This window comes from Cronobacter muytjensii ATCC 51329, from assembly GCF_001277195.1.
Taxonomy (GTDB): Bacteria; Pseudomonadota; Gammaproteobacteria; order Enterobacterales; family Enterobacteriaceae; genus Cronobacter; species Cronobacter muytjensii.
The window spans coordinates 3,774,092-3,831,762 of sequence record NZ_CP012268.1 but is presented as its reverse complement, the minus strand read 5'-3'; the positions used below and the strand labels follow the sequence as shown (position 1 = coordinate 3,831,762).

The 57,671-nt window shown below is 56.0% G+C and carries 35 protein-coding genes, 4 tRNA genes, 3 rRNA genes and 1 riboswitch (2 of these 43 running past the window's edge); of the genes, 32 read left to right on the top strand and 10 right to left on the bottom strand.

Annotated features, from left to right (window positions below; all coding sequences use genetic code 11):
• The 4 genes from AFK63_RS17560 to mqo all read left to right on the top strand — a co-directional run.
• Positions 1 to 9,143, top strand: partial view of a hemagglutinin repeat-containing protein gene (locus tag AFK63_RS17560; RefSeq protein WP_050568187.1) — the 3' portion only. 3,742 nt of this gene lie to the left of the window's left edge; 9,143 of the gene's 12,885 nt are visible here — the last part of the coding sequence; its start codon lies beyond the left edge, outside the window; it ends in the stop codon at positions 9,141 to 9,143.
• Positions 9,144 to 9,145: 2 nt separating this feature from the next.
• Positions 9,146 to 9,754, top strand: coding sequence for a hypothetical protein (locus tag AFK63_RS17555; protein WP_038865952.1), 609 nt, complete (start codon positions 9,146 to 9,148; stop codon positions 9,752 to 9,754).
• Between the two features lie 728 nt (positions 9,755 to 10,482).
• The gene (locus AFK63_RS17550; protein ID WP_038865942.1) at positions 10,483 to 11,772 is read left to right on the top strand and encodes a methyl-accepting chemotaxis protein; all 1,290 of its coding nucleotides are present in this window, start codon (positions 10,483 to 10,485) and stop codon (positions 11,770 to 11,772) included.
• A gap of 275 nt (positions 11,773 to 12,047) precedes the next feature.
• Positions 12,048 to 13,703, top strand: a complete 1,656-nt coding sequence (mqo, locus tag AFK63_RS17545; protein WP_038865940.1) for a malate dehydrogenase (quinone) — start codon at positions 12,048 to 12,050, stop codon at positions 13,701 to 13,703.
• A 300-nt stretch (positions 13,704 to 14,003) separates the two neighbouring features.
• Here the strand turns inward: mqo and ppc are convergent, their stop codons facing one another.
• Entirely contained in the window at positions 14,004 to 16,655 is a 2,652-nt protein-coding gene (ppc, locus tag AFK63_RS17540) for a phosphoenolpyruvate carboxylase (protein ID WP_038865938.1), read from the bottom strand.
• A 601-nt stretch (positions 16,656 to 17,256) separates the two neighbouring features.
• On the bottom strand, positions 17,257 to 18,408 hold the full coding sequence (argE, locus tag AFK63_RS17535; protein WP_038865936.1) for an acetylornithine deacetylase: 1,152 nt from the start codon (positions 18,406 to 18,408) through the stop codon (positions 17,257 to 17,259).
• Between the two features lie 180 nt (positions 18,409 to 18,588).
• Between argE and argC the strand changes: the two genes are divergently transcribed.
• The 5 genes from argC (at position 18,589) to oxyR (ending at position 24,445) form a co-directional block, all read left to right on the top strand.
• Positions 18,589 to 19,593 carry an N-acetyl-gamma-glutamyl-phosphate reductase gene (gene argC, locus AFK63_RS17530; protein ID WP_038865926.1) on the top strand — a complete coding sequence of 335 codons (1,005 nt, stop codon included), beginning with the start codon at positions 18,589 to 18,591 and terminating at the stop codon, positions 19,591 to 19,593.
• Positions 19,594 to 19,607: 14 nt separating this feature from the next.
• The gene (gene argB, locus AFK63_RS17525; protein ID WP_108695663.1) at positions 19,608 to 20,384 is read left to right on the top strand and encodes an acetylglutamate kinase; all 777 of its coding nucleotides are present in this window, start codon (positions 19,608 to 19,610) and stop codon (positions 20,382 to 20,384) included.
• A gap of 61 nt (positions 20,385 to 20,445) precedes the next feature.
• Positions 20,446 to 21,663 (top strand): argininosuccinate synthase, encoded by a 1,218-nt coding sequence (locus AFK63_RS17520; RefSeq protein ID WP_007754616.1) that lies wholly within the window; start codon positions 20,446 to 20,448, stop codon positions 21,661 to 21,663.
• A gap of 211 nt (positions 21,664 to 21,874) precedes the next feature.
• Entirely contained in the window at positions 21,875 to 23,248 is a 1,374-nt protein-coding gene (gene argH / locus AFK63_RS17515; protein WP_038865920.1) for an argininosuccinate lyase, read from the top strand.
• A gap of 279 nt (positions 23,249 to 23,527) precedes the next feature.
• Positions 23,528 to 24,445, top strand: a complete 918-nt coding sequence (oxyR, locus tag AFK63_RS17510) for a DNA-binding transcriptional regulator OxyR (protein ID WP_004386937.1) — start codon at positions 23,528 to 23,530, stop codon at positions 24,443 to 24,445.
• Here oxyR and sthA read toward each other — a convergent pair.
• Positions 24,428 to 25,828 carry a Si-specific NAD(P)(+) transhydrogenase gene (sthA, locus tag AFK63_RS17505; protein WP_038865918.1) on the bottom strand — a complete coding sequence of 467 codons (1,401 nt, stop codon included), beginning with the start codon at positions 25,826 to 25,828 and terminating at the stop codon, positions 24,428 to 24,430. The genes oxyR and sthA overlap by 18 nt on opposite strands.
• A 193-nt stretch (positions 25,829 to 26,021) precedes the next feature.
• On the opposite strand from sthA, the gene fabR reads away from it, so the two are divergent.
• Entirely contained in the window at positions 26,022 to 26,660 is a 639-nt protein-coding gene (gene fabR / locus AFK63_RS17500; RefSeq protein ID WP_071603750.1) for an HTH-type transcriptional repressor FabR, read from the top strand.
• Between the two features lie 10 nt (positions 26,661 to 26,670).
• On the top strand, positions 26,671 to 27,030 hold the full coding sequence (locus AFK63_RS17495) for a YijD family membrane protein (RefSeq protein ID WP_038865913.1): 360 nt from the start codon (positions 26,671 to 26,673) through the stop codon (positions 27,028 to 27,030).
• Between the two features lie 30 nt (positions 27,031 to 27,060).
• Here AFK63_RS17495 and trmA read toward each other — a convergent pair whose 3' ends face one another.
• Positions 27,061 to 28,161 (bottom strand): tRNA (uridine(54)-C5)-methyltransferase TrmA, encoded by a 1,101-nt coding sequence (gene trmA, locus AFK63_RS17490; RefSeq protein ID WP_038865911.1) that lies wholly within the window; start codon positions 28,159 to 28,161, stop codon positions 27,061 to 27,063.
• Positions 28,162 to 28,279: 118 nt separating this feature from the next.
• Positions 28,280 to 28,464, top strand: a riboswitch (cobalamin riboswitch).
• A gap of 70 nt (positions 28,465 to 28,534) precedes the next feature.
• On the opposite strand from trmA, the gene btuB reads away from it, so the two are divergent.
• The 9 genes from btuB (at position 28,535) to AFK63_RS17445 (ending at position 36,844) form a co-directional block, all read left to right on the top strand.
• Positions 28,535 to 30,388: a TonB-dependent vitamin B12 receptor BtuB gene (btuB, locus tag AFK63_RS17485; protein WP_038865961.1), complete on the top strand. Its 1,854-nt coding sequence runs from the start codon at positions 28,535 to 28,537 to the stop codon at positions 30,386 to 30,388.
• Positions 30,333 to 31,184: a glutamate racemase gene (gene murI, locus AFK63_RS17480; protein ID WP_038865908.1), complete on the top strand. Its 852-nt coding sequence runs from the start codon at positions 30,333 to 30,335 to the stop codon at positions 31,182 to 31,184. The genes btuB and murI overlap by 56 nt, the downstream gene beginning before the upstream one ends.
• 366 nt (positions 31,185 to 31,550) lie before the next feature.
• A 16S ribosomal RNA gene (locus AFK63_RS17475) occupies positions 31,551 to 33,093 on the top strand.
• Between the two features lie 68 nt (positions 33,094 to 33,161).
• Positions 33,162 to 33,238 (top strand) — tRNA-Ile (locus AFK63_RS17470).
• A gap of 33 nt (positions 33,239 to 33,271) precedes the next feature.
• Positions 33,272 to 33,347 (top strand) — tRNA-Ala (locus AFK63_RS17465).
• A gap of 169 nt (positions 33,348 to 33,516) precedes the next feature.
• Positions 33,517 to 36,421, top strand: a 23S ribosomal RNA gene (locus AFK63_RS17460).
• A gap of 92 nt (positions 36,422 to 36,513) precedes the next feature.
• A 5S ribosomal RNA gene (gene rrf, locus AFK63_RS17455) occupies positions 36,514 to 36,629 on the top strand.
• The 16S, 23S and 5S rRNA genes sit together here with 4 tRNA genes alongside, the layout of an rRNA operon.
• Before the next feature lie 54 nt (positions 36,630 to 36,683).
• Positions 36,684 to 36,760, top strand: a tRNA-Asp gene (locus AFK63_RS17450).
• 8 nt (positions 36,761 to 36,768) lie between these two features.
• A tRNA-Trp gene (locus tag AFK63_RS17445) sits at positions 36,769 to 36,844 on the top strand.
• Positions 36,845 to 36,949: 105 nt separating this feature from the next.
• Here the strand turns inward: AFK63_RS17445 and hdfR are convergent.
• Positions 36,950 to 37,771, bottom strand: a complete 822-nt coding sequence (gene hdfR / locus AFK63_RS17440) for an HTH-type transcriptional regulator HdfR (protein ID WP_038865888.1) — start codon at positions 37,769 to 37,771, stop codon at positions 36,950 to 36,952.
• Between the two features lie 119 nt (positions 37,772 to 37,890).
• Between hdfR and AFK63_RS17435 the strand changes: the two genes are divergently transcribed.
• Positions 37,891 to 38,229, top strand: coding sequence for a DUF413 domain-containing protein (locus tag AFK63_RS17435; RefSeq protein ID WP_038865886.1), 339 nt, complete (start codon positions 37,891 to 37,893; stop codon positions 38,227 to 38,229).
• 72 nt (positions 38,230 to 38,301) lie between these two features.
• Here the strand turns inward: AFK63_RS17435 and AFK63_RS17430 are convergent, their stop codons facing one another.
• Complete coding sequence (locus AFK63_RS17430) at positions 38,302 to 39,822, bottom strand: YifB family Mg chelatase-like AAA ATPase (RefSeq protein WP_038865883.1); 1,521 nt, start codon at positions 39,820 to 39,822, stop codon at positions 38,302 to 38,304.
• Between the two features lie 353 nt (positions 39,823 to 40,175).
• On the opposite strand from AFK63_RS17430, the gene ilvL reads away from it, so the two are divergent.
• The 6 genes from ilvL (at position 40,176) to ilvA (ending at position 46,727) form a co-directional block, all read left to right on the top strand.
• On the top strand, positions 40,176 to 40,274 hold the full coding sequence (ilvL, locus tag AFK63_RS20805) for an ilv operon leader peptide (protein WP_071601137.1): 99 nt from the start codon (positions 40,176 to 40,178) through the stop codon (positions 40,272 to 40,274).
• 138 nt (positions 40,275 to 40,412) lie between these two features.
• Positions 40,413 to 42,059 carry an acetolactate synthase 2 catalytic subunit gene (gene ilvG / locus AFK63_RS17425; protein ID WP_038865881.1) on the top strand — a complete coding sequence of 549 codons (1,647 nt, stop codon included), beginning with the start codon at positions 40,413 to 40,415 and terminating at the stop codon, positions 42,057 to 42,059.
• Entirely contained in the window at positions 42,056 to 42,313 is a 258-nt protein-coding gene (gene ilvM, locus AFK63_RS17420) for an acetolactate synthase 2 small subunit (RefSeq protein ID WP_004387277.1), read from the top strand. The genes ilvG and ilvM overlap by 4 nt, the downstream gene beginning before the upstream one ends.
• Before the next feature lie 20 nt (positions 42,314 to 42,333).
• On the top strand, positions 42,334 to 43,263 hold the full coding sequence (locus tag AFK63_RS17415; protein ID WP_038865879.1) for a branched-chain amino acid transaminase: 930 nt from the start codon (positions 42,334 to 42,336) through the stop codon (positions 43,261 to 43,263).
• Positions 43,264 to 43,329: 66 nt separating this feature from the next.
• Complete coding sequence (ilvD, locus tag AFK63_RS17410) at positions 43,330 to 45,180, top strand: dihydroxy-acid dehydratase (RefSeq protein ID WP_038865876.1); 1,851 nt, start codon at positions 43,330 to 43,332, stop codon at positions 45,178 to 45,180.
• A 2-nt stretch (positions 45,181 to 45,182) separates the two neighbouring features.
• The gene (gene ilvA / locus AFK63_RS17405; protein WP_038865874.1) at positions 45,183 to 46,727 is read left to right on the top strand and encodes a threonine ammonia-lyase, biosynthetic; all 1,545 of its coding nucleotides are present in this window, start codon (positions 45,183 to 45,185) and stop codon (positions 46,725 to 46,727) included.
• Here ilvA and ilvY read toward each other — a convergent pair.
• On the bottom strand, positions 46,724 to 47,596 hold the full coding sequence (gene ilvY, locus AFK63_RS17400) for an HTH-type transcriptional activator IlvY (RefSeq protein WP_236613125.1): 873 nt from the start codon (positions 47,594 to 47,596) through the stop codon (positions 46,724 to 46,726). The two genes, ilvA and ilvY, sit on opposite strands and share 4 nt — an antisense overlap.
• A 284-nt stretch (positions 47,597 to 47,880) precedes the next feature.
• On the opposite strand from ilvY, the gene ilvC reads away from it, so the two are divergent.
• Positions 47,881 to 49,356, top strand: coding sequence for a ketol-acid reductoisomerase (gene ilvC / locus AFK63_RS17395; RefSeq protein ID WP_038865872.1), 1,476 nt, complete (start codon positions 47,881 to 47,883; stop codon positions 49,354 to 49,356).
• A 240-nt stretch (positions 49,357 to 49,596) separates the two neighbouring features.
• Here ilvC and ppiC read toward each other — a convergent pair whose 3' ends face one another.
• Positions 49,597 to 49,878, bottom strand: coding sequence for a peptidylprolyl isomerase PpiC (gene ppiC / locus AFK63_RS17390; protein ID WP_001140255.1), 282 nt, complete (start codon positions 49,876 to 49,878; stop codon positions 49,597 to 49,599).
• 118 nt (positions 49,879 to 49,996) lie between these two features.
• Here ppiC and rep point away from each other — a divergent pair, with 118 nt between their 5' ends.
• A complete protein-coding gene (rep, locus tag AFK63_RS17385) occupies positions 49,997 to 52,018 on the top strand; it encodes a DNA helicase Rep (RefSeq protein WP_038865869.1) in 2,022 nt (673 codons plus the stop codon).
• Between the two features lie 60 nt (positions 52,019 to 52,078).
• Here the strand turns inward: rep and gppA are convergent, their stop codons facing one another.
• Together gppA and rhlB are read right to left on the bottom strand one after the other, a co-directional pair.
• Positions 52,079 to 53,563: a guanosine-5'-triphosphate,3'-diphosphate diphosphatase gene (gppA, locus tag AFK63_RS17380; RefSeq protein WP_038865867.1), complete on the bottom strand. Its 1,485-nt coding sequence runs from the start codon at positions 53,561 to 53,563 to the stop codon at positions 52,079 to 52,081.
• Between the two features lie 5 nt (positions 53,564 to 53,568).
• A complete protein-coding gene (gene rhlB, locus AFK63_RS17375; RefSeq protein ID WP_007717015.1) occupies positions 53,569 to 54,834 on the bottom strand; it encodes an ATP-dependent RNA helicase RhlB in 1,266 nt (421 codons plus the stop codon).
• Positions 54,835 to 54,951: 117 nt separating this feature from the next.
• On the opposite strand from rhlB, the gene trxA reads away from it, so the two are divergent.
• The 3 genes from trxA to wecA all read left to right on the top strand — a co-directional run.
• Complete coding sequence (gene trxA, locus AFK63_RS17370; RefSeq protein WP_004386384.1) at positions 54,952 to 55,281, top strand: thioredoxin TrxA; 330 nt, start codon at positions 54,952 to 54,954, stop codon at positions 55,279 to 55,281.
• A 355-nt stretch (positions 55,282 to 55,636) separates the two neighbouring features.
• Positions 55,637 to 56,896 (top strand): transcription termination factor Rho, encoded by a 1,260-nt coding sequence (gene rho / locus AFK63_RS17365; RefSeq protein WP_004386383.1) that lies wholly within the window; start codon positions 55,637 to 55,639, stop codon positions 56,894 to 56,896.
• 250 nt (positions 56,897 to 57,146) lie between these two features.
• Positions 57,147 to 57,671 carry the 5' end (the start) of a UDP-N-acetylglucosamine--undecaprenyl-phosphate N-acetylglucosaminephosphotransferase gene (gene wecA / locus AFK63_RS17360; protein ID WP_038865863.1) on the top strand. It continues 576 nt past the right edge of the window, so the window shows 525 of its 1,101 coding nt (coding positions 1–525); the start codon lies at positions 57,147 to 57,149; its stop codon lies off the right edge, out of view.

Genomic DNA, 57,671 nt, shown 5'->3' with positions numbered 1-57,671 from the left:
CGCTGGAACTGCAAAACGATCGGCTCACCAACGCCGGGCTGTTGCAGGGGAAAACCCTGAACCTGGCGACGGGCGAGTGGATCAACAGCGGCAACGCGCTCGGCGAAGCGGGGCTGACGGCGAAAGTGAGCGGCGCGTTCAGCAACCAGGGCAAGGCCCTGAGCCAGCAGGCTATGGATCTGCGCGCGAAAACCCTTGATAACCGCGGCGCGCTGATGGCGAAAGTGCTGGCGCTGCACGGCGATTTGCAAAACAGCGGTCTGTTGCAGGGCAGCAGCGCCCTGAACTGGGACGGCAACGCCTTTACCAACCTGGCACAGGGCCAGGCGACGGGCGGCGAAACGCTCACCCTTACTGGCAAAACGCTCGACAACCAGGGCCAGCTTCAGGCCCGCAGCGCCACGCTCACGGCGGATACGCTACGCAACAGCGGGAGCGCGCAGGCGCTGGACAGCCTCAACGCCAGCATCAGCGGACGGGCAGACAATCAGGGGGCGCTGCTAAGCCAGAACCTGTTTGAACTCGCCGCCGCGCAGCTCTTTAACGACGGCCAGCTGGCGGCGAAAAGCGTTACGCTTAGCGCGCCGCAGCTGACCAATAACGGCCTGATTCAGGGCAATGAAAGCCTGGCGCTCGCCACCCGCGACCTGTTAAACGGCCAGAACGGGCAGCTTATCAGCGCCAGCGGACTGAATCTCGATCTTAACAGCCTGCAAAACCAGGGGCTGCTGCTGGCAACCAGCGGCTTTACGCTGAAGGGCAAAACGCTCGTTAACGGCGGCGATATCCAGGCGGATTCCCTTAACTTCACCCTTGCCGACACGCTCGACAACCAGGGCGGGCTGGTGGCGAAAGGCCAGAGCGCGCTCAGCGCCGCGACGCTCACCAACGGCGGCACGCTGGCGGGCCAGACGCTGACACTTGGCGGCACGGCGATCCGCAACAGCGGTCTTATCCAGGGTAACGGCCAGGCAGACGCGACGGCAAACACCATTACCAACGACGCGGCGGGCAAATGGCTTTCCGGCGGCGCGTTAACCTTTAACGGCGGCGCGCTGACCAACGCGGGCGCCATGCAGGGCGCCACGCTGGGCCTTACCGCAAGCACTCTCAACAACAGCGGCGTGCTGACTGGCGCCTCGGCGCTGACCGGCGCTTTCACCGGCGCGCTTAACAACAGCGGGCAGATCCAGAGTAACGGCGCGCTGGGCCTGACGGCGGGCAGCCTCATTAACCCCGGGCGCATCGCGGGCGATACATTAACCCTCAACGCCGCCACGCTCAGCAACGACGGGCTGTGGCAGGGCGCTAAAAACCTGACCTTAACGGGCGATACCCTGACCACGGGCGCGGCTTCCCGCACCCTTACCGGCGGCGCGCTGGCGCTGAACGCCGGGCAGCTCAACACGCTCGGCACCTTACAGGGGCAGGGCGTGGAGGTGAACGCCAGCGGCTGGACGCACGGCGGCTCGCTGCTGAGCCTTGGCAACCTCACGGCGGACGTGGGCGGCACGCTCGCCAACACAGGCTCCGCGATGAGCAAGGGCGACGCTTCCTTTGCAGCGCAGCTTATCGACAACGGCGGGCAGTTGCTTAGCGAAGGCAATGCCACGCTCGACGGCCAGAGCCTGAAGAACCGCGGCGCGGTGCAGGGGAAAACCCTCGCGCTGCACCAGGCCAGCATCAACAACCAGGGGACGCTGACCGGCCTGCAAAGCCTGACGCTGGAAGCGCAGCAGCGCCTGATGGCGCGCATGCTGATGGCCGCCCCGCAGCAGGAGCTGATCAACGGCGCGAGCGGCGCGCTGCTGACCCAGGGCACGCTAAAAATCACCTCCGGCACGGTCACTAACGCCGGCAACTGGCAGGGTCAGAACGTGATCCTGAATGCGCAGTCGCTCGCCAACAGCGGCGCGGTGCAAAGCGCCGATGCATTGCAGATGACGCTGGCGAACACGCTTAATTCCACCGCCGGCAGCAAAATTACCGCGATGGGCAACGCGGCGCTCTCCGCGCTGTCGCTCACTAATCAGGGGCAATGGGCGGCGAAAAACCTGACGCTCAGCGGCAACAGCTTCAACAACGACGGCGACACCAGCGGCGTGAACGGGCTGACCGTGACGCTGAACGGCGCGTTCAGCCAGCAGGCGGGGCGCTCGTTGCTCACCGGCGGCGCGCTGAACCTGAGCGCCGCTTCCGTCACCAACCTCGGCAAGCTACAGGGCAATACGCTTGGCGTCACCACCGGGGCGCTGAACAACAGCGGTCGGTTGCAGGGCGATAACGGCGCCACGTTCAGCCTGAGCGGCAGGCTGACCAACAACACGGGCGGGGAGATTGTCAGCCAGCAGGGGCTGACGGTCACCACGCCTGAACTGTTCAACTACGGGCTGATGCAGGGCGGCGGCGACACCCGCCTGGACGCCGCGTCGCAGGCTTATAACAATGGCAAGCTGCTTTCCGGCGCGACGCTAACGCTCACCACGCCGCAGTACACCGGCACCGGCTGGCTACAGGCGAGCAACCTGATCCTGAACGCGGCCAACGCCACCAACGGCGGCACCTGGCTTGCGGACCAGGCGACGCTTACCGGCAGCCAGTTCACCAACCAGGGCACGACCCAGGGCGGCACGCTTGCCGTTAACTACAGCCAGTTGAACAACAACGGCACGCTGCTCGGCACCAGCCAGCTTAACGTGAACGCAGGCCAGGTTAACCAGTCCGCCGCAGGCAAGCTCTTCAGCGCCGGCAACCTGTGGCTTGGCAGCAACGGCTTCGACTCGCTGGGGCAGGTGGTGGCGCTGGGCGACCTGACGCTGAAACTGACTAACGCTTATACCAACAAAACCGCGCTGGCGGCGGGTAGAACGCTGACGCTGACCAGCAACGGGGCGATTGATAACCAGAGCGTGATGCAGGGCCAGGCGGTGAACGTCAGCGCGGGCGGCATGCTCACCAACAATAAGCAAATCACCACCGGCAGCGGCGCAAGCACCCTCAGCGGCAGCGCGGTAGCGCTTAATGGCGCGGGGTCGATTCAGGGCGGCGGCGATATCGCCATTAACAGCGGCAGCAACATCACCGTAAACGGTTTTACCGGCACCCGCGGCAGCCTGACGCTGAGCGGGCCGGGCTCCATCATCAACACCGCGCTGCTTTATGCGGCCAACAACCTGGCGCTTTACGCCAACAGCATCACCAACCAGCGCGGCGATATTCTCGCGGGCAACAGCCTGTGGATGCAGCGCGACGGCGCGGGCAATGCGAATGCGGAAGTGGTCAATACCTCAGGGACGATCGAGACGCAAAACGGCGATATCACGATCAATACCGAGCATTTGTTGAATACCAGGGATGGGTTGAGTGAGTCCCGTAGTTACCAGGCAGCAACAGGAAGTCCTGCGGCAAGTGGTGCATCCTCAATCAGCGTCAAGCCTACAACCCTTCCCGCAGATGAGTGGGGTTACTATTACAAGGTCGTAAATAGTGCTGGCGGAGGAAATGGTTTTTCAACAGTTGCTCCTACAAAAAAAGGCGCAACGCAAAGATTTTTAGTAGGTACAACTCTTGTTAATGTGACTGCAAATGGCGGCGCGTCCCGTATTTCTGCAAACCATAATCTTTCTATTCATGCAAAAAACCTCAATAACCAGGCCAGTAATTTATTGGCAGGAAATGTTATCAATCTTTCTGGCGAGACACTAAATAATCAATCCTATTTTGGTTACGCGGAAGACGAATATAAGGTTTATACCTATTCGGGAAAACTTGCGAAGGTTTCAAGCATTGAAGGGATGCCTGCATCAGGCAACGATAACAATCGTAGGGTTACTTATAAGTTAGCCGGAGCTCCCAAGTATGAAACTCGTACTACTGATCAGGCCTTCCGCTCAGTCATATATGCTAGCGGTAATTTAAATGCAAATTTCACTAAAAACATAAGTAATACATCAACTACAGATTATGGCGGCGGCGTCCATAACACTATTTCAGCTCCGTCGCTTAATACTCTGAGCAACCAGAGCGTTAGCGGCAACATTACAAAAAAGAACCTGATCAACGCCGGGTCGGTGGCGGTGAACTCGCCGCAGTGGAAAGATCAGCTCCAGGGCGCGTTGCAGCAGATCGTCGGCGTCGGCGCGCTGGAGACAAACAGCTCGGAAAACGCGTCGCTTGCCACCATTTCTACCACGCAGAAGGGCAGCGCCAGTCTCGGCAGCGTGAGCAGCCTTGCGGACGCGGGGGTGACCACCGCAGAGCTTAATAACGCTAAAGGCAGCGCGCTGGGGCAGTACCAGGGCAAGGCGGTGGACACCAGCGCCTACCCGCTGCCCTCCGGTGACAACGGCTATTTTGTAGTTTCCACCAACCCGAAAAGCCCGTACCTCATCACTGTTAACCCGCAACTCAACGGGCTTGGGCAGCTCGACCCTTCTTTATTCGGTGACCTGAACGCCTTGTTGGGCCTGCAACCTTCCACACGCGCGCTCTCTGGTGTGCGCCCGGACGTAGGAGCGCTCGCGAGCGTGCAGCCGGGCACGACGGCGCCGCAGGAGACGCGCGCCGTTTATACCGATGAGAAGCAGTTCCTTGGCTCCTCTTACATGCTGGGCCGCCTTAATCTGAACCCGGATTACGATTACCGCTTCCTTGGCGATGCGGCATTCGACACCCGCTACGTCAGCAATTACCTGCTGAACCAGACCGGCAACCGCTACCTCAACGGCATCGGCTCCGATCTCGAACAGATGCGCTATCTGATGGATAACGCCGCCTCGGCGCAGCATGCTCTCGGCCTCAAATTCGGCGTGTCGCTCACCGCCGGCCAGTTGGCGGCGCTTGATCACAGCATCTTGTGGTGGGAAACCGCGACCATCAACGGCGAAACGGTGATGATCCCGAAAATATACCTGTCGCCGAAAGATGTGACGGTGAACAACGGCAGCGTCATCGCGGGCAACAACGTCAGCCTGCAGGGCGGCAGCATCACCAACAGCGGTAGCACGCTGGTGGCGAAGAACAACCTCAGCCTCGACAGCCAGAACAGCATCAGCAACCTCAACGACGGGCTGATGACAGCGGGCGGCGATCTCAACCTTAGCGCCATCAGTGATATCAATAACATCAGCTCCGCCATTAATGGCAAAGCCGTACAGCTTGAGAGCCTGGACGGCAGCATTAATAACATCACGCTGGCTAAGCAATATGAGCTTAGTGAAAGAAAAGGCACTCATTACTTAAATATTAAAGACACTACTTTGGGTAACACGGCCTCAATTAATGCGCAGAACTCATTAAGCTTAACGGCAGAAAAAAATATCGCTATTACTGGCGCGACGCTGTCATCTGGTCATGACTTATTAATGAATGCCTGGGGCGACATAGCTGTTATAGCCAATCAAACTAATAACAGCTTAAGCCAGTCGGGATATCGTAAAAAAACGATCACACACGATATTTCAATAAATTATCAGGGAAGCACTATTACGGCAGGCGGTAATCTGGCGATCAAGGCTCGCGATAATCTCACCGTAAGCGCGAGTGTGATCAGCACCGCACATAATGTAGTTCTTAATGCAGGCAAAGATATTTCTTTGCTGTCAGAAGCGGCGACAGAAATTCATAGCTTAAAATCGAAGAAAAAGACCGTCATTAATGAGTCGGTGCGCCAGCAGGGCACTGAGATCGCGAGCGGCGGCAACACGGTGATTGTCGCCGGGCAGGATGTGAACGCGCAGGCGGCGCAGGTCACCGCGCAGGGCGATATCGGCGTGGCGGCAGGCCGCGACGTTAACCTCACCACCGCCACCGAGAGCGATTACTACTACAAAGAGCAGACCAAGACCAAAAAAGGATTCCTGAGCAAGAAAACCACCCACACCATTCAGGAGACCAGCGCCACACGCGAAGCAGGCACGCTGCTTTCTGGCGACAACGTGCAGGTTTCTGCGGGCAATAACCTGCTTGTGCAGGGCTCCGCTGTTGCGGGTGACGGCAACGTGGCGCTTGGCGCGGGCAACAATGTGGATATTGTCGCCGCCACCAATACCGATACCTCCTGGAATTTCAAAGAGACGAAGAAAAGCGGCCTGATGAGTTCCGGCGGCATCGGCTTCACCATCGGCAGCAGCAAAACTACCCACGACCTGCGCGAGAAAGGCACCACCCAGAGCCAGAGCGCCAGCACGGTGGGCTCGACGGGCGGCAACGTGACGGTTACCGCAGGCAATCAGGCGCACGTGGGCGGCGCGGATCTTATCGCAGGCAAAGACCTGGCGATTACCGGCGACAGCGTAGTGATCGAGCCGGGCCACGACAAACGCACCCGTGACGAGAAGTTCGAGCAGAAATCCAGCGGGTTGACGCTGGCGCTTTCGGGCGTGGTGGGCAGCGTGCTTAACAGCGCCGTGAGCGCCGCGCAGTCGGCGAAAGAGAGCAGCGACAGACGGGTAGCGGCGTTGCAGGCCACCAAAGCGGCGCTTTCAGGCTATCAGGCTTCTCAGGGTTCAGATCTGCTACAGGCGACAAACGACCCGAGCAACGGCTTTGGCGTCAGCGTTTCGCTTACCAGCCAGAAATCAAAATCGCAGCAGCATCAGGAGACCGACACGGTATCAGGCAGCACGCTGAATGCCGGGAATAACCTTGCCATTAACGCGACCGGCAAAGGCGGCAGCGCCAACAGCGGCGATATCCTCATCGGCGGTAGCCAGTTGAAGGCGGGAGGCGACACGACGCTGAGCGCGGCGAATGACATTCTGCTTACCGGCGCGGCGAATACCGAGAAAACCACCGGCAAAAACAGCAGCAGCGGCGGCGGTATCGGCGTAAGCATCGGCGGCGGCAGCAACGGCGGTGGCATTAGCGTATTCGCCAATGTGAACGCGGCGAAAGGGCACGACAAAGGCAACGGCATCCGCTGGAGCGAAACGACGGTAGACAGCGGCGGCACGGTCAAACTGCAAAGCGGTCGCGACACCACGCTTACTGGCGCACAGGTGAATGGCGACAAAGTGGTGGCAGACGTGGACCGCGACCTGACCCTCGCCAGCCAGCAGGACAGCAACCGCTACGACAGCAAGCAGACCAGCTTCGGCGCGGGCGGCAGCTTCACCTTCGGCTTAATGACCGGTTCCGGCTACCTGAACCTAAGCCAGGACAAGATGCACAGCACCTTCGACAGCGTGGCGGAGCAGTCCGGTATTTATGCAGGTAAAGGCGGCTTCGATATCACCGTCGGCAACCATACGCAGCTCGATGGCGCGGTGATCGCCTCCACCGCCACGGCAGATAAAAACCGTCTGGATACTGGCACGCTCGGCTTTAGCGATATCAGCAACGAAGCCGATTACAAGGTCAGCCACTCCGGTGGTGGCATTAGCGCTGGCGCCAGCATGCTCAAAAACGTGGCCAGCAACCTTGCCAGTAATGTGGTGGCGGGCGTTGGCAGCAGCGGCCATGCGCAGGGCACCACGCAGGCGGCGATTTCAGACGGCGCCATTGTTATTCGGGACCAGGTGAACCAGCAGCAGGAGCTGGTTAACTTAAGCCGCGATACGGAACATGCTAATGACAGCATCAGCCCAATATTCAACAAGGAAAAAGAGCAGAACCGCCTGCAGGCCGCACAGTTGATTGGTGAGATTGGTAGCCAGGTAGCAGATATCGTTCGGACAAATGGAGAAATTGCCAAAGAGAAAGCGAAGAAGGACCCGGACGCACTGAAGGCGGCGAAAGAGACGCTGGTTGGGCTTGGCAATCTTAATCCAACTGCTAAAGAGATTGCTGATCAGGCAGGTAAAACCGCAGAGGCTCAATATGGTACGGGCAGCGCGCTGCAACGTGGCATCTCCGCTGCGACGGCGACGGTACAGGTGCTAGCGGGAGGTGACATTAAATCTGCGCTGGCGGGCGCCGCCGCGCCGGAAATTGCTTACCTCATTGGACAAAACGTTAAAGACGATACCGCAAAAGTTATTGCACATGCTGTGGTGAACGCCGCGCTGGCAGCGGCAACGCACAAAGATGCAGCTGCAGCCGCAGCCAGTGCGGCAACAGGCGAAATTGTCGGGAAGCTCGCTCTCGATGTGTATAACAAGCAAGTTGGTGAACTGGACGAGCAGCAAAAGCAGAACGTAAGCGCTCTGGCTACGCTGGCCGCTGGTCTTGCTGGCGGTCTGGTTGGAGACAACTCAGCGACGGCAACCGCTGGTGCCCAGATCGGCAAAACCACCGTCGAAAATAACCTGATGGGAGGAACAGAACCGGGTCATACGATCTTTGTTCAGGAGCATGGTAAAGACATCCTTTCCTGTGCAACAGATGCTGGCGGTGCGGCGTGTAAGCGCGGACAAGCGGTTAACAAAGCGATTGCTTTAGCATTAGGGGGCGGGATAAGCGGTGCTGCGGCAATTACTGTAACGCCGGCTCTGGTAGCTAGCGCGCAGGCCGCCGCTACTGCCTGCGCGGCTAACCCAGTTCTGTGCGCCAATCAGGTCACCATTTGGGCGACCGAAGCAGGGATGGGAGATGCGCTACCAACCGGTTTTGGCGTACTCGCAACAGGCAAGATAAGCAAAGAATTGTTAGATCAGCTCTCTGAAATGAGTGCTGTGATAATGGTTGAGAAACAAACTGGGCAGAAAATTTCTAAAGAAACATTAAGCGGAATTATTGAACAGGCCTCCCATTCTGCACAAACAAATGTTTCTCATGTCGAAAGTCTTGCTCAACAGACAAAAGAGCAATTAGTAGGTGAAATAAACAAATTCACTTCTAAAACGCAGGCCAGCAAAAATGCTACTATGGTAGGAGCGTATGATCCTGTAACCGGCAAAACAGCAATAGGTAGCAGCAATGCTAATGTTTCAGCCGAATTGCTGGATCCAAAGACTGTAAAATATATTGAAGATAAGTTAGGTGTAAGCGTTGGAGAGTTTACCAGTTTTTGTAAAAATAAGGCGGGTGCTTGTGCAGAAGTATCGGCTGCCGATCAGTTGATTAGACAAGGTGCAGATCCTGCCACGATAAAGTTTACAGAAGCGGTTAGACCGCGTGATATCTGGAAGAAAGAGACAATTCCCGCAGACGCTGTTATCCCTCCATGCGAAAACTGTCAAGTAACATGGCCTAAAGGTAATTAAAAATGAACAACTTAAACGTAGAATGGATGCCGGAATTTGGTAGCATTTATACCTGGTTTGCCGCTGATAAATACGGGCGTGTTAGCCTTATGCTTAACAACTGCTTTGGATATTTACCTAAGGCATTGTTGTGCATTGATAATGTTGAAGCACTGCTTGACAGTATGAGTGAGTTCGTCTGGGAAGAGTCATCTGATTATTCAACTTATCCTGCTGATAAATGCGGCGATTTTACGGTGGATTTATTCTCAGCATGGCGTTTCAGGGAGAATCTCAATAAAGAATATGTGATAAATAAATTAAAAAATGAGTGGGCGAAAACAGGGAAATACAGCGATGCTAACCTGGCTATTAATAAAGGGTTGTTTATTTACTGGGGAGTAGAAGGCTCTTCTCCGGGACAAGACTATCCTTTTGGATATGAAGGTGAAACTAAAATGGGCGATTATTTCAGATATATAGTGCCCACAAAATTTGCTTCGGTTAAAGATTTTCCGCCCGCGCTTCGCAGTGGTATAGCGGTATCAAGCACCCTTGATTTCACGGTTGATCGGGTACTGGATAACGATAAAATTAATGATTATTTCCCGGCAGTTTTTTCTCCTGGCTAACTCTGTGGCGCTCTTTGAAAAATGCAAAGCCGCGATGAATGCTGACTTCCCTATCATTGAAGGGGGCCAGGAAAACGGCTGGAAGCGCCGCTCTTTGCGAACAGAACGATAAGAACGGTCAGGGTTGGCGAACGTGACGACGTAAAACGTCCGTGAGTCGCAAGCGAAGTGTGCATATTCATAATACAAACGCTTACCAGGACTATGGATGTAACGCTACTTCTCACAGACGGTTCAGTAAGCGCAACCTGGCAACTTCACAGCTCGCAGCAATGTCCCGGACCATCGCAGGAGCGGCTGATACGGTATCTAACCCTACTCGTACGACCGAGGACGAAAGCATGGGTGTCACTGCGCTAATGCTGGAACTAAAAACCGTGTAACCCTTGCGGGCTTACAGAGAGGAGGCGCAAGCCTCCTTTTTTGTGTGACGTTAACGCGATTGTTACAAAACATATATTTCAGCCTGTCACAAACGTGTACAATGTAAATGGCGTCTGTACAGTTTGTTTTCTCTTAAGCGAAATCAGAGCGCTTTTTCGCTTCCTTCCGGGAGGTTTAAGCTCGCCACTGCTATTTCCGACTGCGAGCACGCCTTTTATTACGTTTTGATTTTGTCTTATTAAGAATACCAGGGGTGGCAGCTATCGTAGCGATATAAAAATAGACGTTATGCCTTAATCATTATTGCCGATATGCTGTGTAAGAAACCTTCCTGGATAGCAATAATGATTAGCACGATAACCAATATTTTAAAAAACAACGCGGCGTTTACAGCGGTAAAAGAACATATGGCGGTTATTCTTTTCCGCCCCGATGGCACGATTGTGGAAGCGAACCCGGCTTTTCAGAACGCCATGGGATATTCGCTTACCGAACTGGTGGGTAAACATCACCGCATTTTCTGCTCGCCGGAATATGCCGCCAGCCCTGAATATCGTCAGTTCTGGCAGCGGCTTGGGCGCGGCGAAACCTTCAGCGATAAATTCCTGCGCTATAAAAAAGATGGCAGCGAAATGTGGCTGGAGGCGAACTATATTCCGGTTATCGGCAAAAACAATAACGTAGAGTATGTTCTTAAGCTGGCGCGCGATATCTCGGCTAGGATCCATGACGCGCTGAACAAAGAGGCTATTCTTAAAGCGGCGCACCGCTCTATGGCGATTATTGAGTTTACGCCGGACGGGCACATCGTCTCGGCGAACGAGAACTTCTGTAAGGCGTCCGGATACACACTCAACGAAATCATCGGCAAGCATCACCGTATCTTCTGTGAGCGCGAGTACGCGATGAGCGCGGAATACGCGGATTTCTGGCGCAAGTTGAACCACGGCGAATTCGCCTCGGGCGACTTCCGCCGCATCACCAAACACCGTCAGGAACTCTGGCTGCGCGCCAGCTACAGCCCGGTTTTTGACGATAAAGGCCGTCTCTATCGCGTAGTGAAATTTGCTTATGACGTGACCGCTGAAGTAATGAAAAGCCGTGACGAGCGTCAGGCTACCGAAAGGGCGGAAGCCGTTTCCCGCGAAACGCTGACCAAAACGGTTGAGATAAGAAAGACCTTAGATGACTGCGTATCGGCAATGGAAAATATCCAGAGCAATATGGAGCAGGTTATCGGCATCGTCACCAACCTGAAAAATGATTCCGAAAGCATTATGGATCTGTCGTCGGTTATCGCGCAGATAGCAACCCAGACTAAATTGTTGTCATTAAACGCCTCGGTAGAAGCGGCGCGCGCGGGCGATGCCGGTAAAGGATTTTCCGTTGTCGCCACCGAAGTGAAATCGCTGGCGGACCGTATTGACGACGCGACCGGGAAAATAACGCGCATCACCGAGCAGAACGATTATCTGACGAAAAGCGCGCTGGATTCTATCTGTCGCAGCGGCAAAGAGGTGGCATCCACCACGGCTATTTCACGCGAGGCGTTGACGCTGACTAAAGAGATTGAAGGCTACGCCAAAAATATTCTCGAAGCGGTTAACGCGATCGGCAAGGTCATTAATGCCTGACGATTCACCGTGGTAACACGAATAAACGCAACGACTGTAGTGTTTTAGCGCGTAATATTCCGGGTAAGGTTATGCCTGGCTGTTTCCTGGAGACGCATCCGGAAACGGCGGGTTATTTTAACGAAATGAAAGCGCGCTATTTTCGGTGAGTACCTGCGAAACGTCCGATATAACCTCACGGTCGCTATGGTTGTTAATTTTTTGTTTTAATATTTTTAAAACTTTAATTGTTGCGTTAAAATAATCAGCTAATTTTTCAATGATAGTTGATCGTGATGTCTAAAAATCTCTTTAGCAGAAAGCAGGCTCCCGCTTTCTCTCTTATTGCATTACTTGTCAGTTCAGCCGCTTACGCGCAGAACACCACGGAAAAAACCGATGTCCTGCTGATTGGCGGCGGCATCATGAGCGCGTCGCTCGGCACTGTCCTTCAGGAGATCCAGCCGGACTGGAAACAGTTAATGGTGGAAAAACTCGACGGCGTGGCGCTCGAATCCTCTAACGGCTGGAATAACGCCGGTACGGGTCACTCCGCAAATATGGAGCTGAACTACACGCCGGAGCGCGCCGATGGCTCGATTGACGTCAGCAAAGCGCTGGAGATCAACGAGGCGTTTATGATTTCGCGCCAGTTCTGGTCTTCTCAGGTGAAGCGCGGCGTGCTGAACGATCCGCACTCCTTTATTAACTCCACGCCGCACATGAGCTTCGTCTGGGGCGATAACGTTGATTACCTGGCGAAACGCTACAAAGCGCTGCAGCAGACCACGCTGTTCCAGGGCATGGAGTTCTCCACCGATCAGAGCCAGATCAAAAAGTGGGCACCGCTGATTATCGAAGGGCGCGATCCTAAGCAGCGCGTAGCCGCGACCTGGACACCGGTCGGCACCGACGTGAACTATGGCGAAATCACCCGTCAGCTGGTGGGCAGCCTGAAGAAAACCAGCAACTTCAAGCTGGAAACGTCTTCTGAAGTCACCGATTTCAAACGCAACGCCGATAACTCCTGGCACGTCACCATCACCGACGTTAACACCGGGAAAGAGCATGCCGTGGACGCGAAATATGTGTTCATCGGCGCAGGCGGCGGCGCGCTGAAGCTACTGCAAAAAACCGGCATTCCGGAGGCGGACAACTACGCGGGCTTCCCGGTCGGCGGCTCGTTCCTGGTCTCTGAGAACCCGGATATCGCGCGTCAGCATGGCGAGAAAGTCTATGGTCAGGCCTCCGTTGGCGCGCCGCCGATGTCGGTGCCGCACCTTGACGCCCGTTTCCTGGACGGCAAACGCGTTGTGCTGTTCGGGCCGTTCGCGACCTTCTCGACCAAGTTCCTGAAAAACGGCTCTTTCTTCGATCTGCTGAGCACCACCACCACTAAAAACTTCATGCCGATGACCGATGTGGGCCTGGATAATTTTGATCTGGTGAAATACCTGATTGGTCAGGTCATGCTGAGCGACGACGACCGTTTTGAAGCGCTGAAAGAGTACTACCCGTCAGCGCGCAAAGAAGACTGGAAGCTTATCCAGGCTGGTCAGCGTGTGCAGATCATCAAGAAAGACCCGGAGAAAGGCGGTGTGCTGAAACTCGGTACGGAAATCGTCACCGACCAGCAGAAAACCCTGGCCGCGCTGCTGGGTGCCTCGCCTGGCGCGTCAACGGCGGCACCTATCTCCATCAACGTGATTAAGCAGCTCTTCCCGGAGCAGTTCAAATCAGAAGCGTGGCAGGCGAAGCTGCGTGAAATCGTACCGAGCTACGGTCAGAAGCTGAACGGCAACGTGGCGCTGACCCAGCAGGTATGGGATGAGACTGCCGCGACGCTGCAGCTCACCAAACCGCCGGTGATCCAGATGAAAGACGCGCAGCAGAAGCTGCCGGAAGCCAAACCGGCGCAGGCTGCAAGCCCGCAGCACGATATGGCGCTGTAAGCAAAACGGATGTTACGCAAAGGGAGGCCACTGGCCTCCCTTCTTTTTTGGCTGCGGTTATGCCGCCGGGCCTCATCCGGGCACGGTAGCCAGACCGCAAAGCGAGTGCCGGCGTGGGTTGCTTTGCGGTACAGGGCGGCCCGGTGCGATGTGTTCGCCGCCAAGGCTACTGGCGGTTACACGCATGTCAGCGACAGCGGACCGCGAAGTGAAGCCAGCGTCAGCATGGTGAGCGGCCTGTAGCGCTGCCATAAAAAAGCCCCGGCATGCCGGGGCGTTTTGTCTCTGTGAAGCGTGTGATTAGCCGGTGTTACGCATACCCGCCGCGACGCCCGCGATGGTGACCATCAGCGCCTGCTCCACGCATGGGTCTGCTGGCTTGCCTTCTTCTTCCGCCTGGCGCGAGCGGTGCAGCAGCTCCGCCTGCAGCACGTTCAGCGGGTCGGTATAGATGTTACGCAGCTGGATGGACTCGGCAATCCACGGCAGATCCGCCATCAGGTGCGAGTCGTTGGCGATATCGAGCACCACTTTGATATCGGCTTCCAGCAACTGGCGCAGCTCCTGTCCGAGCGGCCAGAGCTCCGGTTTCACCAGTCGCTGATCGTAATAGTCCGCCAGCCACAGATCCGCTTTGGCAAAGACCATCTCCAGCATGCCGAGGCGTGTGGAGAAGAACGGCCAGTCGCGGCACATGGTTTCCAGCTCGTCCTGCTTACCGTCTTCGACCACTTTTTGCAGCGCGGCGCCGGCGCCAAGCCAGGCGGGCAGCATCAGACGGTTCTGGGTCCAGGCGAAAATCCACGGAATGGCGCGCAGCGATTCCACGCCGCCGGTCGGACGGCGCTTCGCCGGACGCGAGCCGAGCGGCAGTTTGCCCAGCTCCTGCTCCGGCGTAGCCGAACGGAAATACGGCACGAAGTCTTTGTTTTCGCGCACGTAGCCGCGGTACATGGCGCAGGAGATATCGGACAGCTCATCCATGATGTGTCGCCAGGCGGCTTTCGGCTCCGGCGGCGGCAGCAGGTTCGCTTCCAGAATCGCGCTGGTGTAGAGCGACAGGCTGCTGATGGTGACTTCCGGCAGACCGTATTTAAAGCGGATCATCTCGCCCTGTTCGGTGACGCGCAGACCGCCTTTCAGGCTGCCTGGCGGCTGAGAGAGCAGCGCCGCATGGGCGGGCGCGCCGCCGCGGCCAATAGAGCCGCCGCGACCATGAAAGAGCGTGAGCGCGATGCCCGCTTTCTCGCAGGTTTTGATGAGCGCGTCCTGCGCCTGGTATTGCGCCCAGGAAGCGGCCATCACGCCCGCGTCTTTCGCGGAGTCGGAATAGCCAATCATCACCATCTGTTTGCCCTGAATGAAACCACGATACCAGTCGATGTTCAGCAACTGGGTCATGACATCGTTGGCGTTGTTCAGATCGTCGAGCGTTTCAAACAGCGGCGCGACCGGCAGCGCGAAGCCAATACCCGCCTCTTTCAGCAGCAGGTGGACGGCCAGCACGTCGGACGGCGTTTTCGCCATCGAGATGACATAAGCGGCGATCGAGCCTTTCGGCGCTTCGGCGATGACTTTACAGGTGTCGAGCACTTCGCGGGTGTTGTCGCTCGGCTCCCACTGGCGCGGCAGCAGCGGGCGTTTGGAATTCAGCTCGCGGATAAGGAACGCCTGTTTATCGGCTTCCGACCAGCTTTCATAGTCGCCGATGCCGAGATAGCGGGTCAGCTCACCCAGCGCTTCGGTGTGGCGGGTGCTCTCCTGACGGATGTCGATACGCACCAGCGGCACGCCGAACGCTTTGACGCGGCGCAGGGTGTCGAGCAGTTCGCCGTTGGCGATGATCCCAAGCCCGCAGGAGACCAGCGACTGATAGCAGGCGTAGAGCGGTTCCCAGAGCTGTTCGTTCTGCGTCAGCAGGCCCTGCGGTTTCGGCAGTTTCTGGCCCTTCAGGCGGGCTTCCAGCCAGCCCTGAGTCGCCAGCAGCTGCGCGCGCAGCCCTTTAAGCAGATAGCGGTACGGCTCCTGCGCCCCTTCAGTGCCAACGTAGTCGCGCAGCGCGTCGCTGCATTCCACCATTGAGAGCTCGGAAATCAGCACCTGGATATCTTTCAGGAACAGATCGGTTGCTTTCCAGCGGCTCAGCAGCAGGACGTGGCGGGTGATATCGGCGGTGACATTCGGGTTGCCGTCGCGATCGCCGCCCATCCAGGAAGTGAAACGCACCGGCACGAAATCGACCGGCAGCTTGTAATCGAGATGCGCTTCGAGCTGTTCGTTAAGCTCACGCAGATAATTCGGCACGCCTTCCCAGAGGCTGTTTTCCACCACGGCGAAGCCCCATTTGGCTTCATCCACCGGGCTTGGGCGATTTTTACGGATCTCGTCAGTATGCCAGGACTGCGCAATCAGTTGGCGCAGGCGGCGCATGATCTGGTTGCGCTCATAATCGGCAATGTCTTTGTGGTCGAGCTGTTTTAAACAGTTATTCACTTCGACCATTTTGTGGATCAGGGTGCGGCGGGTGATTTCAGTCGGGTGCGCGGTCAGCACCAGCTCCAGCGACAGCGCTTCCACGGCCTGGCGGATGGCGTTTTCGTTGATAGTGGGCTGGTCTTTGAGCTTACGCAGGGTACGGGCGATAATTTCCGGGTTGCTGGCGGCCTCGCCTTTTGGCGAGATGCTGTGGTATTGCTCGGCCGTGTTAGCCAGATTCAGGAACTGGCTGAACGCGCGGGCCACCGGCAGCAGTTCGTCATTGGAAAGATTTTGCAGCGTGGTTAACAGCGCCTGGCGGTCTGCTTCATTGCCAGCACGGGAAGACTTCGACAATTTGCGGATTGTTTCTACGCGGTCAAGGATGTTTTCTCCCAGCGCATCCTTGATGGTATCCCCGAGCAACTTGCCGAGCATACTGACATTGCTTCGCAAAGCGGAATATTGTTCGTTCATATAACCCCAGACACCCCATCTCAATTATGTTTAATACCCGTCGTCTTTCGCGCCGCAGGGGCGCTGGCCGCCCCTTGCGACCCCGGTTACTTACCGATGTAAGCTCCCGGGGGTCACCAGGCTTGCCGCCTTCCTGCAACAGGAAATCCCGTGGTATAGGTTCTGCAAAAAATCAGGACACTGAAAAGCGATAGCTTTTACTTACGTCCGAAAGTTCAGGCTTGAATGACTTCTTACTTTATAAAGCCATGTGAAATCCCGTTCGTCAATTGCTGCGAAATCGCTTCAGCAGGTGAATAAAGTGCGGCAATTTATGAAAGTTAATTCATGTTATTGCTGATAAGTAACGCTTATGAAAATAGCGTGCAGGCGTGCGGAACAATGTGTAGTGATACGCGCTGTGAAGGAGAGTAAAAGTAGTCGAATGGGCTGCGGCACGCGCGGTTAAAAGGGGTTCATCGGCTGTTGTGGTTAAGGCGACTGGCGTGGCGGGGGCGCTTCGCTTACATGTCCTGTGAAGCGGCACAATATTTATGAGGTGGATAAGCATAGCGTACCCACCTCATCGCGTTGAGCGCGCCCCGCCACGGCGCAAGGTCACTCAGTGCCAGCAGAAATGATGCACAACCTGCGAAATCAATTCACGGGTCGGCTTGATAAATCGTGTTTCCAGATATTCGTCCGGCTGGTGGGCCTGATTTATCGAGCCCGGCCCTAACACCAGCGTCGGGCAGAGCGTCTGAATAAACGGCGCTTCGGTGCAGTAGTTCACCACATCGGTTTGCGCGCCGAGCAGATTTTCCACCACCTGCACCAGTTTATGATCCGGCGGGCATTCGTAACCCGGGATAGGCGGATGCAGATCGAACACCGTCAGGCGCCCCGGCCAGCGCAGGCTCACCGGCTCCAGCGCCTCGTTCAGCAACCCGCTTAAATCATCCAGCGTCATGCCCGGCAGCGGACGAATATCCATATGCAGCTCGCAGCAGGCGCAGATGCGGTTAGAGGCGTCACCGCCGTGAATATGGCCGAGGTTAAGGGTCGGGTACGGCACCGTAAACGCGTCGTAGTGGTAGCGCGCTTTGAGCGAATCGCGCAGTTGCATGATGCGCCCGATGGCGTCATGCATCAGCTCAATGGCGTTGACGCCGCGCTCCGGGTCGCTGGAATGGCCGGATTGCCCCTGCACGCGGATAGCGCTGGAGATATGGCCTTTATGGGCGCGAATCGGCTGTAGCGACGTCGGCTCGCCGATAATCGCGCAGTCCGGGCGCAGGGCGGTGGTCTCGGCGAAATAGCGCGCGCCCGCCATGCTGGTTTCTTCATCGGCGGTTGCCAGAATGTAGAGCGGCTTTTTCAGCTGCGTCACATCCACGTCACGCAGCGCGTCGAGAATAAAAGCGAAAAAGCCTTTCATATCGGCGGTGCCGAGCCCGAACAGTTTGTTGTCATGCTCGGTCAGCGTGAACGGATCGCGCGTCCAGCGCCCGTCGTCGAAAGGCACGGTATCGGTATGCCCCGCCAGCAGCAGGCCGCCCGCGCCGTTACCGGTGCTTGCCAGCATATTGAATTTATTGCGGGTGCCGGGCACCGGTTGTACTTCGACCTGGAACCCGAGACTGCCAAACCACCCTGCCAGCAGATTGATTAAAGTCGCATTGCTCTGATCGAGCGCGCTGTCGGTGGCGCTGATGGAAGGCGTGGCGATAAGCGTGCGGTAAATCTCGATAAAAGGCGGTAATTTCATTTTCACTGTTGACAGACCTCAGGTCGTGATAGTATCAATATTCATGCAGTATTTGTGAATAAAAATACATTAACGTTGAGCGTAAGGGAACCGCCGGGTTCCGGTGAAGACGATACGCTCGCGGACGCGGCAACGGCCTTCAGGCCTGCGCCTGAAATACATGACGGTAAAAGGTATCCAGCCCCGATGTTGAACACGCTGATTGTTGGCGCCAGTGGTTATGCCGGCGCAGAGCTTGCGACCTACGTGAATCGCCATCCGCATATGAACATAACCGCGTTGACGGTCTCAGCGCAAAGCAATGATGCGGGAAAGTTAATCTCCTCTTTGCATCCGCAGCTGAAAGGCGTGCTCGACCTGCCATTGCAGCCGATGAGCGACATCCGCGAGTTCACCGATGGCGTGGATGTGGTGTTTCTCGCAACAGCCCATGAGGTGAGCCACGATCTCGCGCCGCAGTTTCTCGACGAGGGCTGCGTGGTGTTTGACCTCTCCGGCGCCTTTCGCGTTAACGACGCCGCGTTCTATGAAAAATTCTACGGGTTCACGCATCAGCACCCGCAGCTCCTTGAGAAGGCGGTGTATGGCCTGGCGGAGTGGAATCGCGACGCGCTGAAAGACGCGACGCTGATCGCGGTGCCGGGATGCTATCCGACTGCGGCGCAGCTTTCGCTGAAACCGCTGATCGACGCGGATTTACTGGATCTGAACCAGTGGCCGGTGATCAACGCCACCAGCGGCGTGAGCGGCGCGGGGCGCAAGGCGGCAATCTCCAACAGCTTCTGCGAAGTGAGCCTGCAACCTTACGGCATATTTAATCATCGGCATCATCCGGAAATCGTCACGCATCTGGGGACGCCGGTCATTTTCACGCCGCACCTCGGCAGCTTCCCGCGCGGCATTCTGGAAACCATCACCTGCCGCCTGAAGCCGGGCGTGAGCGAGCCGCAGATAGCCGCCGCGTTTAATGACGCCTACGCCGATAAACCGCTGGTGCGGCTGTATGACAAAGGCGTGCCCGCGCTGAAAAACGTGGTCGGCCTGCCGTTTTGCGATATCGGCTTCGCCATGCAGGGCGAACATCTGATCGTGGTCGCCACGGAAGATAACCTGCTGAAAGGCGCCGCCGCGCAGGCGGTGCAATGTATGAATATTCGTTTTGGCTTTGCCGAAACGCAGTCTCTTATTTAACCGAGTCAGGTGTGATGATGAACCCGTTAATCATTAAGTTAGGCGGCGTGTTGCTCGATAGCGAAGAGGCGCTGGAGCGTCTGTTTACCGCCCTTGTTAACTACCGCAAGGCGCATCAGCGCCCGCTGGTCATCGTTCACGGCGGCGGCTGCCTTGTTGACGACCTGATGAAGCAGCTCAACCTGCCGGTGAAAAAGAAGAACGGCCTGCGCATCACGCCTGCCGATCAGATTGACATCATTACCGGGGCGCTTGCGGGCACCGCCAACAAAACGCTGCTCGCCTGGGCGAAAAAGCACGGCATCGCTTCCGTCGGCCTGTTCCTGGGCGATGGCGACAGCGTGAGCGTGACGCCGCTGGATGAAGAGCTGGGCCACGTCGGCCAGGCGCAGCCGGGCTCGCCGAAATTAATCACGACGCTGCTGGAAAACGGCTTTATGCCGGTGATTAGCTCCATCGGTGTCACCGACAGCGGCGACCTGATGAACGTCAACGCCGACCAGGCGGCCACGGCGCTCGCGGCGACCCTTGGCGCAGACCTGATCCTGCTCTCCGACGTGAGCGGCATCCTGGACGGCAAAGGTCAGCGCATCGCCGAGATGACCGCCGCCAAAGCTGAGCAGCTTATCGAGCAGGGCATTATCACCGACGGCATGATTGTGAAAGTGCATGCGGCACTCGACGCCGCCCGCACGCTGGGCCGGCCGGTGGATATCGCCTCCTGGCGCCACGCGGAACAGCTGCCCGCTCTCTTTAACGGTGTATCTATCGGCACCAGAATACTGGCCTGAATACGCGTCGTCGAACGCGAATATGTCAGCGCACAGAAGCTATTTTTAAAGGAAAAAGACAATGCAAAATCACGGCATCAAAAAAGTTGTTCTCGCCTACTCCGGCGGCCTTGATACCTCCGCCATCATTCCGTGGCTGAAAGAGAACTATGAAGGCTGCGACGTGGTCGCATGCGTGGTGGATATCGGTCAGGACCGTGACGACCTGAAAGGCGTTGAGCAGAAAGCGCTGCGCTCCGGCGCGTCGGAGTGCTATGTGGTCGATGCGCGTGAAGAGTTCATTAAAGATTACGTTTACCCGGTGCTGCAAACCGGCGCGCTGTATGAAGGCAGCTATCTGCTGGGCACCTCGATGGCGCGTCCGCTGATCGCCAAAGCGCTGGTGGACGTGGCGAATAAAGTCGGCGCTGACGCGCTGTGCCACGGCGCGACCGGTAAAGGCAACGACCAGGTGCGTTTCGAATCCGCCTGGGCGGCGCTGGCCCCGCATCTGAAAGTGATCGCCCCGTGGCGTGAGTGGAACCTGCGTTCCCGTGAAGCGTTGCTGGATTACCTGAAAGCGCGCGATATCCCGACCACCGCGTCGCTTGAGAAAATCTACAGCCGCGATGAGAACGCCTGGCATATCTCTACCGAAGGCGGCGTGCTGGAAAGCCCGTGGAACGCCCCGAACAAAGATTGCTGGGTCTGGACCGTCGATCCGCTGGAAGCGCCGGATCAGCCGGAGCAGGTGACCGTGACCGTAGAAAAAGGCAACGTAGTCGCCGTGAATGGCGAGCACCTCTCTCCGTTCGGCTGCCTGGAAGTGCTGAACAAGATTGGCGCGAAGCATGGCGTGGGCCGTATCGATATCGTGGAAAACCGTCTGGTGGGCATTAAGTCTCGCGGCTGCTACGAAACCCCTGGCGGCACCATCATGATGGCGGCGCTGCGTGGCGTAGAGCAACTGGTGCTGGATCGCGACAGTTTCAAATGGCGCGAGCAGGTCGGCCTTGAGATGTCTTACGTGGTGTATGACGGGCGCTGGTTCGCGCCGCTGCGTCAGTCTCTGCAGGCGGCGGCGCAGTCGCTGGCCGAGCAGGTGAATGGCGAAGTGGTGTTGCAGCTCTATAAAGGTCAGGTGACGGCTATTCAGAAGAAATCGCCGAACAGCCTGTATAACGAAGAGTTCGCGACCTTTGGCGAAGACGAAGTGTATGACCACAGCCACGCGGGCGGCTTTATCCGTCTGTTCTCCCTCTCGTCACGTATTCGCGCGTTGAACGAGCTGAAGAAGTAATCTGCCGCTGCGCGAGGGCAGGTGGCGTTAACGCCTACCCGCCCGGCGCCCGGTAAGACATCCCGTGGCGGGTAGGCAACGCGCCACGGAAAGCAGCGCATTATTTACAGGCGGGGTAAGCAACGCGCACCCGCCACGGAAAGCAGCACATTATTTACAGGGCGGGTAAGCGAAGCGCGCCCGCTACAGAAAGAAATTAACGGAGCGGATTATGGCACTTTGGGGCGGACGTTTTACTCAGGCGGCGGATGGGCGGTTTAAACAATTTAATGACTCTCTGCGCTTTGATTATCGACTCGCCGAACAGGACATTATCGGCTCCGTAGCCTGGTCTAAAGCGCTGGTGACCGTCGGCGTGCTGACCGCGGACGAGCAGAGCCAGCTTGAAGGCGCGCTCAATACGCTGCTGGAAGAGGTGCTGGAAAACCCGCATGCGATTCTGGAAAGCGACGCGGAAGATATTCACAGCTGGGTGGAAGGCAAGCTTATCGATAAAGTCGGCCCGCTTGGCAAAAAGCTTCATACCGGGCGTAGCCGTAACGATCAGGTCGCGACCGACCTGAAACTCTGGTGCAAAACCGAAGTGCACGCGCTGCTGAGCGCCACGCGCCAGCTTCAGCAGGCGCTGGTCGTGACCGCCGAAGAAAATCAGGACGCGGTGATGCCGGGCTATACCCATCTGCAACGCGCCCAGCCGGTGACGTTTGCGCACTGGTGTATGGCGTATGTCGAAATGCTGGCGCGCGATGAAAGCCGTCTGCAGGATACCCTAAAGCGTCTGGATGTCAGCCCGCTGGGCTGCGGGGCGCTGGCCGGCACCGCGTATGAGATTGACCGCGAACAGCTGGCCGGCTGGCTTGGCTTCGCCAGCGCGACGCGCAACAGCCTCGACAGCGTCTCCGATCGCGATCATGTCATGGAGCTGCTGTCCAACGCGGCCATCAGCATGGTGCATCTGTCGCGTTTCGCCGAAGACCTGATTTTCTTTAACTCCGGCGAGGCCGGTTTTGTGGAGCTGTCTGACCGTGTGACGTCCGGCTCCTCGTTAATGCCGCAGAAGAAAAATCCGGACGCGCTGGAGCTGATTCGCGGCAAGTGCGGCCGCGTACAGGGCGCGCTGACCGGCATTATGATGACGATGAAAGGGCTGCCGCTCGCGTACAACAAAGATATTCAGGAAGATAAAGAAGGGCTGTTCGACGCGCTTGACACCTGGCTCGACTGCCTGCATATGGCGGCGCTGGTGCTGGACGGTATTCAGGTGAAACGTCCGCGCTGCCAGGAAGCGGCGCAGCAGGGCTACGCCAACGCCACCGAGCTTGCGGATTATCTGGTCGCTAAAGGCGTGCCGTTCCGTGAGGCGCACCACATCGTGGGCGAGGCGGTGGTGGAAGCTATTCGTCAGGGCAAACCACTGGAAGACCTGGCGCTTGCCGACCTGCAAAAATTCAGCCCGGTGATTAATGACGATGTTTACCCGGTGCTGTCACTTCAGTCATGTCTTGATAAGCGCGCGGCGCAGGGCGGCGTATCGCCGGTACAGGTCGCGCAGGCCATTAGCGCGGCGAAAGCGCGTCTGGCTTAAGCGTTACTGGCAGGAAAAAGCCCGGCGGATGTCGGGCTTTTTTTATGCGTTCCGAAAAACAGGCAAAAAAAAGCGGACTTACTGTCCGCTAAATAGTTCACGTTGGCTTTAGTTATTCGGCTAACAGAGAGACTCTGTGTGCGGGTTATCACTCAGTGAGGGTAATGAGTGATGTTCTCCGCGGCTAAGGCTATTATTCACTTTCGTGCTTGATAGGGATAATCGTTGGTTGCTATGCTATCTATCGCCATGAACTATCATGGCGGCGGAGGATGAAGAATGAATATTCGTGATCTTGAATACCTGGTGGCCCTTGCCGAACATCGTCATTTCCGGCGTGCGGCGGACGCCTGCCACGTGAGTCAGCCCACCCTGAGCGGTCAGATCCGCAAGCTTGAAGATGAACTTGGCGTAATGCTGCTGGAACGCACCAGCCGCAAAGTGCTGTTCACCCAGGCGGGGTTGCTGCTGGTAGACCAGGCGCGTACCGTTTTACGTGAAGTCAAAGTGCTGAAAGAGATGGCGAGCCAGCAGGGCGAGACCATGTCCGGTCCGCTGCATATTGGCCTTATCCCGACCATCAGCCCTTATCTGCTGCCGCAAATCATTCCGATGCTGCATCAGACCTTCCCCAAACTCGAAATGTATCTGCACGAAGCGCAGACGCATCAGCTGCTGGCCCAGCTCGACAGCGGCAAGCTCGACTGCGCGATCCTGGCGCTGGTGAAAGAGAGCGAAGCCTTTATTGAAGTGCCGCTGTTCGATGAGCCGATGCTGCTGGCGGTCTATGAGGATCACCCGTGGGCCGGACGCGATCGCGTGCCGATGGGCGAACTGGCGGGCGAAAAGCTGCTGATGCTGGAAGATGGTCACTGCCTGCGCGATCAGGCGATGGGCTTTTGCTTTGAAGCGGGTGCGGATGAAGATACGCATTTCCGCGCCACCAGCCTTGAAACGCTGCGCAATATGGTGGCGGCAGGCAGCGGCATTACGCTTCTGCCCGCGCTCGCCGTGCCGCCGGAGCGTCATCGCGACGGCGTCGTTTATCTGCCCTGCGTGAAGCCGGAGCCGCGACGCACCATCGGGCTGGTGTATCGTCCGGGCTCGCCGCTGCGCAGCCGCTATGAGCAGCTCGCAGAGGCCATCCGCAAACAGATGGATGGCCGCTTCGACAGCGCGTTAAAACAGGCGGTTTAAGCCGTTCAGCGCGGCAACCCGATAGGCTTCCGCCATGGTCGGGTAGTTAAAGGTGGTGTTAACGAAGTACTCAATAGTGTTACCGCCACCTTTCTGCTCCATAATCGCCTGGCCGATATGAATAATCTCGGCCGCGCGCTCCCCAAAGCAATGGATCCCCAGAATCTCTTTGGTTTCGCGATGGAACAGGATCTTCAGCGTGCCGACATTCATCCCGACGATTTGCGCGCGCGCCAGATGTTTAAACTGCGCGCGGCCCACTTCGTAAGGCACTTTCATCGACGTGAGCTGCTGTTCGGTTTTGCCGACGGAGCTGATTTCCGGAATGGTGTAGATACCGGTCGGGATATCTTCCACCAGGTGCGCCGAGGCGACGCCTTTTACCAGCGCCTGCGCGGCGATGCGGCCCTGATCGTAGGCGGCGGAGGCCAGGCTCGGGTAACCGATAACATCGCCCACTGCGTAGATGTGCGGCAGCGCGGTCTGATACATGCTGTTCACTTTCAGCAGCCCGCGACCATCGGCCTCAAGACCGATATTCTCCAGCGCCAGGGAATCGGTGTTGCCGGTACGTCCGTTCGCATAGAGCAGACAGTCGGCTTTCACTTTTTTGCCTGACTTCAGGTGGACTATCACGCCATCGTCAACGCCTTCAATCTGTTCATATTCTTCATTGTGGCGGATGACCACGCCGCTGTTCCAGAAGTGATATGAGAGCGAGTCTGACATCTCCTGATCGAGAAACGCCAGCAGGCGGTCGCGGGTGTTGATGAGATCCACTTTCACGTTCATTCCGCGGAAAATCGACGCGTATTCACAGCCGATGACGCCTGCGCCGTAAATAATCACGTGGCGCGGCTCGTGATGCATGCTGAGGATGGAATCGCTGTCGTAGATGCGCGAATGGGTGAAATCGACGTCCGCCGGGTGATAGGGGCGCGAGCCGCAGGCGATGACGAATTTCTCAGCGGTCAAAGTTTCTATCGAGCCGTCCGGGCAGGTGAGTTCAATCGTGTGTTCATCGACAAAACGCGCGTCGCCTTGCAGGATCTGGCAGCGGTTGCGCTCGTAAAAGCCCTGGCGCATGTTGGTCTGCTGATTGATCACGTTGTCGGCGTGGTTAAGGATGTCGGCGAAGGAAGTACGAAGAGGACGGGAGTGAGCGCTGTATAACGGGTTCTGGTTAAATTCAATGATACGGCTGACGGCGTGGCGCAACGCTTTTGACGGGATGGTGCCCCAGTGGGTGCAACCGCCGCCAACATTATGGTAGCGCTCTATCACGGCTACCGTCGCGCCCTGTTTCACCAGGCCCATTGCAGCGCCTTCGCCGCCGGGGCCAGAGCCAATCACTATTACATCATAATCGTAGGTTTGTGGCATGGTAAGGCTTACCTTGTTCTTATACATAAAAGCAACAGAATAGTAACATCACCCAAAGAATAACCCAATTCTCACTGTGCGTTTTGCCCTCTCTGGTCGCCCCCGCTTCGTAAACAATCATTCACAATCCGTTATAAACCCGGTAGTTTTAAAACTGGTATAGTGCCGTTTCAACAGGAAGGAATCAGGCAACGTGATGGGCGTCAGAGCGCAACAGAAAGAACGAACCCGGCGGTCGCTGGTGGAGGCCGCGTTTAGTCAGCTAAGCGCGGAACGAAGTTTTGCCAGCCTGAGCCTGCGCGAAGTGGCGCGCGAGGCCGGTATCGCGCCGACCTCGTTTTATCGTCATTTCCGGGACGTGGACGAGCTGGGTCTGACGATGGTGGATGAAAGCGGCCTGATGCTGCGACAGCTGATGCGCCAGGCGCGCCAGCGCATCGCCAAAGGCGGTAGCGTGATCCGTACATCGGTCTCCACCTTTATGGAGTTTATCGGCAATAACCCGAACGCCTTCCGGCTGCTGCTGCGCGAACGCTCCGGCACGTCGGCGGCGTTTCGCGCCGCCGTCGCGCGCGAAATCCAGCATTTCATCGCGGAACTTGCCGATTATCTGGAACTCGAAAATCACATGCCGCGCGCGTTTACCGAGGCTCAGGCGGAGGCGATGGTGACCATCGTCTTTAGCGCAGGCGCAGAAGCGCTTGATGTGAGCCCGGAACAACGCGGGCAATTAGAAGAGCGACTGGTATTACAGCTGCGCATGATCTCTAAAGGCGCCTACTATTGGTACCGTCGCGAACAAGAAAAGATGGCGCAACATTCCGATAAGTGAAGGACGAGCAATGAGAACCACGACACAAGAAAAGGGTACGCTGCTGCTGGCGCTGATCGCCGGTCTGTCGATTAACGGCACCTGCGCGGCGCTGTTCAGCTCCATCGTGCCTTTCTCGATTTTCCCGATTATTTCGCTGGTGCTGACGGTCTACTGCCTGCATCAGCGCTACCTGAATCGCACCATGCCGGTGGGCCTGCCGGGTATTGCCGCCGCCTGCTTTATTCTTGGGGTGCTGCTGTACAGCGCCGTAGTGCGCGCGGAATATCCGGCGATTGGCTCTAACTTCCTGCCGTCGGTGCTTTCCGTCGTGCTGCTGTTCTGGATAGGCTTTCGCCTGCGTCGCCGCAAGGCGCGCTACGACGAGTAAAAGAAAAGGGCGCCGCGGCGCCCTTTTTGATTAGCGGCGCGTTAACAGCACGCCGCACTCCATATGGTGGGTGTAGGGGAACTGATCAAACAACGCCAGGCGCTCGACGCGGTGCGTTTCGCAGAGCGTTGTGAGGTTGTCGCAGAGCGTCTGCGGGTTGCAGGAGATATAAAGGATACGCGGATACGCCTGCACCATTTTCACCGTTTCTGCATCCAGACCGCTGCGCGGCGGATCGACAAAGATCGTCTCGCACTGGTAGCTTTTCAGGTCGATCCCTTGCAGACGGTTAAATTCACGCACGCCGTTCATCGCCTGAGTAAATTCTTCCGCCGCCATGCGGATAATCTGCACGTTGTCGATGTGGTTCGCCGCAATGTTGTATTGCGCGGCGGCGACTGACGGCTTGGCGATTTCCGTCGCCAGCACGCGGTTAAAGTTGCGCGCCAGCGCCAGCGAGAAGTTGCCGTTGCCGCAGTAGAGTTCCAGTAGATCGCCGCGTGAATTCTGGGTGACATCCAGCGCCCATTCCAGCATATGAATGTTCATCGCCGCGTTCGGCTGGGTAAAGCTGTTTTCGACCTGGCGGTAGATCATCTCTGTGCCCGCCACCGGCAGACGCTCGTCGATGTAATCCTGATCGAGCATGATTTTGGTTTTGGTGGCGCGGCCGATGAAGTGTACGTCAAAGCCGTCTGCGCGCAGCGCATCGCGCAGACGTGTCGCCTCTTCACGCCAGGCGTCGTCCAGCGCGCGGTGATAGAGCAGCGACACCACGGCCTGCTGGCTGCGGGTAGTCAGATAGTCAATCTGGAACAGCTTATGGCGCAGAGCGCGGTTGTCGCGAATGCCGTCAATCATGCGCGGCATCAGGGCGTTAATCAGCTCGCTGGCCGCCGGGAAGCTGTCGACGCGAATGCGGCTGCGCGTCTCCTGATCGAAAATAATGTGATAAAGGTCGTCGCCGTCATGCCAGAGACGAAACTCGGCGCGCATGCGGTAATGGCTGACCGGTGAGCGGAACACCTCCGGCGCTGGCGCGGCGAAAGGCGCCATCATGCCTTGCAGGCGTTCTACCTTTTCATCCAGCTGTGCGTCGTAGTGATCGATGGGGAGATGTTCAGGGGTCATCATGCGTCCTGGGTGAGAAAAATTTACGCCGGGATTGTAGGGAATGCGGGCGTGATGTCCAGCTTTGATTGTTTTTGCATCATCCCTCGTGGAAGTCTGGACATCTATAATGCGCTCCATGTAGCATGCCGTTTCCGGTCTCCTGTGAGTGAAAAGGGAATCCAGTGCAAATCTGGAGCTGACGCGCAGCGGTAAAGACAGGTGGGATGAACGCGTTCGCAGACACTGCCGGCACGCCGGTGGGAAGTCCTCATCCATATCACACCTCCAAGCCCGAAGACCTGCCGGAGTCACGTCGCATCTCGCGCACTTATCGCGTTCTATCAAGTGCGCCTGCGGCATCCTAAAAGTTAAGCGGATGCTTACGTTAATGATGATAAAAAAAATCTCGCTGCTGACGGCGCTGTCCGCCACGGCGTTTTCTGGCTGGGCGCAGGATAGCGGCTCAGATTCTCTGGTGGTGACCGCAAACCGTTTTCAGCAGCCAGTGAATACGGTGCTGGCGCCAACCGATGTGGTGACGCGTGAAGAAATTGATAAATGGCAGTCTAAAACGGTGCTGGATGTGTTGCGTCGTTTGCCGGGCGTGGATATTTCGCAAAACGGAGGAATGGGCCAGCTCGCCTCCGTCTATGTCCGTGGTACTGATTCACGCCATGCGCTCATCCTTATGGACGGCGTACCGGTTTCTCGTCCCAACCTTTCCAACGACTCTAATCTTTATCAAATCCCGATTTCACTGATTCAGCGTATTGAGTTTATTCGCGGGCCGCGTTCAGCGGTATATGGTTCCGGAGCGATTGGCGGTGTGATTAATATCATCACGCAGGGTGATGATGAAGTGTCACGGATTGATGCTGGCGTCGGATCTAAAGGCTATCAGGAATATTCCGGCACGCTACGCCAGCGTTTTGGCGACACGGTGGTGACGGCGATGGGGGCGTATCAGACTACCCGTGGATTTAACGTTCAGCCGGGATCGACATGGAATCATGATAACGACCGCGACGGTTATCGTAATAAAACGTTCTTTGGCAGCCTTCAGCATCATTTTTCTGAGAATGTAGACGGTTTCTTTCGCGGCTATGGTTATGCCAATAACGCCGATTTCGATGTGGGAAATCCGCCGTATTCTCCGGCATTCAGCGCGGATGAAAACCAGTATGACAATCAATCATGGGATACCGGATTACGCTATAACGCCGACATCTACTCTTCTCAGCTCATCGCCAGTTTTCAGAAGCTGAAAAGCTATAACTACAGCAGCCTTTATGGTCGCTACCAGGATGGCACGACGCTTGATCGTATGGAGCAGCGTTACATTCAATGGGGCAACAACCTTATTGTCGGTCACGGCTCTGTCAGCGCCGGGGTGGACTGGAAGCAGGAAAAACTCACGTCAGTAACGCAGGCTGATACTGACCGTTTTAAACGTGATACAACCGGTATTTACCTAACCGGTCAGCAGCAGGTGCTTGAGAGCGTTACGCTTGAAGCGTCAGGCCGTGAAGATCATGACGAACAGTTTGGCTGGCATGGAACCTGGCAGACCGCGGCAGGCTGGGAGTTTGTTGATGGCTATCGCGCAACTCTTTCCTATGGTACAGGGTTTCTGGCTCCGGGCCTGACTCAGCAGTTTGGGTCGCCTCAGTATGGTATTGCGTCCAACCCGGATCTTCAGCCGGAAAAATCCAGGCAGTGGGAAGCGGGTATTGAAGGCGTCACCGGTCCGCTGGACTGGCGTTTGTCGACCTGGCGGTACAAGATTGACAACCTGATAAGCTATAACAATGACGCCTATTACAACGTCAAATCGGCCACGATTAAAGGAGTGGAGTGGACAGGCAATCTGACTACCGGTCCTGTGAGTCATGCGCTTACATTGCAGTATATCGATCCACGTGATGATGAAACCCATCAGCGCTTACAGCGTCGCGCCAGACAGCAGGTGAAATATAATCTCAGCGGTGAAGTTTCAGACTTTGGCTGGGATGTCACTTATCAGTATATCGGCGAGCGCGAGGATACTAACTTTAATACTTTCCCATCAGAAAAAGTGAAGCTCGGCAGTGTCAGCCTGTGGGATGTCGCGGTTTCTTATCCGGTCACCTCCCATCTCACAGTTCGTGGTAAAATAGCTAACCTGTTCGATAAAGATTACGAGACGGTTTATGGCTACCAAACTGCAGGACGGGAATACAACTTGTCAGGCAGCTACACCTTCTGAGGCTCGCCCAACCATTCTGGTGTTTGACTCCGGTGTGGGTGGGCTCTCTGTTTATGATGAGATCCGGCATCTCCTGCCGGATCTGCATTTCATCTACGCCTTCGATAACGTTGCCTTTCCTTATGGCGAAAAGAGCGAGGCGTTCATCGTTGAGCGCGTTGTCGAGATTGTGACTGCCGTTCAGGCGCGCTATCCCCTGGCGCTCGCCGTTATCGCCTGTAACTCCGCCAGTACGGTATCGCTCCCGGCGCTGCGTGAAAAATTCGCGTTTCCTGTGGTGGGCGTCGTTCCCGCGATTAAACCTGCTGCACGGCTGACCGCGAACGGCGTTGTGGGCCTGCTCGCGACCCGTGGCACAGTGAAGCGCCCTTATACGCATGAACTGATTGCCCGCTTCGCGAATGAATGCCAGATAGAAATGCTGGGCTCGGCGGAGCTGGTAGAGATAGCCGAGGCGAAGCTGCACGGCGAACCGGTTTCCCTGGAAGCGTTGCGCCGCGTGCTGCGCCCGTGGCTGCGTATGCCCGAGCCGCCGGACACCGTCGTCCTTGGCTGTACCCACTTCCCGCTGCTGGCCGATGAGCTGCTACAAGTATTGCCTGAAGGCACGCGGCTGGTGGACTCCGGGGCGGCGATTGCAAGGCGTACGGCCTGGTTGCTGGAGCATGAGGCGCCAGATGCGCGTTCCTGCGATGATAATATTGCTTACTGTATGGCGTTAACGCCCGAAGTTGCGCAGTTAATGTCAGTTTTGCAACGTTACGGCTTTGGAAAGCTCGAAAAACTGCCAGTTTAATGACGTTTTGTGCAAAAAAGAGACGAACGAAAAGTTTTTTGAATTTAGGGGTTGTCAGGGGAAAAGAACTCCCTATAATGCGCCTCCACTGACACGGCACAACGGCAAGCGAGCCGGCCCGTCAGGCAGACGAAAGCGAAAATAAACGCTTGACTCTGAAAGAGGAAAGCGTAATATACGCCACCTCGCGACAGCAGGCTGAAAGCCGCGTCGCACCGCTCTTTAACAATTTATCAGACAATCTGTGTGGGCACTCGGGGCACTGATATCTTAACGTCTACGGACGATAAACGAATATCAAGTCTCAAGTGAACAACAGTTAATTCATTACGAACTAACAGTTTAATTCTTTGAGCATCAAACTTTTAATTGAAGAGTTTGATCATGGCTCAGATTGAACGCTGGCGGCAGGCCTAACACATGCAAGTCGAACGGTAACAGGAAGCAGCTTGCTGCTTTGCTGACGAGTGGCGGACGGGTGAGTAATGTCTGGGAAACTGCCTGATGGAGGGGGATAACTACTGGAAACGGTAGCTAATACCGCATAACGTCGCAAGACCAAAGTGGGGGACCTTCGGGCCTCATGCCATCAGATGTGCCCAGATGGGATTAGCTAGTAGGTGGGGTAACGGCTCACCTAGGCGACGATCCCTAGCTGGTCTGAGAGGATGACCAGCCACACTGGAACTGAGACACGGTCCAGACTCCTACGGGAGGCAGCAGTGGGGAATATTGCACAATGGGCGCAAGCCTGATGCAGCCATGCCGCGTGTATGAAGAAGGCCTTCGGGTTGTAAAGTACTTTCAGCGAGGAGGAAGGGGTTAAGGTTAATAACCTTAATCATTGACGTTACTCGCAGAAGAAGCACCGGCTAACTCCGTGCCAGCAGCCGCGGTAATACGGAGGGTGCAAGCGTTAATCGGAATTACTGGGCGTAAAGCGCACGCAGGCGGTCTGTCAAGTCGGATGTGAAATCCCCGGGCTCAACCTGGGAACTGCATCCGAAACTGGCAGGCTTGAGTCTCGTAGAGGGGGGTAGAATTCCAGGTGTAGCGGTGAAATGCGTAGAGATCTGGAGGAATACCGGTGGCGAAGGCGGCCCCCTGGACGAAGACTGACGCTCAGGTGCGAAAGCGTGGGGAGCAAACAGGATTAGATACCCTGGTAGTCCACGCCGTAAACGATGTCGACTTGGAGGTTGTGCCCTTGAGGCGTGGCTTCCGGAGCTAACGCGTTAAGTCGACCGCCTGGGGAGTACGGCCGCAAGGTTAAAACTCAAATGAATTGACGGGGGCCCGCACAAGCGGTGGAGCATGTGGTTTAATTCGATGCAACGCGAAGAACCTTACCTGGTCTTGACATCCAGAGAATCCTGCAGAGATGCGGGAGTGCCTTCGGGAACTCTGAGACAGGTGCTGCATGGCTGTCGTCAGCTCGTGTTGTGAAATGTTGGGTTAAGTCCCGCAACGAGCGCAACCCTTATCCTTTGTTGCCAGCACATCATGGTGGGAACTCAAAGGAGACTGCCGGTGATAAACCGGAGGAAGGTGGGGATGACGTCAAGTCATCATGGCCCTTACGACCAGGGCTACACACGTGCTACAATGGCGCATACAAAGAGAAGCGACCTCGCGAGAGCAAGCGGACCTCATAAAGTGCGTCGTAGTCCGGATTGGAGTCTGCAACTCGACTCCATGAAGTCGGAATCGCTAGTAATCGTGGATCAGAATGCCACGGTGAATACGTTCCCGGGCCTTGTACACACCGCCCGTCACACCATGGGAGTGGGTTGCAAAAGAAGTAGGTAGCTTAACCTTCGGGAGGGCGCTTACCACTTTGTGATTCATGACTGGGGTGAAGTCGTAACAAGGTAACCGTAGGGGAACCTGCGGTTGGATCACCTCCTTACCTGCAAGATACAACCTCGCGTGCTCACACAGATTGTCTGATAGAAAGTAAAGAAGCAAAACCTCTACAGGCTTGTAGCTCAGGTGGTTAGAGCGCACCCCTGATAAGGGTGAGGTCGGTGGTTCAAGTCCACTCAGGCCTACCAACTCCTCAGGAGTTGAAGAGGTTTAACTACGATGGGGCTATAGCTCAGCTGGGAGAGCGCCTGCTTTGCACGCAGGAGGTCTGCGGTTCGATCCCGCATAGCTCCACCATCACTTCAGAGTGTACTCACTGAGTATACTGCGAAGTATTTGCTCTTTAACAATCCGGAACAAGCTGAAAATTGAAACAGACATGCTGCTGCATTCTTCCGTAAACAGGGAATGCGCGGTGTGTCAGAGTCTCTCAAACTCGCAGCACGAAGACTTCTTCGGGTTGTGAGGTTAAGCGAACAAGCGTACACGGTGGATGCCCTGGCAGTCAGAGGCGATGAAGGACGTGCTAATCTGCGAAAAGCGCCGGTAAGGTGATATGAACCGTTATAACCGGCGATGTCCGAATGGGGAAACCCAGTGTGATTCGTCACACTATCTCAGCATGAATACATAGTGCTGTGAGGCGAACCGGGGGAACTGAAACATCTAAGTACCCCGAGGAAAAGAAATCAACCGAGATTCCCCCAGTAGCGGCGAGCGAACGGGGAACAGCCCAGAGCCTGAATCAGCTTGTGTGTCAGTGGAACGGTCTGGAAAGGCCGGCGATACAGGGTGACAGCCCCGTACACGAAGGCACACAGGTTGTGAGCTCGATGAGTAGGGCGGGACACGTGATATCCTGTCTGAAGATGGGGGGACCATCCTCCAAGGCTAAATACTCCTGACTGACCGATAGTGAACCAGTACCGTGAGGGAAAGGCGAAAAGAACCCCGGCGAGGGGAGTGAAACAGAACCTGAAACCGTGTACGTACAAGCAGTGGGAGCCTTCGTAAGAGGGTGACTGCGTACCTTTTGTATAATGGGTCAGCGACTTATATTCTGTAGCAAGGTTAACCGTATAGGGGAGCCGAAGGGAAACCGAGTCTTAATTGGGCGTTAAGTTGCAGGGTATAGACCCGAAACCCGGTGATCTAGCCATGGGCAGGTTGAAGGTTGGGTAACACTAACTGGAGGACCGAACCGACTAATGTTGAAAAATTAGCGGATGACCTGTGGCTGGGGGTGAAAGGCCAATCAAACCGGGAGATAGCTGGTTCTCCCCGAAAGCTATTTAGGTAGCGCCTCGTGAACTCATCTTCGGGGGTAGAGCACTGTTTCGGCTAGGGGGCCATCCCGGCTTACCAACCCGATGCAAACTGCGAATACCGAAGAATGTTATCACGGGAGACACACGGCGGGTGCTAACGTCCGTCGTGAAGAGGGAAACAACCCAGACCGCCAGCTAAGGTCCCAAAGTCATGGTTAAGTGGGAAACGATGTGGGAAGGCCCAGACAGCCAGGATGTTGGCTTAGAAGCAGCCATCATTTAAAGAAAGCGTAATAGCTCACTGGTCGAGTCGGCCTGCGCGGAAGATGTAACGGGGCTAAACCATGCACCGAAGCTGCGGCAGCGACACTTATGTGTTGTTGGGTAGGGGAGCGTTCTGTAAGCCTGCGAAGGTGTGCTGTGAGGCATGCTGGAGGTATCAGAAGTGCGAATGCTGACATAAGTAACGATAAAGCGGGTGAAAAGCCCGCTCGCCGGAAGACCAAGGGTTCCTGTCCAACGTTAATCGGGGCAGGGTGAGTCGACCCCTAAGGCGAGGCCGAAAGGCGTAGTCGATGGGAAACAGGTTAATATTCCTGTACTTGGTGTTACTGCGAAGGGGGGACGGAGAAGGCTATGTTGGCCGGGCGACGGTTGTCCCGGTTTAAGCGTGTAGGTGTGATGACCAGGCAAATCCGGTTGTCTTTAACACTGAGGCGTGATGACGAGGCACTACGGTGCTGAAGCAATAAATGCCCTGCTTCCAGGAAAAGCCTCTAAGCATCAGGTAACACGAAATCGTACCCCAAACCGACACAGGTGGTCAGGTAGAGAATACCAAGGCGCTTGAGAGAACTCGGGTGAAGGAACTAGGCAAAATGGTGCCGTAACTTCGGGAGAAGGCACGCTGACATGTAGGTGAAGCCCCTGCGGGCGGAGCTGAAGTCAGTCGAAGATACCAGCTGGCTGCAACTGTTTATTAAAAACACAGCACTGTGCAAACACGAAAGTGGACGTATACGGTGTGACGCCTGCCCGGTGCCGGAAGGTTAATTGATGGGGTTATCGCAAGAGAAGCTCCTGATCGAAGCCCCGGTAAACGGCGGCCGTAACTATAACGGTCCTAAGGTAGCGAAATTCCTTGTCGGGTAAGTTCCGACCTGCACGAATGGCGTAATGATGGCCAGGCTGTCTCCACCCGAGACTCAGTGAAATTGAACTCGCTGTGAAGATGCAGTGTACCCGCGGCAAGACGGAAAGACCCCGTGAACCTTTACTACAGCTTGACACTGAACATTGAGCCTTGATGTGTAGGATAGGTGGGAGGCTTTGAAGCGTGGACGCCAGTCTGCGTGGAGCCAACCTTGAAATACCACCCTTTAATGTTTGATGTTCTAACCTGGCGCCATAATCTGGCGTGGGGACAGTGTCTGGTGGGTAGTTTGACTGGGGCGGTCTCCTCCCAAAGTGTAACGGAGGAGCACGAAGGTCAGCTAATCCTGGTCGGACATCAGGAGGTTAGTGCAATGGCATAAGCTGGCTTGACTGCGAGAGTGACGGCTCGAGCAGGTGCGAAAGCAGGTCATAGTGATCCGGTGGTTCTGTATGGAAGGGCCATCGCTCAACGGATAAAAGGTACTCCGGGGATAACAGGCTGATACCGCCCAAGAGTTCATATCGACGGCGGTGTTTGGCACCTCGATGTCGGCTCATCACATCCTGGGGCTGAAGTAGGTCCCAAGGGTATGGCTGTTCGCCATTTAAAGTGGTACGCGAGCTGGGTTTAGAACGTCGTGAGACAGTTCGGTCCCTATCTGCCGTGGGCGCTGGAGAATTGAGGGGGGCTGCTCCCAGTACGAGAGGACCGGAGTGGACGCATCACTGGTGTTCGGGTTGTCATGCCAATGGCACTGCCCGGTAGCTAAATGCGGAAGAGATAAGTGCTGAAAGCATCTAAGCACGAAACTTGCCCCGAGATGAGTTCTCCCTGAGACTTTAAGTCTCCTGAAGGAACGTTGAAGACGACGACGTTGATAGGCCGGGTGTGTAAGCGCAGCGATGCGTTGAGCTAACCGGTACTAATGAACCGTGAGGCTTAACCTTACAACGCCAAAGAAGTCTGGCGTGTTGAGAGATGATATTCAGCTTGTGACGGATAAACGTTCATGGCGGTATGCGGTGAACGACAGAATTTGCCTGGCGGCTGTAGCGCGGTGGTCCCACCTGACCCCATGCCGAACTCAGAAGTGAAACGCCGTAGCGCCGATGGTAGTGTGGGGCCTCCCCATGCGAGAGTAGGGAACTGCCAGGCATCAAATTAAGCAGTAAGCCGGAATCATAATCCGGTGGTGTGACGAAATTCGGTGGAGCGGTAGTTCAGTCGGTTAGAATACCTGCCTGTCACGCAGGGGGTCGCGGGTTCGAGTCCCGTCCGTTCCGCCACCCTATTTAGGGGCGTAGTTCAATTGGTAGAGCACCGGTCTCCAAAACCGGGTGTTGGGGGTTCGAGTCCCTCCGCCCCTGCCAGAAATTATCCTTAGCTTCGGCTAAGGATTTTTTTTATCTTTTTTCCCCTTCCACAATCCCTGCTTTTTAACAGATTTTATCTGTCACCCCTTATTTTTAAAGTAATCAGGTAATGACAGGGATCTTTAAAAGATCTTTAATGCTGTTATTTTTATCGCTATTCTGCAGCCAGATAGCATAAAGCGGCCTTGAAAGTGTTCCACTATCAATAACAGGATACAGATCGCTTTTCTCCCGGGCCCAGCTGACTGGTAACCACGTACACCCCTGCAATTCTGCGAGCATTTTTCTGGCAACATCAGCCGAGCTTGTCGTCAGCACCGGAATATCTTCAGGCGTAATAAGCCCTGCTTCGTGCTGCTGAAAATCAGGCCCCCACTCAAGTCGAAGATAATGGAGGCTGGTTTTGCCGCGTTCTGGCTGTGCGCTGTAAAGCCCGAGCGCAAAATGCCCCAGTAACTGGCTTGAAAACTCATCCATCTTCGGCGCTTCGGTGGTGATAAGCAGATCTAACTGACGTTCATGCAGCTGTTTGACCAGCGACTGCCGCTGCGCAATGCGTGCTTCAAACTGCATGCTCCCTTTTTCCTGATAAAGCCTCGTAAGCCACCCGGAAAGCATACATTCCCAGAGAGACGCACTGGCGCCTATCGAAAAGAGATTATGCCGTGACGTTTGCGCGACATCTTTGCGTGCGGTTTGCCAGATATTCATCAGGTTTTCCGCATACGGCAGTAGCCTTTCGCCGGCCGCGGTCAGACGTATGTTATTGCGATGTCGCGTAAAAAGATTCACACCCAGTTGGTTTTCAAGCTGACGGATACGAAAGCTTACCGCTGATTGCGTCAGGTAAAGCGCTTCAGCCGCTCTGCCAAAATGACGGGTGCGGCTGACTTCAAGAAAGGTTTTCAGCAGGTCGGTATCCACATCTCACTCCACAAAAAAATTTGTCGTAATGATTTAAATGTTTTGTTTTACACTCTGTCAAGCGTAACTAATACTCCGCGCCATAAATAGCTCGGCCAAGAGAATTAGGAGCGTGTAGGATGGCGGAAAGCTTTACGACGACTAATCGATTTTTCGACAACAAATATTATCCGCGCGGGTTCTCTCGCCATGGTGACTTCACCATTAAAGAAGCACAGCTGCTTGAACGTCATGGCTATGCCTTTAATGAACTGGATCTCGGTAAGCGTGAGCCTGCGACTGCTGAAGAAAAGCAGTTTGTTGAAGTTTGTCGTGGCATTCGTGAGCCAGCGACTGAGGCAGAACGCGTCTGGTCAAAGTATATGTCGCGTATCAAGCGGCCTAAGCGTTTTCATACTCTTTCTGGCGGCAAGCCGCAGATGGAAGGGATGGATGATTACGCGGAAACGGATGATTAATCAAATGGGGCGCAAGCCCCATTATTTTATGCCAGCCATAAAAACAACTGCAGTATTAGCCTCACCCCATCGCTATGCCATCATGTTTTGCAAATGGGCCAGCATCCTGTCTATGGCGCGGTAACTCAGCGCCTCCTGTAGGTGCTCCCGGCCAATTCTCTCTTCTTTTGCACTGTCTGCAATGGTTCTCGCCACTTTCAATAGACGCTGCCAGGCGCGTACAGACAACCCAAGCTTGATTAACGCCGCTTCCAGCCACCGCGCATCTTCCGTGCTGAGCGTACAAAACTGACGTATCTCTCCGTTATCCAGTGTCGCGTTGAGCTTACCCTGCCGTGCAAGCTGCCTTTCACGGGTTTGGATAACGCGCTCACGTACCTGCCCGCTACTTTCACCCACTTGCGCTGACCGGCTTAGCATACCTGGCGGCGGCAATGGAACCTCCAGGGAGATATCAAACCGGTCGAGGAAAGGCCCTGATAGACGCCCGAGATAGCGTAGTGTCTGTTCTGGTGAGCAGCGGTTATGGCTTCCTTTATAATGGCCGGTCGGGCTGGGATTCATCGCCGCAATAAGCTGAAAGCGCGCCGGATAAGTGAGCTTTGCCCGGGTTCTTGAAAGATGAATTTGCCCGGATTCAATAGGCTCGCGCAATGCATCCAGTACGCGACGTTCAAATTCAGGTAACTCATCAAGAAAAAGTACACCGTTATGGGCAAGTGAAATTTCTCCGGGTGCAGGTATAGCGCCTCCCCCTACCATCGCATTCAGCGACGCACTATGGTGAGGGGCCCTGAAAGGCCGCTGACGCCACTGGTGATGTAAAGAGACGGGGTTGACCAGGCTAAGGATTGCCGCGCTCTCCAGCGCCTCCTGGTCGCTCAGAGGCGGTAGTAATCCGTTGAGTCTACTGGCTAGCATTGTTTTACCGGTGCCGGGAGGCCCGATAAACAATAAGTTATGGCCACCCGCGGCTGTTAATTCCAGCGCGCGTTTCCCCTGTGATTGTCCAATAACTTCACTAAGATCGCCCGCAGGTTGCTTAAAATTAAATTCGGATGGCTCGGCTGGTTGCAGCGTCGTTTTGCCTTCCAGAAAGGCACACACCTCTTGCAGATGATGCGCGACAAGGCAACCTTCTTTATTAATCAATCCCACTTCCGGTGCGTTATCGTGCGCGACGATAATTTTCCTGTTACAGCCGAGAGCCTCCATGGCTGCTGAGATCGCGCCAGGCACCCCCCGCAGCGCGCCTGTGAGGGCCAGTTCACCGACAAACTCATACTCTCCTAGCTGTGACGCGCATAGCTGTTCAGAAGCTGCGAGAAGCGCAATCGCAATCGGCAAATCATACCGCCCCCCTTCCTTCGGTAAATCGGCAGGCGCCAGGTTAATCGTTATCTTCCTGGCAGGAAAATCATAACCGCTATTGATAAGCGCGCTACGTACGCGGTCTCTGGCTTCCTTAACTGTCGTCTCCGGCAGGCCAACAATTGTCAGGCCGGGTAATCCGGCGCTGATATGCACTTCGACCGTAACGAGCGGCGCTTTTACTCCAAGCGCAGCGCGGGTATGGATAACAGATAGCGACATAACCCCCTCCTTGCATCTACAGGGTTGCAGCCGGGAGAGGTTTAATCGAGGCAAAATTCGCGCTTTTTCGTTGCAAATAGCAAACTTTTATTGCAAGACAGTCAACGTTAGAAATTCATTCGAGACGTCTCGCAAAAGAGTAATAAGTTTTTAAAAGGACGTTGCGGCATAACTCCGTTTCGCTAAAAATCCTGAAAAAATTTCAGTTAACACTACTGGTTGATTACGTTGGGGTTTTAATAGATTTCATGAATGTATTTCAGTAATACGTCATAAATATTTCTTGTCACAGCTTTGTTCTCTGTGATAACTCTTTAGGTATTCCTTCGAATATGACGTAAGCACATACAGAAATGACAACCCTTCTACTAGTGATTAGCCTAGTCGTGATTAGCGTGGTGGTGATTATTAACCCACCGTGCGGGGCTGCACTCGGAAGAAGAAAGGCTTAGAAATCAAGGCTGAATCATCGAAAACCCCCGCACCGAAAGGTCCGGGGGTTTTTTTATGACCTAAAACTTAAGCGAGGAACAGAGAATGAGTAGTAGCATAAAATTCTGTTGTCCGCATTGTAAGGCGGGGAACTGACTATGAATGGTGCGCAGTGGGTGGTGCATGCTTTGCGAGCTCAGGGAGTGGATACGGTTTTTGGCTATCCGGGCGGGGCGATAATGCCGGTTTACGATGCGTTATACGACGGCGGCGTGGAACACCTACTGTGTCGGCATGAACAGGGCGCTGCAATGGCGGCGATCGGTTATGCGCGTGCCACGGGCAAAACCGGCGTTTGCATCGCAACTTCCGGGCCAGGCGCGACCAACCTGATCACGGGCCTCGCGGATGCGCTGCTGGATTCGGTTCCCGTTGTGGCTATTACCGGGCAGGTCGCAGCGCCGCTTATCGGCACTGACGCTTTCCAGGAAGTGGATGTTCTTGGTTTATCACTCGCCTGCACCAAACACAGTTTCCTCGTCGAGTCGCTGGAAGAGCTGCCGGAAATTATGGCGCACGCTTTTCATCTGGCGCGTTCAGGTCGCCCGGGGCCAGTACTGATCGATATACCCAAAGATATCCAGCTCGCCAGCGCAGAGCTTGAACCGTGGCTTTCCAGTGTTGAAGACACCTCCGTGTTACCGCAGGCAGAACTGGAGCAGGCACGCGCGTTGATGAGCCTGGCTGAAAAGCCGATGCTTTATGTGGGGGGCGGCGTTGGTATGGCGCAGGCGGTGCCAGCCCTACGTGAATTTATGGCACAGACGAAAATCCCCTGTGCAGTAACGTTGAAAGGACTGGGTGCAGTAGAAGCGAGCTACCCATGGTACCTCGGTATGTTGGGGATGCATGGCACTAAAGCTGCGAACCTGGCGGTCCAGGAGTGTGATTTACTGATAGCCGTCGGCGCGCGCTTTGACGATCGCGTTACCGGCAAACTGAATACCTTTGCGCCTCATGCCAAAGTTATCCATATGGATATCGATCCGGCGGAACTCAACAAGCTGCGTCAGGCGCATGTCGCGTTGCCGGGCGATCTTAACGCCTTACTGCCCGCGCTGCAGCGTCCAATGGAGATTAATGCCTGGCGCGATCAGGTCGCGGCAATGCGGCGTGAACATGACTGGCGCTATGAACATCCGGGTGAAGCGATTTTTGCGCCGTTATTGTTAAAACAGCTCTCAGACCGCAAGCCAGCAAACAGCGTCGTGACGACAGACGTAGGCCAGCATCAGATGTGGACGGCGCAGCATATGAGTTTCAGCCGCCCGGAAAATTTCATTACCTCAAGCGGCCTTGGCACGATGGGCTTTGGGTTGCCAGCAGCGGTAGGCGCGCAGGTGGCCCGTCCGGACGATACTGTCATCTGCGTGACCGGTGATGGCTCGTTCATGATGAATATCCAGGAGCTGGGCACCGTGAAGCGCAAGCAACTGCCGCTGAAAATTGTGCTGCTGGATAACCAGCGTCTGGGGATGGTGCGTCAGTGGCAACAGCTCTTTTTCTCGGAGCGCTACAGCGAAACGAATCTGTCCGATAACCCCGATTTCCTGACGCTGGCCAGCGCCTTTGGCATTAATGGTCAGCGTATTACTCGTAAAGACCAGGTGGAAGCGGCGCTGGAAGCCATGCTGAGCAGCGAAGGCCCTTATCTGCTGCACGTTTCGATCGACGAAGCTGAAAACGTCTGGCCTCTGGTGCCTCCCGGCGCCAGCAACTCACAAATGCTGGAGAAAATATCATGATGCAACATCAACTCGCCGTACAGGCTCGCTTTCGCCCGGAAACCCTGGAACGTGTGCTGCGCGTGGTGCGTCACCGTGGTTTTCAAATTTGCGCCATGAATATGGCGACCGGCGCTAATGCGGAAAATATAAATATTGAGCTGACCGTTGCCAGCCCTCGTCCAGTCGAATTACTGTTTAGTCAGTTAAGCAAACTGGTCGATGTCGCCTGCGTCGAGATCCAGCAACCCACATCACAACAAATCCGCGCCTGAGCGCAAAAGGAAGAAGAAAAATGACGACAAAAAAAGCTGATTACATTTGGTTCAACGGCGAGATGGTTCCCTGGGGCGAAGCAAAGGTTCACGTCATGTCTCATGCGTTGCACTACGGTACATCAGTCTTTGAAGGGATCCGTTGCTACGATTCGCACAAGGGGCCGGTGGTATTCCGCCATCGTGAACATATGCAGCGCCTGCATGATTCCGCCAAGATTTACCGCTTTCCGGTCAGCCAGTCCGTTGATGAGTTAATGGAAGCCTGTCGCCAGGTGATTCGCGAAAATAAACTGACCAGCGCGTACATCCGTCCATTGGTTTTTGTGGGCGATGTGGGTATGGGTGTTAACCCGCCTGCGGGCTACACCACTGATGTCATCATCGCCGCGTTCCCGTGGGGGGCGTACCTGGGCGCGGAAGCGCTGGATCAGGGGATCGATGCGATGGTCTCCTCCTGGAACCGCGCGGCGCCAAACACTATTCCTACTGCGGCAAAAGCGGGTGGCAACTACCTTTCCTCTCTGTTGGTCGGTAGCGAAGCGCGTCGTCATGGCTACCAGGAAGGTATTGCGCTGGACGTGAACGGCTACATCTCTGAAGGGGCGGGCGAAAACCTGTTTGAAGTAAAAGATGGCGTGATTTATACCCCGCCGTTTACCTCTTCCGCGCTGCCGGGCATCACCCGCGACGCTATCATCAAGCTCGCCAAAGAGATGGGCATTGAAGTTCGCGAGCAGGTGCTCTCGCGTGAATCGCTGTATCTGGCGGATGAAGTCTTTATGTCCGGCACCGCAGCGGAAATCACGCCGGTACGCAGCGTAGACGGCATTCAGGTAGGTGAAGGCCGCTGTGGTCCGGTCACTAAACGCGTTCAGCAGGCGTTCTTCGGCCTGTTCACCGGCGAGACCGAAGATAAATGGGGCTGGTTGGATCAAGTTAACCCGTAAGCACAATAACACCTGCACGGGCGGCATAAGCCGCCCGGCTTTTGTAGAGACTGGAGTGAAAAAAGCATGCCTAAGTACCGTTCTGCCACCACCACGCACGGCCGCAACATGGCGGGTGCCCGCGCTTTATGGCGCGCCACGGGAATGACCGACGCCGATTTTGGCAAGCCGATTATCGCGGTTGTGAACTCTTTTACCCAGTTCGTGCCGGGCCATGTTCATCTGCGCGATCTGGGCAAACTGGTTGCGGAGCAAATCGAGGCAGCGGGTGGCGTGGCGAAAGAGTTCAACACTATCGCGGTTGATGACGGCATCGCCATGGGGCACGGCGGCATGCTTTATTCACTGCCGTCTCGCGAGCTCATCGCTGACTCCGTGGAATACATGGTGAACGCCCACTGCGCAGACGCCATGGTCTGTATCTCTAACTGCGACAAAATCACCCCAGGGATGTTGATGGCCTCGCTGCGGCTGAACATTCCGGTGATTTTCGTCTCCGGCGGCCCGATGGAAGCCGGTAAAACTAAACTCTCTGATCAGATAATTAAACTCGATCTGGTCGACGCGATGATTCAGGGCGCGAACCCGCACGTCAGTGACGAGCAGAGCGATCAGGTGGAACGCTCCGCCTGCCCGACCTGCGGCTCCTGCTCTGGCATGTTTACCGCCAACTCCATGAACTGTTTGACGGAGGCGCTGGGCCTGTCGCAGCCGGGCAACGGCTCGCTGCTGGCGACCCATGCTGACCGCAAAGATCTCTTTATCAACGCGGGCAAACGCATCGTTTCACTCACCAAACGTTATTATGAGCAGGACGACGCCAGCGTATTACCGCGCAATATTGCGAGCAAAGCGGCGTTTGAAAATGCCATGACGCTCGATATCGCCATGGGTGGCTCCACCAATACCGTTCTGCATCTGCTGGCGGCGGCGCAGGAAGCGGAAATCGACTTTACGATGAGCGACATCGACCGTCTTTCCCGCAAAGTGCCGCAGTTGTGTAAAGTTGCGCCGAGTACCCAGAAATACCATATGGAAGATGTTCATCGTGCGGGTGGGGTTATCGGCATTCTCGGCGAACTGGATCGCGCAGGCCTGCTGAACCGCGAAGTCAATAACGTGCTGGGTCTGACGCTGCCGCAGACCCTTGAGGAATATGACATCATGCTCACGCAGGATAGCGCGGTGAAAGAGATGTATCGTGCGGGCCCTGCAGGCATCCGCACTACGCAGGCGTTTTCACAATCCTGCCGCTGGGACACGCTGGACGACGATCGTCGGGAAGGTTGTATTCGCTCGCTGGAGCACGCGTATAGCCAGGACGGCGGTCTGGCCGTGCTGTATGGCAACTTCGCTGAAAACGGCTGCATCGTGAAAACCGCTGGGGTGGATGAAGGCAGCCTGGTCTTCCGTGGCCCGGCGAAAGTCTATGAAAGCCAGGATGATGCCGTAGAGGCGATCCTCGGCGGTAAAGTCGTCGCGGGCGATGTTGTGGTTATCCGCTACGAAGGGCCAAAAGGCGGGCCTGGGATGCAGGAAATGCTCTACCCGACCAGCTTCCTGAAATCGATGGGGCTCGGTAAAGCCTGCGCGCTCATCACCGATGGCCGCTTCTCCGGTGGTACATCCGGGCTGTCTATCGGTCACGTCTCGCCGGAAGCCGCCAGCGGCGGCAATATCGCGTTGATTGAAGACGGCGACATGATTGCCATTGATATCCCGAATCGCGGCATTCAGCTTGAAGTCAGCGACCAGCAACTGGCCGTGCGTCGTGAAGCTCAGGAAGCGCGTGGCGCTGACGCCTGGACGCCGCGCAGCCGCGAGCGCCAGGTTTCCTTCGCGCTGCGCGCTTACGCAAGTCTCGCCACCAGCGCCGACAAAGGGGCTGTGCGCGATAAATCGAAGCTGGGAGGCTAATCATGGCCGAGTCGCAATCCCTTTCCACCGCCCCCTGCGGGGCGGAATATCTGCGGGCGGTGCTGCGCTCTCCGGTTTATGAAGTGGCGCAAGTGACGCCGTTGCAGAAGATGGAGAAGCTGTCGGCGCGGCTGAACAACGTAGTGCTGGTGAAGCGCGAAGACCGCCAGCCGGTGCACAGCTTTAAGCTGCGCGGCGCCTACGCCATGATGGCGAATCTCACCAGCGAGCAGAAAGCGCGTGGCGTGATTACTGCGTCAGCGGGCAACCATGCACAGGGCGTGGCGCTCTCGTCATCCCGGCTGGGCATTAAATCGCTCATCGTGATGCCGGTCACCACAGCGGATATCAAAGTGGATGCGGTGCGCGGCTTCGGCGGCGAGGTGCTGCTTCATGGGGCTAACTTCGATGAGGCGAAGGCGCAGGCGATTGCGCTTTCGCAACAGCAAGGCTTTACTTACGTGCCGCCGTTCGACCATCCGGCGGTTATCGCCGGGCAGGGAACGCTGGCGCTCGAACTCCTTCAGCAGGACGCGCATATCGATCGCGTATTTGTGCCGGTGGGCGGTGGCGGTCTGGCTGCCGGTGTGGCGGTGCTGATCAAACAGCTCATGCCGCAGATCAAAGTGATTGCCGTGGAAGCGGCCGACTCCGCCTGCCTGAAGGCGGCGCTCGACGCCGGACATCCGGTCGATTTGCCGCGCGTGGGGCTTTTCGCTGAAGGCGTGGCAGTCAAGCGTATTGGCGATGAAACGTTCCGCGTTTGTCAGGAGTACCTTGATGACATCATTACCGTAGACAGTGACGCCATCTGCGCGGCGATGAAAGATCTCTTTGAAGATGTGCGGGCAGTGGCGGAGCCTTCCGGCGCGCTGGCACTGGCGGGTATGAAAAAGTATGTGGCGCAGCATAACATTCACGGCGAACGGCTGGCGCATGTGCTTTCCGGCGCGAATGTGAATTTCCACGGGCTGCGTTATGTTTCTGAACGCTGCGAGCTTGGCGAACAGCGCGAGGCGCTGCTGGCGGTGACAATCCCGGAAGAGAAAGGCAGCTTCCTGAAGTTTTGCCAGTTGCTGGGCGGACGCGCGGTGACGGAGTTTAACTACCGCTTTGCGGACGCCAAAGACGCCTGCATTTTTGTTGGCGTGCGCATCAACCGCGGGCTGGAGGAGCGGCATGAAATTATCGCGCAACTCACCGACGACGGTTACGGCGTCGTGGATCTCTCCGATGACGAAATGGCGAAACTGCATGTGCGCTATATGGTCGGCGGCCGGCCCTCACGACCGCTGCGCGAGCGGCTTTACAGCTTTGAGTTTCCCGAGGCGCCGGGTGCGCTGCTGCGTTTTCTGCATACGCTCGGTACGCACTGGAACATCTCGCTGTTTCACTACCGCAGCCACGGCACCGATTATGGCCGTGTGCTGGCGGCTTTTGAGCTTGGCGAGCATGAGCCGGATTTCGAAACCCGGCTTAACGAGCTTGGCTATGAGTGCCACGACGAGACTGGCAACCCGGCGTTCCGGTTCTTCCTCGCAGGTTAACGATAACCCGGCAGCAGTTTCCAGAAGGCTTCAACAAGCGGCTCATGCAGCCGCTTTTTTTGTACGCAGACGCCAAGCTCGAACGGCGTTTTCTCATCGCTGCGCTCGAGGATGAGTACACGGTTGCGCACCGGTTCCGGGCTGTTTTCCAGCACCACCTCCGGGATCAGCGCCACGCCGCAGCCCAGCGCCACCATTGATACCATCGCCTCATGGCCTGCCACAGTCGCATAAATAAACGGGTTGCTGATTTTATGGCGACGGAACCACAGTTCAATACGCCGCCGCACCGGGCCCTGATCCGGCATGATAAACGGCACCTGTGTCCAGTCGGGCTCCGGGGCTGACACCTGGGCGCGTACCGGGCAGGGCAGCGCGGGCGCAATGAGCACCACGCTAAGATTTTCCAGCATTGAGAACGCGACAGCGGCGGGTAGCGCTTCGGGCTTGCCGGCGATCGCGAGATCGGCCTCGCCGGAATTGACCTTCTCCACCGCGTCAGCGGCGTCGCCTGTCGTTAGCTTAATTTCCACCGACGGGTGTTCGGCGCGAAAGCGGTCAAGGATCGGCGGCAGATGGCTGTATGCCGCCGTTACCGAGCAAAACAGGTGCAATTCGCCGGAAAGCGTCGGCCCTTGCTGGTCTATAGCATGCCGCAACTGCTGATACTGCAACAGCGTTTGCTGGGCAAACTGACGCAGCGCTTCACCCGCTTCGGTCAATGTCACGGTGCGGTTATCGCGAATAAACAGCGGCTGAGCCAGATCCTCTTCCAGCCGCTGGATCTGGCGTGAGAGTGTCGACGGGCTCACGTGCATGGCGCGCGCGCTGCGGCCAAAATGGCGGCTCTCCGCCAGATGCAGGAACATTTTCAGATCGCGTAGATCCACTGCGGTCTCTCCTTGAGTGCGTGTTGCGAAAAACGCAACGTGATGTTGTCAATATATCAATTTCCGCAACGAATTTCCTGTCATATAGTGGGTTTTACCGGTTTCAGGTCACCGGTGTGTCGGCCTTTCTCTGACCCGGCTCGCAACCCTGCGCAGCCTGGCTCGCGAAATCGTCGCCTTCCTGTAACCTGAAATCTGTACCGTCGTTTTTGACGACGCAGTTAACCGAACAATAAGACAATACAACATCACGAGGTATCACCATGGCTAACTACTTCAACACTTTGAATCTGCGCCAGCAGCTGGCGCAGCTGGGTAAATGCCGCTTCATGGCGCGCGACGAATTCGCCGACGGGGCAGGCTTCCTCAAAGGAAAAAAAGTAGTCATCGTGGGTTGCGGCGCGCAGGGCCTCAACCAGGGCCTGAACATGCGTGATTCCGGGCTGGACGTCTCTTATGCCCTGCGTAAAGAAGCTATCGCCGAGAAGCGCGCCTCCTGGCGCAAGGCAACGGAAAACGGTTTTCAGGTCGGCACGTATGAAGAGCTGATCCCGCAGGCGGATCTGGTGGTTAACCTGACGCCGGACAAACAGCACTCTGACGTAGTGCGTACCGTGCAACCGCTGATGAAAGATGGCGCTGCGCTGGGCTATTCCCACGGCTTCAATATCGTTGAAGTCGGCGAGCAGATCCGTAAAGACATCACTGTAGTGATGGTGGCGCCGAAGTGTCCTGGCACCGAAGTGCGTGAAGAGTACAAACGTGGTTTCGGCGTGCCGACGCTTATTGCGGTTCACCCGGAAAACGATCCGAAAGGCGAAGGCATGGCGATTGCCAAAGCCTGGGCCGCAGCGACCGGCGGCCACCGCGCGGGCGTGCTGGAATCTTCTTTCGTCGCTGAGGTGAAATCTGACCTGATGGGCGAGCAGACTATCCTGTGCGGCATGTTGCAGGCGGGTTCTCTGCTGTGTTTCGACAAGCTGGTGGAAGACGGTACTGACCCGGCTTACGCGGAAAAACTGATTCAGTTTGGCTGGGAAACCATCACCGAAGCCCTGAAGCAGGGCGGTATTACGCTGATGATGGATCGTCTCTCTAACCCGGCGAAACTGCGCGCTTACGCGCTTTCTGAGCAGTTAAAAACCATCATGGCGCCGCTGTTCCAGAAACACATGGACGACATCATCTCCGGCGAGTTCTCTTCCGGCATGATGGCGGACTGGGCGAATGACGATAAAAAATTGCTGACCTGGCGCGAAGAGACTGGCAAAACCGCATTTGAGAACGCGCCGCAGTTTGAGGGCAAAATCAGCGAGCAGGAATATTTCGACAAAGGCGTGCTGATGATCGCCATGGTGAAAGCGGGCGTTGAGCTGGCGTTTGAAACCATGGTCGATGCCGGCATCATTGAAGAATCCGCATACTACGAATCACTGCATGAGCTGCCGCTTATCGCGAACACCATCGCCCGTAAGCGTCTGTATGAAATGAACGTGGTTATCTCGGATACCGCGGAATATGGCAACTATCTGTTTGCCAATGCCGCCGTACCGCTGCTGAAAGAATTTATGACCAAATTGCAGCCGGGCGATCTGGGTAAAGCGACAGAAGGCACCGCGGTGGACAACGCGCAACTGCGTGACGTTAACGACGCGATTCGCAGCCACGAGATTGAGAAGGTGGGGCAGAAGCTGCGCGGTTATATGACCGATATGAAGCGTATCGCGGTTGCTGGCTGATTCTCCGTCATCTTTTGACCCGCAGCGACGCCGATAGCGTTCTTACATCCCAGGCACATAGTTATCTATGCTCCTGGGGATGCACGCTCTTACCGGCTTGCTCAAACCAAATCCTTAAGGGAATGGGTTACCGCTCCTTTTGACCTGTAGCCAGCATAGGGCGGTTAAGCGTAGCGCACCCGCTTTCATAAGCCACCCGCCCCCAAAGAAAAAGGCCTTCTCGCAGAGAAGGCCTTTTGATTAGTTACGGTACAGCACTTTGATGATGTGGTAACCGAACTGAGTGTGCAGCGGGCCGGTTGGCTCCAGCACCGGGCAGGAGAACACGACTTTATCGAAAGCCGGCACCATCTGGCCCTGACGGAATTCGCCTAAGTGGCCGCCTTTCTTACCCGACGGGCAAATCGAGTGCTTCTTGGCGAGCTTTTCAAAATCGCCGCCGTTTTTAATTTGTTCCAGCAGATCCAGTGCCAGTTTTTCTTCTTTAACAAGGATATGCAGTGCTGCTGCTGTTTTTGCCATGATCGTGCCTTGAGTGGGGTTGATAACGCTGGCTATACTACCACGCGTTTTTCTCCCTTCGTACTGCCGTACCTGCTGTGGGGAGCCGCCTTCTCCTCTGACTTTCACTGAGTAACTTATGCGTCTGAACCCCGCCCAACAACAAGCCGTCGAATTCGTCACTGGCCCCTGCCTGGTGCTGGCGGGCGCTGGATCCGGTAAAACCCGCGTTATCACTAATAAAATCGCGCATCTGATCCGCGGCTGCGGCTATCAGGCGCGCCATATCGCGGCGGTCACTTTTACTAATAAAGCCGCGCGTGAGATGAAAGAGCGCGTTGCCCAGACGCTCGGGCGCAAAGAAGCTCGCGGGCTGATGATTTCGACCTTCCACACGCTGGGTCTTGAAATCATCAAGCGCGAATACGCGGCGCTCGGCATGAAATCCAACTTTTCGTTATTTGACGATACCGATCAGATGGCGCTTATCAAAGAGCTGACCGAAGGACTGATCGAAAATGATAAAGTGCTGTTGCAGCAGCTTATTTCAACCATTTCGAACTGGAAGAACGATCTGCTCAGCCCGCCACAGGCCGCCGCGCGCGCTATCGGCGAACGCGATCGTATTTTCGCCCACTGCTACAGCCTGTATGACGCGCATCTGAAAGCCTGTAATGTGCTGGATTTCGACGACTTGATCCTGCTGCCGACGCTGCTGTTGCAGCGAAATGAAGAGGTGCGCGAGCGCTGGCAAAACCGCATTCGTTACCTGCTGGTGGATGAATATCAGGACACCAACACCAGCCAGTATGAGCTGGTGAAGCTGCTGGTAGGCAATCGCGCGCGCTTTACGGTAGTGGGCGACGACGACCAGTCCATCTACTCCTGGCGCGGCGCGAGGCCGCAAAACCTGGTGCTGTTGAGCCAGGATTTTCCGGCATTACAGGTGATTAAGCTTGAGCAGAATTACCGCTCTTCCGGGCGAATTCTTAAAGCAGCCAACATTCTGATTGCCAATAACCCGCATGTCTTTGAGAAAAAGCTCTTTTCCGAGCTGGGCTACGGCGCCGAGTTGAAAGTGCTCACCGCCAATCATGAAGAACACGAGGCGGAGCGCGTCACCGGCGAGCTTATCGCGCATCACTTTATCAATAAAACCCAGTACAAAGATTACGCGATCCTGTATCGCGGCAACCATCAGTCACGGGTGTTTGAAAAAATGCTGATGCAGAACCGCATTCCGTATCGCATTTCCGGCGGTACGTCGTTCTTTTCGCGCCCGGAAATTAAAGACTTGCTGGCCTATTTGCGTGTGCTTACCAATCCGGATGACGACAGCGCGTTTCTGCGCATCGTGAATACCCCCAAGCGCGAAATCGGCCCGGCGACGCTGCAAAAGCTCGGCGAATGGGCGACCCAGCGCAATAAAAGTTTATTCACCGCCAGTTTTGATATGGGGCTTTCCCAGTCGCTCACCGGTCGCGGTTATGAATCGCTGACGCGCTTTACGCAGTGGCTACAGGAGGTGGCGGTGCTGTCCGAGCGCGAACCCGTCGCGGCGGTGCGCGATCTCATTCGCGGCATCGATTACGAAGCCTGGCTTTTTGAAACCTCGCCGAGCCCGAAAGCGGCGGAAATGCGCATGAAAAACGTCAATCAGCTCTTCAGCTGGATGACGGAAATGCTGGAAGGTACCGATCTCGACGAGCCGATGACGCTGACGCAGGTTGTGACGCGCTTTACGCTGCGAGACATGATGGAGCGCGGCGAGAGCGATGAAGAGCTCGACCAGGTCCAGTTGATGACGCTGCACGCCTCAAAGGGTCTCGAATTTCCGTATGTCTTTCTGGTCGGGATGGAAGAGGGGTTGCTGCCGCATCAGAGCAGCATCGATGAAGACAATATCGACGAAGAGCGCCGCCTCGCCTATGTGGGCATTACGCGTGCTCAGAAAGAGCTTATCTTCACGCTCTGTAAAGAACGTCGACAGTATGGCGAGCTGGTGCGCCCCGAGCCGAGCCGGTTCCTGCTGGAGCTTCCGCAGGACGATTTGCAGTGGGAAACTGAGCGTAAAGTCGTGACGGCGCAGGAGCGGATGCAGAAAGGCCAGGCGAATGTCGCTAACATCAAAGCGATGCTGGCGAAAGCGCGCGGCGGCTGAGTTGACCGTACCGCTAATAAAAAAACCGCCCGTAAGGCGGTTTTTTTATGCGTTTAGCGTTTATTGCACGTCGAGCTGCCAGTGCACGTAACTTTGCCAGCGCTGTTCCTGCTCTAACATCTCGGCACCCAGCGGATGCACGCAGAGCCAGTCCTGCGGGAGCGTCGCGGTCAGCGTGTCGCCCTGTGCGGTCAGCGTCACATCCGGCAGCATATCGTCGCGTCGACGGCTGGCGAAGATAATCGCCAGGCGCAGCAGCCGACAAAGGCGCTCGGCCACGCGCAGCGGCACCGCGTTTTGCTGTTGCAGCGCCGGAAGATCGACCGTACCGGTCTGGTTCAGCAGCAGCGTCGCCAGCAGCTTTTTCTGCGCGGGCGTGAAGCCCGGTAAATCGAGATTATTCACCAGATAAGCCGCGTGCTGTGGCGCGCGTTTGAAATCAACCGCGAGGCCAACTTCATGCAGCAGACTGGCGCTGTGTAGCAGCGCACGGCTGAGATCGTCCAGCGCCCATTCGTTTTCCACGCTATCAGCGAAGCGTCCGGCAAGCTGTGCCACGCGCCCGGCCTGGCTGATATCCACCATAAACCGGCGCTGAATATTTTTCAGCGTACGGTTGCGAATATCCTGCTCCACGGCGAGATGCAGCATGCCGTAAACCAGCCCTTCACGCAGCGCGCCGCCGGCAAGCGTCATATAGGCGATTTCAAGCTCGCTGAAAATGGCGATAAGAATGGCAAGACCGCTCGGAAAGACCAGCGCTCGCTCAAGCGTCAGGCCTTCGATCTCAAGCTCTTCCAGACGTCCGCACTGTATGGCGCGCGCTTTTAGCTGCTGAAGCTTCGCAAGCGTAATGCGCTCATCCATGCCCTGCGCCATCATGATTTCCTGCAGCGCCTGCACGGTGCCTGATGCGCCGACACAGATTTTCCAGCCCTGACCGCGCAACTGCGCGATAACCGGGCGCAGCACGTCGCGCGCGGCCTGTTCGGCGCTGTCGAAATGCGCCTGTGTCAGGCTGCGGTCGGTGAAATAGCGTTCAAGGAAAGTCACGCAGCCCATGGGCAGGCTGAAAAGAGCGGTGGCGCGGGCGCCAGTGCCGGTTACAAGCTCTGTGCTGGCGCCGCCGATATCCACCACCAGACGCCGATCGTCGCCGCCAGTGGTATGCGCCACGCCCTGATAGATAAGCCGGGCTTCTTCTTCACCGGCAATGACCTGTACCGGACAGCCGAGGATTTCCTGGGCGCGGGCGACAAACTCATCGGCGTTAGTGGCAAGGCGCAGCGTTGCGGTCGCGACCACGCGGATTTGCGCTGCGGGGATATCCTGAAGCCGTTCGGCGAAGAGACGCAGACATTGCCAGCCACGCTCCATGGCGTCCGCCGAGAGCGTATTGTCGGCGCTGAGGCCCGCCGCGAGGCGGACCTTGCGTTTCACACGCGTGAGCGTCTGAATGCTTCCGGCCACCTCACGTACCACCAGCATATGAAAGCTGTTCGAACCGAGGTCGATTGCCGCATACAGTGAGGTTGTGCCGGGCATCGCGTTTATCCTGTACGACGACGGTTACGCGGCGCGCCGGAACGACGCGGGCCATTGCCAGTGCGCGGACGCGACAGGCGTTTTGGCGGCGGCAGTTCGCTTAACAGCGCATCCGGGTTGTATTTGCTCACCGGAATCGAGTGGCCGATATAAGTTTCAATCGCTGGCAGGTTCAGCGCGTACTCTTCACAGGCAAGGCTGATGGAGTGGCCGCTGGCACCCGCGCGACCGGTACGGCCGATGCGGTGAACGTAGTCTTCGCAGTCGTCCGGCAGGTCGTAGTTAAAGACATGGGTGACGGCAGGAATATGCAGGCCGCGCGCCGCGACATCAGTTGCAACCAGAATGTCCAGGTCGCCACGAGTGAATTCATCAAGAATACGCAGGCGTTTTTTCTGCGCGACGTCGCCCGTCAGCAGGCCAACGCGGTGACCGTCTGCCGCCAGATGGCCCCAGATGTCTTCACAGCGGTGTTTGGTATTGGCGAAAATAATGGCGCGATCCGGCCACTCTTCTTCAATCAGCGTCTGGAGCAGGCGCATTTTCTCTTCGTTAGACGGATAGAAAAGCTCTTCTTTAATACGGTGGCCCGTTTTCTGCTCCGGTTCGACTTCCACATATTCCGCGTTATTCATCTGCTCGAACGCCAGTTCACGCACGCGATAAGAGAGCGTGGCGGAGAAGAGCATATTGAGACGTTGCGCGGCGGCTGGCATACGACGGAACAGCCAGCGGATGTCTTTGATAAAGCCCAGATCGTACATGCGATCGGCTTCGTCGAGCACCACCACCTGAATCGCGCCCAGGTTGACGTGGTTTTGTTTGGTGTAATCGATGAGACGGCCAGTGGTGCCGATAAGAATATCGACGCCGCTTTCCAGCACTTTCAGTTGCTTGTCATAGCCGTCGCCGCCGTAGGCGAGGCCCAGCTTAAGGCCGGTGGCTTCCGCCAGCGGTTCCGCGTCGGAGTGAATCTGCACCGCGAGTTCGCGGGTCGGCGCCATAATCAGGGCGCGCGGCTGATTCACCTGGCGATTTTCCGCCGCAGGGTGTGAGAGTAAATAGTGAAACGTTGACGTTAAAAACGCCATCGTTTTGCCGGTACCGGTTTGCGCCTGCCCTGCAACGTCACGGCCCGCGAGCGTTAACGGGAGTGCCAGAGCCTGGATAGGTGTGCAGTTATGAAACCCTTTTTTTTCAAGGGCTTGAACTACGACAGGGTGCAGGGCGAAGTCGGAAAACTTCTGTTCAGTCAAGTGTGTTTTGCTCATAGTGTGGTAGAATATCAGCTAACTATTGCTTTACGAAAGCGTATCCGGTGAAATAAAGTCAACCTTATGTTGGTTAATGCTACACCAACATGACAGGCCTAATCTTTGGAGTAAAACATGAGCGATAAAATTATTCACCTGACTGACGACAGTTTCGACACGGATGTACTTAAAGCGGACGGGTTGACGCTGGTTGATTTCTGGGCAGAATGGTGTGGTCCGTGCAAAATGATCGCCCCTATCCTTGATGAAATCGCTGATGAATATCAGGGCAAACTGACGGTTGCCAAACTGAACATCGACCAGAACCCGGGCACGGCGCCGAAATACGGCATCCGCGGCATTCCGACTCTGCTGTTGTTTAAAAATGGTGAAGTGGCAGCGACCAAAGTGGGCGCGCTGTCTAAAGGCCAACTGAAAGAGTTCCTCGACGCCAACCTGGCGTAATGGTTCCCCGCCGGGGCGATCACGGTTCCTAAATACTCAGGACCGCTGGACGCCCGGCTTCAGTCATGCTAACTTTATTTTTGACTTCAATTTAAACTTACCTTTTAGTTTGAATCTTGTAATACCCGACGCTTCCCGCCCGTGACAATGTCCACACCGAGACCGGTAGGCGAGAAGAGCATTAACTCCGGGACTTATCACTCATTCCGTCTTGTCGTTTCAGTTCTGCGTTCTTTACCTGCAACCAGGCAACGAACAGACATGAGATGAAGCCCGTTAACAGGCATGGATGACCCTGCCATACCATTCACAACATTACGTTCGAGATTTACCCCGAGTTTAAGAACCCACCACTATGAATCTTACCGAATTAAAGAATACGCCGGTTTCTGAGCTGATTACTCTCGGCGAAAATATGGGGCTGGAAAACCTGGCCCGCATGCGCAAACAGGATATTATTTTCGCCATCCTGAAGCAGCACGCGAAGAGTGGCGAAGATATCTTTGGCGACGGTGTGCTGGAGATATTGCAGGATGGCTTCGGCTTCCTCCGTTCTGCAGACAGCTCCTATCTCGCCGGTCCCGACGACATCTACGTTTCTCCCAGCCAAATCCGCCGTTTCAACCTCCGCACAGGGGATACCATCTCCGGTAAGATTCGTCCGCCGAAAGAAGGCGAGCGCTACTTCGCGCTGCTGAAAGTGAACGAAGTTAACTTCGATAAACCGGAAAACGCACGTAATAAGATCCTGTTTGAAAACTTAACGCCGCTGCACGCCAACTCGCGTCTGCGTATGGAGCGCGGCAACGGTTCGACCGAAGATTTGACCGCTCGCGTTCTGGATCTGGCTTCGCCGATTGGTCGCGGTCAGCGTGGTCTTATCGTGGCGCCGCCGAAAGCGGGTAAAACCATGCTGCTGCAGAACATCGCGCAGAGCATCGCGTACAACCACCCGGATTGCGTGCTGATGGTGCTGCTGATTGATGAACGTCCGGAAGAAGTGACCGAGATGCAGCGTCTGGTGAAAGGCGAAGTGGTCGCGTCCACGTTTGACGAGCCGGCTTCCCGCCACGTTCAGGTTGCCGAAATGGTGATCGAGAAGGCCAAACGTCTCGTTGAACACAAAAAAGACGTTATCATTCTGCTTGATTCCATCACTCGTCTGGCGCGCGCTTACAACACCGTCGTGCCGGCATCCGGCAAAGTGCTGACCGGTGGTGTGGACGCTAACGCCCTGCATCGTCCGAAGCGTTTCTTCGGTGCGGCGCGTAACGTGGAAGAAGGCGGCAGCCTGACCATCATTGCGACTGCTCTGATTGATACCGGCTCTAAAATGGATGAAGTTATCTACGAAGAGTTTAAAGGCACCGGTAACATGGAGCTGCATCTCTCTCGTAAGATCGCGGAAAAACGCGTCTTCCCGGCTATCGATTACAACCGTTCCGGTACCCGTAAAGAAGAGCTGCTGACGACTCAGGAAGAACTGCAGAAAATGTGGATCCTGCGTAAAATCATTCACCCGATGGGTGAGATCGACGCGATGGAATTCCTCATTAATAAACTGGCGATGACCAAAACGAACGACGAATTCTTCGATATGATGAAACGTTCGTAGTCAGCGGGAACTCGGGGAACGCCACGTCACGACGTGGCGTTTTTCTTTGTTGCTCTATACGATAGGCAACAGGCGTGATCTTTACACTAATTTCAGTAAAGGCGCGTCAGTTTTTATCTGGCCTGAGCTATGTTTATCTTACTGAATAATAATTAGTCTGTTCAGGGATGAGGGGCGGAGGAGTGCTTAGAAAGCCTGACTGCCGCAGTTATACTTCCTCCGGACTTAACGTTTGCAGAGAGCGCACACTGTGAATTTAGTTACCGTTGGTACTGAGCTACTCAGTATTTTTTTATTCACATTTGTTTTTCTTTTTTTTGCACGAAAGCTGGGCAAAAGGATTGGTCTGGTTGATAAGCCCAATTTCCGTAAGCGCCATCAGGGGCTGATCCCGCTGGTGGGCGGCATCTCCGTCTACGCAGGCATCTGTTTCACCTTCTCCATTGCGGACTACTACATTCCTCATGCGGCGTTATACCTGGCGAGCGCCGGGGTGCTGGTGTTTGTCGGCGCGCTGGATGACCGTTATGACATCAGCGTGAAAATCCGCGCCGTTATCCAGGCCGTCATCGGCGTGGTGATGATGACGGTTGGCGGGCTGTACCTGCGAAGCCTCGGGTATATTTTCGGCTCGTGGGAGATGGTGCTGGGGCCGTTTGGGTATTTCCTCACGCTGTTCGCCGTCTGGGCGGCAATTAACGCTTTTAACATGGTAGACGGTATCGATGGTCTGCTGGGCGGGCTGTCGTGCGTCTCCTTCGCGGCCATCGGGATG

Coding starts and splice junctions, on each gene's coding strand:
- btuB (WP_038865961.1), top strand. CDS start 28,535: ATGATAAAAAAAATCTCGCTGCTGACGGCGCTGTCCGCCACGGCGTTT.
- ilvG (WP_038865881.1), top strand. CDS start 40,413: ATGAATGGTGCGCAGTGGGTGGTGCATGCTTTGCGAGCTCAGGGAGTG.
- AFK63_RS17495 (WP_038865913.1), top strand. CDS start 26,671: ATGAGAACCACGACACAAGAAAAGGGTACGCTGCTGCTGGCGCTGATC.
- trxA (WP_004386384.1), top strand. CDS start 54,952: ATGAGCGATAAAATTATTCACCTGACTGACGACAGTTTCGACACGGAT.
- sthA (WP_038865918.1), bottom strand. CDS start 25,828: ATGCCACAAACCTACGATTATGATGTAATAGTGATTGGCTCTGGCCCC.
- trmA (WP_038865911.1), bottom strand. CDS start 28,161: ATGACCCCTGAACATCTCCCCATCGATCACTACGACGCACAGCTGGAT.
- argB (WP_108695663.1), top strand. CDS start 19,608: ATGATGAACCCGTTAATCATTAAGTTAGGCGGCGTGTTGCTCGATAGC.
- argH (WP_038865920.1), top strand. CDS start 21,875: ATGGCACTTTGGGGCGGACGTTTTACTCAGGCGGCGGATGGGCGGTTT.
- AFK63_RS17415 (WP_038865879.1), top strand. CDS start 42,334: ATGACGACAAAAAAAGCTGATTACATTTGGTTCAACGGCGAGATGGTT.
- ilvM (WP_004387277.1), top strand. CDS start 42,056: ATGATGCAACATCAACTCGCCGTACAGGCTCGCTTTCGCCCGGAAACC.
- rep (WP_038865869.1), top strand. CDS start 49,997: ATGCGTCTGAACCCCGCCCAACAACAAGCCGTCGAATTCGTCACTGGC.
- ilvY (WP_236613125.1), bottom strand. CDS start 47,596: ATGTTCCTGCATCTGGCGGAGAGCCGCCATTTTGGCCGCAGCGCGCGC.
- ilvC (WP_038865872.1), top strand. CDS start 47,881: ATGGCTAACTACTTCAACACTTTGAATCTGCGCCAGCAGCTGGCGCAG.
- ilvD (WP_038865876.1), top strand. CDS start 43,330: ATGCCTAAGTACCGTTCTGCCACCACCACGCACGGCCGCAACATGGCG.
- mqo (WP_038865940.1), top strand. CDS start 12,048: ATGTCTAAAAATCTCTTTAGCAGAAAGCAGGCTCCCGCTTTCTCTCTT.
- gppA (WP_038865867.1), bottom strand. CDS start 53,563: ATGCCCGGCACAACCTCACTGTATGCGGCAATCGACCTCGGTTCGAAC.
- AFK63_RS17550 (WP_038865942.1), top strand. CDS start 10,483: ATGATTAGCACGATAACCAATATTTTAAAAAACAACGCGGCGTTTACA.
- ppc (WP_038865938.1), bottom strand. CDS start 16,655: ATGAACGAACAATATTCCGCTTTGCGAAGCAATGTCAGTATGCTCGGC.
- AFK63_RS17430 (WP_038865883.1), bottom strand. CDS start 39,822: ATGTCGCTATCTGTTATCCATACCCGCGCTGCGCTTGGAGTAAAAGCG.
- AFK63_RS17520 (WP_007754616.1), top strand. CDS start 20,446: ATGCAAAATCACGGCATCAAAAAAGTTGTTCTCGCCTACTCCGGCGGC.
- oxyR (WP_004386937.1), top strand. CDS start 23,528: ATGAATATTCGTGATCTTGAATACCTGGTGGCCCTTGCCGAACATCGT.
- argC (WP_038865926.1), top strand. CDS start 18,589: ATGTTGAACACGCTGATTGTTGGCGCCAGTGGTTATGCCGGCGCAGAG.
- rho (WP_004386383.1), top strand. CDS start 55,637: ATGAATCTTACCGAATTAAAGAATACGCCGGTTTCTGAGCTGATTACT.
- AFK63_RS17435 (WP_038865886.1), top strand. CDS start 37,891: ATGGCGGAAAGCTTTACGACGACTAATCGATTTTTCGACAACAAATAT.
- AFK63_RS17555 (WP_038865952.1), top strand. CDS start 9,146: ATGAACAACTTAAACGTAGAATGGATGCCGGAATTTGGTAGCATTTAT.
- ppiC (WP_001140255.1), bottom strand. CDS start 49,878: ATGGCAAAAACAGCAGCAGCACTGCATATCCTTGTTAAAGAAGAAAAA.
- rhlB (WP_007717015.1), bottom strand. CDS start 54,834: ATGAGCAAAACACACTTGACTGAACAGAAGTTTTCCGACTTCGCCCTG.
- ilvL (WP_071601137.1), top strand. CDS start 40,176: ATGACAACCCTTCTACTAGTGATTAGCCTAGTCGTGATTAGCGTGGTG.
- murI (WP_038865908.1), top strand. CDS start 30,333: ATGGCTACCAAACTGCAGGACGGGAATACAACTTGTCAGGCAGCTACA.
- ilvA (WP_038865874.1), top strand. CDS start 45,183: ATGGCCGAGTCGCAATCCCTTTCCACCGCCCCCTGCGGGGCGGAATAT.